A 56,415-nucleotide genomic window follows, 5' to 3' on the forward strand; every position below is an offset into this window, starting at 1 on the left:
ATACGGCGAAAGCCCCGACCTCGTTCAAGGAAGGCGGTGATGGCGGATAGCTTGAACTGCGTAGTGTACTTGCTCATGAAAAAGCCCCTGGAGTTGGATGGGTGTCCAACTTCTGGGGCGCACTTCACTCCGCTTTCGCGAGCAAGCCCGCTCCCACATTGGATTTCCATTATCTTGGAAATTTTGAGCAGGCAAAAAAATGCCCCGCACCAGGCGGGGCATTTTTATGGGCGACGTTTACAGACCGTCAAGCATCGCCTTGTTGCGCACTGCACCTTTGTCGGCGCTGGTGGCCAGCAAGGCATAAGCCTTCAGCGCGGTCGTCACTTTACGTGGACGTTTTTCAACCGGCTTCCAGCCTTTCTTGTCCTGCTCGACCCGGCGTGCCGCCAGTTCTTCATCGCTGATCAACAGGTTGATCGAGCGGTTCGGAATGTCGATCAGCACCTTGTCGCCATCCTGCACCAGGCCAATCGCGCCGCCGGCAGCGGCTTCCGGCGAAGCGTGGCCGATGGACAGGCCCGAGGTGCCGCCGGAGAAACGGCCATCGGTCAGCAGCGCGCAGGCTTTGCCCAAGCCTTTGGACTTCAGGTACGACGTGGGGTAGAGCATCTCCTGCATGCCCGGGCCGCCTTTCGGGCCTTCGTAGCGGATGATCACGATGTCGCCTTCTTTGACTTCGTCGGCGAGGATGCCGCGTACCGAGCTGTCCTGGCTTTCGTAGATCTTGGCGCGGCCTTCGAAGACATGGATGGACTCATCCACGCCGGCGGTTTTGACCACGCAGCCGTCGAGGGCGATGTTGCCGTACAGCACGGCCAGGCCGCCTTCCTGGGAGTAGGCGTGCTCGACACTGCGGATGCAGCCGTTTTCACGGTCGTCGTCCAGGGTGTCCCAACGGGTCGACTGGCTGAACGCCGTCTGGGTCGGGATGCCGGCCGGGCCTGCCTTGAAGAAGGTGTGCACGGCTTCGTCGTCAGTCTGGGTGATATCCCACTTGGCGATGCCTTCGGCGAGTGACGTGCTGTGCACGGTCGGCAGGTCGGTGTGCAACAGGCCGCCACGGGCCAGGGAACCGAGGATCGAGAAGATCCCGCCGGCGCGGTGCACGTCTTCCATGTGGTACTTCTGGATGTTCGGCGCGACCTTGCATAGTTGCGGCACATGACGGGACAGGCGGTCGATGTCGCGCAGGTCGAAATCGATCTCGGCTTCCTGGGCGGCGGCCAGCAAGTGCAGGATGGTGTTGGTGGAACCGCCCATGGCGATATCCAGGGTCATGGCGTTTTCGAACGCCTTGAAGTTGGCGATGTTGCGCGGCAATACCGACTCATCGTTCTCGGTGTAGTAACGCTTGCACAGCTCGACGATGGTACGGCCGGCCTGCAGGAACAGTTGCTCGCGGTCGCTGTGGGTGGCCAGTGTGGAACCATTGCCCGGCAAGGCCAGGCCCAGGGCTTCCACCAGGCAGTTCATCGAGTTGGCGGTGAACATGCCGGAGCACGAACCGCAGGTCGGGCACGCGCTGCGCTCGTATTCGGCGACCTTCTCGTCGGACGCGCTGGAGTCGGCGGCGATCACCATGGCGTCGACCAGGTCGAGGCCGTGGGAGGCGAGCTTGGTCTTGCCGGCCTCCATCGGGCCGCCGGAGACGAAGATCACCGGGATGTTCAGGCGCAGGGCGGCCATCAGCATGCCGGGGGTGATCTTGTCGCAGTTGGAAATGCACACGATGGCGTCGGCGCAGTGGGCGTTGACCATGTACTCCACGGAGTCGGCGATGATCTCGCGGCTCGGCAGGGAATACAGCATGCCGTCATGGCCCATGGCGATGCCATCATCCACGGCGATGGTGTTGAATTCCTTGGCCACGCCGCCGGCGCGTTCGATCTCGCGGGCGACCAGTTGGCCCAGGTCCTTGAGGTGAACGTGGCCCGGTACGAACTGGGTAAACGAGTTGGCAATCGCGATGATCGGCTTCTTGAAGTCGTCATCCTTCATCCCCGTGGCACGCCACAATGCGCGCGCGCCGGCCATGTTGCGGCCGTGGGTGGATGTTTTCGAGCGGTAATCTGGCATGGAGCACTCCGGGCGGCTAATCGGTATCAAAAGGGAGTGAGCTTCTATTGACGTCAGGAACACTCAGAAAATGGCCGTGTGTCCGGAAGTTGCCACTCGCGTCGCGGGATCGCCGCTTGCCTGGGCTTCGAGCTCATAAACCCGCCGGGGGATGACTGGCGATGAATAGGCCGATTCTACACCGCTGGCGGCTGGAGGGAACGGGGCAATACTCAGCGCTGCCTGCTTTGTTTAGACTGGCGGCCCTTTGCCCTTACCTCGCTCCAAAGGAATTGGAATGCCCGTTATCCATCGCTTTCTTGGGTTTTACCTGCTGATCGGCCTGGTCCAGGGGCTCGTCTTCTATTACGCCGGCCAGTTGCATCGCTTGAGCGAGACGCTGTTTTTTGTCACGGGCACCGTGGTGTTGGTCGGCGGCACTACGTTGCAATTGCTGGGCGAAAAAGCCCTGCATTGGCGTTCATCGTTGCCTACGCTGGCGTTCACGGTACTGATGGGCGGCATGACCTTATGGGTCTGCCAGGGTCTTGAGCCTGAGGGCAACCCCCGGTGGGCGATCAACTCCTGGGCCATCAGCCTGGTGGTGCTGAGTTATGTCTGCGCGACGTTTTTGTTCGCCTGGCCCGCCAGCAAGGGGCAGCGCTGGCGTTATGAAGACCTGTTCCTGCAAGCTTGGAGCAGCGTATTCATCGTGTTGTACGCACTGATTCTGGTAGCGGTGTTCTTGTTGTTGCTCAAACTCTGGGGCCAACTGTTCCTGATGCTGGGCATCGAGTTTTTCGAGCGTCATTTCTGGAGCAAGCTGTTCCTGTGCCTTTGCCTGCCGCTGGTGTTTGCGCTGGGTATGTACCTGGCGGCGCGCAGCGATAAAGTCATCGGCCAGATGCGTGGCATGTTGTTGAGCGCCTGTGGCCTGTTGTTGCCGCTGATTGCGCTGATCAGCCTGTTGTTTACCCTGACCTTGCCCTTCGCCGGGCTGGCGCGGATCTGGGCCACAGGCTATTCCACCCCCATCTTGCTAGTGCTGGCCGGTGCGCAGTTGTTCCTGCTCAACGGTGTTTTTCAGGATGGCGTGCAACCTCGGCCCTATCCCAGATGGTTGACGCACTTTATCGAGTTGAGCCTGCTGTGCCTGCCGGTTCTCGCCGCGTTGGCGTTTTACTCAAGCTGGTTGCGGGTCGAGCAATACGCCTTGTCGCCCCTTCGTTTCATCGCGCTGGTGTTGGCAGTGCTGTGCTGCTTGTACGGCCTGGCGGCGGTGTGGGCAGTGGCCTTGCGTTCGCCCGTCTGGCTGGGCAACTTGCGGGTGACCAACCCGGCCCTGGCGTTGCTGTTTTGCGTGCTGGTGGTGTTGATCAATACGCCGCTCCTCGATCCGTTGCGATTGAGCGTCGACGATCAGGTTCGGCGTTTGCTCGACGGGCGCATCAAGGCTGAAGCGTTCGATGCGCACAACCTGCGGTTCGGCCTGGAAAAAGCGGGCCAGGAGGCCTATGCGAAGTTGCAGGTCGATCTGGACCAGGAACGTATCCTAGACCCCGAGTCGCGCCGTGCCTTGCGCGAGCGCATGGAGGACACGTCGCTGAGCTTCAGCGAACAGTACGAAAAGGACCGCGCCCAGCGGCCCAGGCCCGAATTGGAATGGATCGGCCCGCAGCCCAAAGGCAGCGAACAGTTTGCCGAGCTCAGCCTGGACTCGGATGATCCTTGCGAACCCGGCTGTGTGCTGTGGGCGGTCGATCTTGACGAGGATGGCCGGCCTGAAGTGCTCGCGATACCCCGTACCAGCTCCCGTCACGGCTTCAAGCCCCCGCGCATTTTTGTGCAGGACAATAAAGGCCAATGGAGCGACCGCGGCCCGTTGCTGTGGACGCAACTGCCGGACGGTGCCGTCGACACTGAAACGCTGATCCACGACATCCGCGCAGGCAAGGTCTCGTTGGCCAAGCCGCGTTATATGCAACTGGAGTCTGGCGACATGCTGCTGACCCCGGTGATCCGGGAGCGTTAGTCGCGGCCTGTTCGGCGATTGGTCACCAGCCCCCACAGGCTCAGCCCGATAAAGCTGAGTGCGATGGTCAACACCAGATGATCGCCCGCCTGGGCCAGTGCGGCGCTGCTGACGGCGGCGGTGAAGAACATAATGCTGTTCCCCGCTGAAGCCGCCGTGCCCGCGCTGTTGGAAAACAACAGCATCGCCGCAGAGATGGCGGCGGGCCGTACCAGCGTGACGGCGAGTGCGCTGACCAGCATGGGGATCAGCAGGGTGACGGTGGTGATGGCATCCCAAATCAGGATCAGCGTTAACAGCGCGCCGGCGAGGCACAGCAAGCCGAGGCCGATATTGATTTGCCGGGACAGCGGCATGTGCTTTTGCAGATGCGACGCCGCCACTCCACCCAGCAAATAGGCCACGCCGTACACCATGAGCACCAGCGCGTACTGGTATTCGGAGAGCTTCAGCGCGTCCATGAAGATCAGCGGCGTCACGCTGATCAAGGCGAAGTAGCAGGCGAACACCAGCGCGGCGATCCACCAATAGCGCAGGAAGTCGCGATTCGCCGCGACAGCTTTCAGTGTGCCTATGATCGAGACAGGGGCACGGTGCGGGCTGGCGGACTTGGAGGACAGGATGCAAAACGCATGAATCAACATGCCCGCCGCCATCAGAGCAAAGCCGTAGAAGCTGCCTTGCCAGTCGAACGTGGTTTGCAGCCATGAGCCGATCAACGGTGACAGGGCGACAAACGAGCCGCTGAGGGTCATGTAATACAGACGCACACGTGCTCGGTCCTGTTCCGCGAACAGGTCTTCCACCAGTGCATGACCCAATACGAAAAAACCACACCCTATGGCCTGGACGCTGCGAAACAGCAGAAAGGTCAGGTAGTCCGTCGCCAGTGCACAACCCATTGCCCCCAGGATCGATAGCGTGATGCAGCCGATGAGCACTTCCTTGCGGCCCCACTTATCCGATAGAGGGCCGGCGATCAATTGGGAAATCGAAAAGACCAGCGTGAACAGGCTGATGGACAATGTAACGTCTGCGGATGGCGTATCGAATTTGGCGGACAGGGCGGGGAACGAAGGCAGCAGGATATTGATCGGGAAGAAGCTGATCAGTGAAATGCAGGTGATGAGGATGAAGCGCGAGAGCGAAGAACCAGACATTGTTGTTTTCCGGAATGAAACCAGAAACCGATACTAGTCTGCGAAAAGTGGAATTCAATCAAAACCAGCGTGGGAAGACTCCGGGACTGGCGTGGCTTGCGGCTGTAGGAAAATGTTTATGGCACAACGCAAAAAGTGTGTGGGAGCTGGCTTGCCTGCGATAGCGGTGTATCAGTTACAGGTTTTTAACCTGTTACACCGCTATCGCAGGCAAGCCAGCTCCCACATTTGAATCCGCGCTGTTGTCACTTAGCTATTAGGCAACAACCGGCACGTAATGCTCTTGATATAGCGCGTCTCGACAATCGCCGGATGCACCGGATGATCCGGACCCTGGCCGCCGCGCTCCAGCATCTGGATATTGCGATCCAAATGGCGGGCGCTGGTCAGCAGGATGTTTTGCAGGTCGTCTTCCGGCAGGTGCATGGAGCACGAAGCGCTGACCAGGATGCCGTCCTTGCTGAGCAGGCGCATGGCTTGCTCGTTGAGGCGGCGGTAGGCGCCTTCGCCGTTTTTCATGTCTTTTTTGCGTTTGATGAAGGCCGGTGGGTCGGCGACGATCACGTCGAAGCGCTCTTCGCTGGCTTTCAGTTCTTTCAACGCTTCAAACACGTCGCCTTCGATGCAAGTCATCTTCTCGGCAACGCCGTTCAGCGCGGCGTTGCGCTCCACGCCGTCAAGGGCGAAGGCGGAGGCGTCGACGCAGAACACTTCACTGGCGCCGAACGCCGCGGCCTGCACGCCCCAGCCGCCGATGTAGCTGTACAGGTCGAGTACGCGCTTGCCTTTGGCATACGGGGCCAGGCGCGCGCGGTTCATGCGGTGGTCGTAGAACCAGCCGGTTTTCTGGCCCTGGATCACCGGGGCCTCGAATTTCACGCCGTTTTCTTCCAGCGCGACCCACTCCGGCACCAGGCCGAACACGGTTTCGACGTAGCGGTTGAGCCCTTCGGCGTCGCGTGCGGCGGAGTCGTTCTTGAACAGGATGCCGCTGGGCTTGAGCACTTGGGTCAGCGCGGCGATCACGTCTTCCTTGTGGGCTTCCATGGTCGCCGAGGCGATCTGCACCACCAGGATGTCGCCGAAACGGTCGACCACCAGGCCTGGCAACAGGTCGGAATCGCCGTAGACCAGGCGGTAGAACGGCTTGTCGAACAGGCGGTCACGCAGGGACAGGGCAACGTTGAGGCGGTGCACCAGCAGCGACTTGTCCAGCGGCAGCTTGATGTCGCGCGACAGCAGGCGGGCGCAGATCAGGTTGTTCGGGCTCATGGCCACGATGCCCAGGGTCTTGCCGCCGGCCGCTTCCAGGATAGCCTGGTCGCCTGCCTGGAAGCCGTGAAGCGGGGTGGCCGCCACGTCGATTTCGTTGCTGTAGACCCACAGGTGGCCGTTGCGCAGACGACGATCGGCATTGGCTTTGAGGCGCAGGCTTGGCAGGGACATGACGTCGCTCCGGAAAAAAGAGCGGGATTATAGCGCGTTGTGTAGGAATTGGCGGCGCCGCCGGACATGTGGGAGCGGGCTTGCTCGCGAAAGCGGTGTATCAGCGACATATGTATCGACTGACACTCTGCATTCGCGAGCAAGCCCGCTCCACATGGGGTCGCGTTTCAATCAGGTATTTGGATGCCTACCCAGTCGTCATACGAGGTAGAATCCCCGCCTAGCCCAGAGTATCTAACTATGTCCCCAGAGCTTTCAGCCGAACAGATCCAACAGGCCCTGCAAGGCATCAGCGTGCCGCCCCAACCGCAAATCATGGTGGATTTGCAGATGGAGCAGTACATGCCCGATCCGGACCTGGAAGTCATCGCGCGGTTGATCTCCCAGGATCCCGGCCTTTCCGGCGCACTGCTGAAGATCGTCAACTCGTCCTATTACGGGCTGAGCAACAAGATCGCCTCGATCCAGCGGGCAGTCAACTTGCTGGGCAGCCGCTCGATCATCAACCTGATCAACGCCCTGTCGATCAAGGGTGAGATGAGCGACGACACCATCGTCACGCTCAACCGCTTCTGGGACACCGCCCAGGATGTGGCCATGACCTGCCTCACCCTTGCCAAGCGCACCGGCGCCCAGGCGGTGGACGAGGCCTATGCATTGGGCCTGTTCCACGATTGCGGCGTGCCGCTCATGCTCAAGCGCTTTCCCGACTACATGGCGGTGCTGGAACAGGCCTATGCCAGTGCCGGGCCCGACTGCCGCGTAGTGGACACCGAGAACAACGCGTTCAACACCAATCATGCCGTGGTGGGTTATTACACTGCCAAGTCCTGGCGCCTGCCGGAGCATGTGACCGATGCCATCGCCAACCATCACAACGCCCTGGCGATTTTCAGCGATGAGTCGTCGCGCAACCCGCAGCTCAAGAACCTGCTGGCGATCCTGAAAATGGCCGAGCACATTTGCTCGTCCTACCGCGTGCTGGGCAACCAGTCCGTAGACCACGAGTGGAATGCCGTCGGCCATCTGGTGCTGGACTACGTGGGCCTGTCGGACTACGACTTCGAGAGCATGAAGTTGTCGATCCGCGAACTGGGCGCGCGCTGACCCATCCTTCACGAGGTACACATGCCTGAGTTACCCGAAGTCGAAACCACCCGGCGCGGTATTGCACCGCACCTGGAAGGCCAGCGCGTCAGCCGTGTGGTGGTGCGTGAACGACGCCTGCGCTGGCCGATCCCGGACGACCTGGATGCGCGCCTGTCCGGGCAGCGCATCGTGCTGGTGGAACGGCGGGCCAAGTACCTGCTGATCAATGCCGAAGTGGGCACCCTGATCAGCCACTTGGGCATGTCGGGCAACCTGCGCCTGGTTGAGGTCGGCATGCCGGCGGCCAAACATGAACATGTGGATATCGAACTCGAGTCCGGCCTGGCGCTGCGTTACACCGACCCTCGGCGTTTCGGCGCAATGCTGTGGAGCCAGGACCCGCACAACCACGCCCTGCTGATCCGCCTGGGGCCGGAGCCGCTGACTGACCTGTTTGACGGCGAGCGCTTGTTCCAGCTATCCCGTGGGCGGTCAATGGCGGTGAAGCCTTTCGTCATGGACAACGCGGTGGTGGTGGGCGTGGGCAATATCTATGCGACCGAGGCGTTGTTCGCAGCAGGGATTGACCCGCGTCGCGAGGCAGGCGGGATTTCGCGGGCTCGTTACTTGAAGCTGGCGATCGAGATCAAGCGCATCCTGGCCGCTGCCATCGAGCGCGGTGGCACCACGTTGCGTGACTTTATCGGTGGCGACGGGCAGCCGGGGTATTTCCAGCAGGAACTGTTCGTCTATGGTCGGGCGGGTGAGGCGTGCAAGGTCTGCGGGACCGAATTGCGCAATGTGGTGCTGGGGCAGCGGGCGAGTGTGTTTTGCCCCAGGTGTCAGCGCTGACTACTGTGTGAGGGCTGATATCGCTTTCGCGAGCAAGCCCGCTCCCACATGTTGACCGCATTCTCATGTTGAAACTCGGTCAACTGTGGGAGCGGGCTTGCTCGCGAAGAGGCCCTTGCAGGCGCTGAAGAACCTCAAGCCTTACCGGTAATCTTCCGGTACTTCTCCATCAACTGCTCTTCCGTCTCCGGACGGGCTTCGTCCAACGGAATGCAATCCACCGGGCACACCTGCTGGCACTGGGGCTCGTCATAGTGGCCGACACACTGGGTGCACAGGTTGGGGTCGATCACGTAGATCTCTTCGCCTTGTGAAATCGCGGCGTTCGGGCACTCGGGTTCGCAGACGTCGCAATTGATGCAATCGTCGGTGATGATCAGGGACATGGAAACTCCTGCCAGGGCAGTCAGCCAAGGCATCTGAAAACTAATGCGCGCAATTGTGCCGCATTGGCGCCCGCAGCGCGAGCAGGCGCCGATCGAGCGGTCTTACTTCTTGAAGCGCAACGTGAGCGCGTCCGCCACGGCCGGGTGCACGAACTTGGTGATATCTCCGCCCAGCGCAGCAATTTCGCGGACCAACGTCGAGGAAATGAACGAATAGCGCTCCGACGGCGTAAGGAACAGGCTTTCGACGTCCGGCGCCAGTTGGCGGTTCATGTTGGCCAGCTGGAATTCGTATTCGAAGTCCGACACCGCGCGCAGGCCGCGCAGGAACACATTGGCGTTCTGCTCTTTGGCGAAATGCGCCAGCAGCGTGGCAAAACCCACCACTTCCACGTTGGGCAGGTGTTTGGTGACCTCACGCGCCAGCTCCACGCGCTGTTCCAGGGGAAACAGCGGGTTTTTCTTGGGGCTGGCCGCGACCGCGATGATCACATGGTCGAACAAGCGAGAAGCACGTTCGACCAGATCGCCATGGCCTTTGGTAATCGGGTCGAAGGTTCCTGGGTACAACACTCGGTTCATCGCGTCGTCCTGGCGGAGTCCGTTGGGGAACCGGATGGTATCGCAGCCACCCCGGTCGGCCAAGTCGACTTATGTAGATACTTAAGCCCAATCATAGGTTTTTTCATGCCGTTTTCAGACGTTCGGCCAATGCCGTTGCCAGTTGGGCGCACATTCCATACACCGATAATTGGGGGTTGGCGCCAATGCTGGTGGGGAAGAGCGAGCCGTCATGGATCGACAGGTTGCGCAACTGGTGATGGCGACCGAGGCTGTCGGCCACTGCGTTTTTCGGGTCTTCGCCCATGGCGCAACCGCCCATCACATGGGCGCTGCCCAGGCAGGTGCGGTGCAGTTCCAGGTTCAGGCCGTCGATCAGGCTGCGCGCTTCGGCCAGGGTTTTCACGTAGCGCGCATCATGGTGCAGCGGCTTGACTGACTTGGCGCCCGCCGCGAACTGGATCTCGGCCATGCTCTGGAACGCTCGGCGCAGCCCATCCCAGGCATAGTCCGACACTGGGTAGTCGAGTACCGGCGTGCCATCGCCGCGCAGCTCCACGCTGCCGCCCGGGCTGTCGGGGTGAAAGCCGTCGCGCAGCAGCGCCAGCATCGCGTGGGTATTGGGCAGTTGGCTCATATCCAGGGCGTTCTGGTCGCCGTAGCCACCGAGCAAGGTACTGGCCAACGCGGGGTGCAAGGGCGGGGCCTCCAGTTTGTATGACATTTTCCCGGTGGTGCCGTCCTGCCACTGGAAATGGTCGGAATAGATCGATTGCGGCGCGCCGTAGAACGGGTTGATGACCTCATCGAACAACCCGGCAGAGAAATTCACCAGGTGCAGGAAGGTGCGCTTGCCCAGTCGCGAGTGCGGGTCCGGCGCGTTCGAGCGCATCAGCAACGCGGGGCTGTTGATACCGCCGCCCGAGAGCACGTAATGCTTGGCTTTGACCATGATCTTGCGGCCGGTCGGCGCCACGCACAGGTTGTCCATGGCCACGCATTCCAGGCGGCTGATGGTGTCGCCGCTATAGACGAGGCGTTCGGCGCGCGCCAGGTAGAGCAGTTCACCGCCGTTTTCCAGGGTGGACGGGATGGTGGTCACCAGCATCGATTGCTTGGCGTTGACCGGGCAGCCCATGCCGCAATAACCCAGGTTGAAACAGCCGCGCACATTGCGCGGGATCACATGCCAGCTGTAACCGAGCTTTTCGCAGCCTTTGCGGATCACATCGTTATTGGCGTTGGGCGGCAGGGCCCAGGGCGCGATGCCCAGGCGCTGCTCCATTTTTTCGAACCAGGGCGCCATTTCCGTGCTGCTGTGCCCCTTTACCGCGTATTCGCTGGCCCAGTGGGCGAGGGTGGCGTCCGGGGTGCGAAAGCTCGACGTCCAGTTGATCAACGTAGTGCCGCCCACCGCTCGGCCCTGCAGGATGGTAATCGCGCCGTCCTTGCTCATGCGGCCGATACCTTCCTGGTACAGGCTGGTGTAGGCCTCGTCTTCGAGCAGCTTGAAATCACTGCTGGTCTTGAGCGGGCCTTCTTCGATCAGCAGCACTTTATAGCCCGCTGCACTGAGAATTTCAGCGGTGGTGCCGCCGCCCGCGCCGCTGCCGATAATGACCACATCGGCTTCCAGGGTCAGGTCGTTGTCGAGGGCGGCGCCATTGTGGGTTTTCCAGCCACGGGCCATGCCGTCGCGGAACAGATCGGGTACGGGCATAGGAGTGCACTCTTATTTTTGTACGAAGTTGCAATCAATGTGGGAGCTGGCTTGCCTGCGATAGCGGTGAATCAGCGATGCATTCATCAGCAGGCAGACCGCTATCGCAGGCAAGCCAGCTCCCACATTGGATCGGGTTATCAAGGCTAGATTTTCGGCGGCCCGGGGTAGCCGCAATGGGCCCACGCCGCCGGCTGGAAGTACCAGGCCATGATCACCAGCTTGAGCAGCGAGCCCTGGCCCATGCGCAGCAGGTTCAGGTAGCTGTTTTCCCAGCGGTGCAGGAAGTTTCGAATCTGCTCGCTGCTGGCGTTTTCCCAACTGCCCCAGATCCCGGTCAGCGGCCCACGGGTGATGCCCATGCCGAGCACATCGAACAACTGCTGGGTGAGCTTGAACATTTCCGGGGACAGGCGTTGCAGGCTGAAGTCGAGCTTTTTAAGCGTGTCTTCAATCCCGCTGGCGACGTCCTGGGCGCTGGCCACGCCTTCGAGCAATACCGGGATCACTGCGCGCAGGAACGGCAGGTCACTGCTGCGCAACAAGGCAAAGCCGCTCGCCGGGGTGCTGCTGGAGCAGCCGCTGAGGCTGGCGCCAAGCCCGGCGGTGGCCAGGAAGGCGCTGGCGCACAGGCCTATTTTCAGGACGCCGCGGCGCGACAGTGTGGGTGCTTCAGTCAGGCTGGGGTTCATTGTTATTGTTATCCCGTGGTGGCGGTTTCAGCGCACGAACAGTTTCTGGATCAGCTTCTGTATGGATGTGCCGTAGGGCGGGTAGATCAGTTTCGCCGCGTTCAGGCGTTGTTTCACCAGCACGCCCTTGGCTTTGCTGAAGGTCAGGAAACCTTCATGGCCGTGGTAGTGGCCCATGCCCGACGGGCCGATGCCGCCGAATGGCATATCGTCCTGAGCCACGTGCAGCAAGGTGTCGTTCAGGCACACGCCACCGGAATGGGTTTCGTGGAGCACGCGGTTTTGCTCGCCCTTGTCGTAGCCGAAGTAATACAGGGCCAGCGGGCGCGGTCGTTGGTTGATGTAGGCAAAAGCCTGGTCGATGCCGCGATAGGGCACGATCGGCAGCACCGGGCCGAAGATTTCGTCCTGCATCACGGTCATGTCGTCGCTGACATTCAGCAACAGGCTGTGAGCCATGCGCCGTGCCTGGCCCTGCTCGTACAGTGGAATCAAGGTGGCGCCTTTGTCCGTGGCGTCCTTGATGTAGGCATTGAGCCGAGTAAGTTGGCGTTCGTTGATGATGGCGGTGTAGTCCGGATTGTCGGCCAGGGTCGGATAAAACCCGCGAACAGCCTTGGAGTAAGCCTCGACGAAGCCATCGACACGCTCTTGCGGCACCAGCACGTAGTCCGGTGCCACGCAGGTCTGGCCAGCGTTCAAGGCTTTACCGAAGGCGATGCGCTCGGCGGCGTCCTTGAGCGGAACATCGGCGGACACAATGGCGGGCGACTTGCCGCCCAATTCCAGGGTGACCGGCGTGAGGTGTTCGGCCGCGGCACGCATCACCTGCTTGCCAATGCTGGTGGCGCCGGTAAACAGCAGGTGGTCGAAGGGCAACCTGGAAAAGGCCATGCCGACGTCGGCTTCACCGAGCACCACGCACACCAGGTCTTGGGGGAAAATTTTCGCCAACAGCGCCTTGAGCAGCTCGCCGGTGGCGGGGGTGGATTCGCTGAGCTTGAGCATCACCCGGTTGCCCGCCGCCAGCGCGCCGACCAGCGGGCCAATGGCCAGGTACAGCGGATAATTCCAGGGCACGATCACGCCAACCACGCCCAAGGGCTGGTAGATGACTTTGGCCGAAGCGGGTTGGAAGGCGATGCCTACCGCTCGCCGGGAAGGTTTCATCCAGCCCTTGAGGTGTTTGCCGGCATAGTGAATGCCATGCAGGCTGGGCATGAGTTCAGCGAACAGGGTCTCATCGGCGCTGCGGTGGCTGAAGTCCTGGCTGATCGCGTGGATCAGCGCCTGGCGCTCGTCGCTGAGCAAATCGCGCAGGGCCTTGAGCCATTGCTGGCGCTGAGCGGCCGGCGGCATCGGGTTGGCGGCGTAGGCGCGACGTTGGGTGTCGAACAGGTCCTGGAGGTGATCCAGCGCCTGGGCATCTTGCAGGTAGGCAACGTTGGCAGACATGGCGGCGTTCCCGATTGTTATAGGTCTGCCTGGGTTTTTAGAGTCATTACTCTAATTTGTCAAATGTCATTACATCTGCCTGCGGATTTATCCCTACAAGAATAGGCCGTAAGATGTTCCATCACGTGTACAGAAGCTGATCCCCTATGGCACCACGAGTAAAGACCAGCGAGCGCATTGTGCAAACCAGCCTGGAGCTGTTTAACCAGCAGGGCGAGCGCAGCGTGAGCACCAACCACATTGCCGCCCACATGGAAATTTCGCCGGGCAACCTGTACTACCACTTCCCCAACAAGCAGGCGATCATCGCCGTGCTGTTTCGCGAATACGAAGCCCTGGTGGACACCTTCCTGCGCCCGCCGCAGGGCCGAGCGGTCACCGTCGAAGACAAGCGCTTCTATCTGCAGGCCGTGCTGGCCGGCATGTGGCGCTACCGCTTCCTGCACCGCGACCTTGAACATCTGCTGGAAAGCGACCCGGAGCTGGCCACCGGCTATCGACGCTTTGCCCAGCGCTGCCTGACCCAGGGTGGCGCGATCTACCAAGGGTTTGTGGATGCGGGCATCCTCGACATGGACCCGGTGCAAACCGAGGCCCTGACCCTCAATGCCTGGATTATCCTCACCTCCTGGGTACGGTTCTTGTGCACCACCAATGAAAACTCCACGCATTTGAGCGCCGAGGCGATCAAGCGCGGGGTCTACCAGGTGCTGGTGCTGGAGGCCGGGTTTGTCACGCCCCGGGCCAAAGAAGCGGTGGACGCATTGTTCAAAGAATTTTACGTGCCGTTGAATCAGGCATTGGAAGAAGTGAAGTAGGACCTTTCCCCGAATCTGTTCATAGGAGTCCGTCATGCCGCTTGCCCAACTGATCAGCCCCCAGCAACTGGCCGAGCGCCAGAAGGCGGGCGGGGTGGTGATCCTGGATTGCCGTTTTGCCCTGGAAGACCCGGATTATGGGCGCTGCAGCTATGCCGAAGGGCATATCGAGGGCGCGCAGTACGCTGACCTTGAGCGCCACCTCAGTGGGCCGGTGATCAAGGGTGTGACCGGGCGCCATCCGTTGCCGGCGGCGGATACGTTGGTTGGGCAGTTGCGGGCCTGGGGCATCAACGCCGATACCGAGGTGGTGCTGTATGACGACGGCCCTGGCGCTTATGCCGCAAGGGCCTGGTGGTTGCTGGCCTGGCTGGGCAAGCGTGATGGTGTGTTCATTCTCGATGGTGGGCTCAAGGCTTGGTATGCCGCGGGCTTCCCGCTGAGCCTGGATGCGCCGGTCGTTGAGCCTGGGACCTTCGCCGGTACGCCGGACAATGGCCTGCTTCTGGATGCCGAACACCTGCAAAAACGCCTGGGCCAGCCGGGGTTGACGCTGATCGATGCACGCGCCCAGCCGCGTTTTCGCGGCGAAGTGGAGCCCATTGACCCGATTGCCGGGCATATCCCCGGTGCTCAATGTGCGGCGTTCAATGAAAACCTGGGCAGTGACGGCCGCTTTCTGCCGGCAGAGCAGCTCAAGCAGCGCTTCGCCGCCCAACTGCAGGACCGCTCGGCGGAGGAATTGGTGGCCTACTGCGGTTCGGGGGTGACGGCATGCCACAACTTGTTCGCCCTGAGTTTGGCGGGGTATCCGTTGGGCAAGTTGTATGCGGGGTCGTGGAGTGAGTGGATTAATGATCCACATCGGGCAATCGCGACTGGCGACTGAATATCGGACTGAAAACCCAATCAAATGTGGGAGCTGGCTTGCCTGCGATGCAGACACCTCGGTGTATCAGTAATACCGAGGTGATGCTATCGCAGGCAAGCCAGCTCCCACATTGTTAACCGTGTTGTGCCAGTAACCACTGGGGGATGCGGCGCTCAAGGTAGTAACTCGGGCGCTTGATTGACCCGTCGACAAAGCCCACGTGCCCACCCTTGGCCAGCAACTCGAACTCAGTGCACTCCGACAGCTCACTCGCCTCGGGCAGGCTATGAGCAAACACAAACGGATCATCAGCCGCGTGGATGATCAGCGTCGGCGTGCGGATACCACCTAGGTAATAGCGGCTCGACGCGCGGCGGTAGTAGTCCTCGGCACTCAAGAAACCATGCAGTGGCGCAGTCACCCGGCCATCAAAATCCCAGAACGTGCGCATCTTCTCCAGCGAGCCCAAGGCTTCCAGGGTTTTAAGCCCGTCTGCCTGGCCATCCTGTAGAAACCGGCTTTGCTTGACCCGGATGTACGCCAGCATTTCACGCATGAAGTGTTTCTGATAAACCCGCGAGAAACCGAGGCCAATGCGGTCCGCGCACTGGTCCAGACGAAACGGCACCGACACCGCCGCCGCGCCTTGCAGCCCCGAGGTCTCGCCGGTTTCGCCCAGATGCTTGAGCAGCACATTGCCGCCCAGCGAATAGCCCACCGCATACAGCGGCGCCAACGGTCGCTTGGCCCGCAGATGGGCAATCGCAGCCGCCAGGTCTTCGCTGGCGCCGGAGTGATAACTGCGGGCCAGCAGGTTTGGCTCCCCCGAGCACCCGCGCCAGTTGAGCGCCGCGCTCGCCCAGCCTTGAGTGGCGAGGGCTTTTTGCAGGCCGGCTACGTAAGGCGAGTTGGAGGAACCGGTCAGCCCGTGCAGTACCAGCACCAAAGGCGCATGCGCGTCGTGGGGGCCGTGCCAATCGAGGTCGAGGAAGTCGCCGTCTTCCAGCCACAGGCGTTCGCGTTGGCGTTCGATATGCGTAGTGGGGCGCCACAGCGGCCCCCACAAGGTTTGCAGGTGAGGGTTGCCGAGGCCGAAGGCGGGGGTGAATTTCTCAGCAAAAGACTTCATGGATATCTCTGTAGTGAGCGGGCTTGCCCCGCGCTGGGGGGCGAAGCCGCCCTAATCCGGCCAACGCATTCTTCCAGACAACACTCAGGCGCCTGGTTTTGGGGCGGCTACGCCACCCAGCGCGGGACGAGCCCGCTCACTACAGGTCAGGCGATGTTTCGATGCCACAGCGCGTAATACACCCGCCCGGACTTCTGCTCCCTATGCAGGCGCCATGCGCCCGGCAAGCCCAGCGTAGACGGTGCCGTCTCGCTTTCAGTGTAGATCCATGCATCCGGCGCCAGCCATTGGCGCTCTTCCAGCAGCGTGCAAACGGCGGGCAGCAGGTTCTGGTTGAACGGCGGGTCAAGGAACACCACGTCGTACTCGCTGGCCGCCTGGGTTTCCAGGTAGCGCAGCGCGTCGGCGGTTTGCACCTGGCCGTTGGTGCAACGCAAAGTGCCCAGGTGTTCCTTGAGGCTCGAGACGGCGACATTGCTCGCATCCAGCGCCTGGGCCTGGGATGCGCCACGGGACAGCGCTTCCAGGAACAAAGCGCCGCTGCCGGCGAACGGGTCCAGCACCTTGGCGCCGGCGATGTACGGCGCGAGCCAGTTGAACAGGGTTTCGCGCACGCGGTCCGGCGTCGGGCGCAGGCCTACGACGTCGGGGAAGCTCAGCTTGCGGCTGCCCCATTCGCCGCCAATGATGCGCAGTTGGCCCACACCGTTATGCACGTTGTGGACAGGTTTTTTCGGGCGAGATGAACTGGCCATTAATGCTCCGGAACCCCGAGCGGCTGCTCGGCGGGTTTATCAGTGGGGGGCGGTAGTGGCTTTTGCGCAATCGTCGGGCCGGCGGTCACGATGACCATCTTGTCGGCGCTCAAGTGTTTGTTCATTGCCGCCTTGACCTGCTCTACGGTCAGGGCCTGGGATTGTTTCATGAAATCTTCCAGATAGCTCAGCGGCAGGTTATAGAAACCCATCGCGCCCAGCTGCCCGACGATATCGGCGTTGCTCGCGGTAGACAGCGGGAAGCTGCCGGCCAGCTCGCGCTTGGCGTCATCCAGCTCCTTCTGCGTCGGGCCGGTCTTGAGGTAGTCGGCCACGACATCCTCGACCAGGCGCAGGGTGCCGCCGCTCATTTCGGCGCGGGTCTGCAGATTGATCATGAACGGGCCGCGCACCTGCATCGGTGAAAACCCGGAGTACACGCCGTAGGTCAGGCCGCGTTTTTCGCGCACTTCGCTCATCAGGCGGGTGCCGAAACCGCCGCCGCCGAGGATCTGGTTGCCCAGGGACAAGGCTGCGTAGTCCGGGTCGGCGCGGTCGATACCCAGTTGTGCGAACAACAGATGCGTCTGCTTGGACGGGAACTCGATATGGCTCAGGCCAGCCTTGGGCTCCGTCGGCGGTGCGATCTTCGCCAGGGCCGGGCCTTTGGGCAGCGAGGCAGAGACCTTGGCGGTCATGGCCTCGGCCTCGGCGCGGGTCAGGTCGCCCACTACGGCAATCACCGCGTTGCCCGCGGCATAAGCCTTGGCGTGGAAGGCCTGCAGCTGTGCCAGGGTAATCTTCGGAACGCTCTGCGGCGTGCCTTCGCTCGGGTGCGCGTAAGGATGATCACCGTACAGGCGCTTGAACAGCTCAAGGCTCGCCAGCTTGGCGGGGTTCTGCTTCTGGTACTCGAAACCGGCCAGGATCTGATTTTTGATTCGTGCCAGGGAGTCGGCGGGGAAGGTCGGCTTGCCGATCACCTGATCAAACAGCTTCAGGGCGGCGTCGCGTTTATCGCTGTCGCTGAGGCTGCGCAGGGAAACCAGCGCCATGTCGCGGTAAGCGCCGTTGCCGAAGTCCGCGCCCAGGCCCTCGAAGTCACGGGCGATCTGGCTGACGTCCTTGCCCGGCACGCCTTCGTTGAGCATGGCGTTGGTCATCAACGCCAGGCCCGGTACATTGCCGTCCTGGCTGCTGCCGGCGGCGAACAGGATGCGCACGTCAAACATCGGCAACTCATGGGCTTCGACGAACAGCACCTTGGCGCCTTCGGCGGTGGTCCAGGTTTGTACATCGAGCTTGCGGTTGGTCGGCGCCTTGCCGTCCAGCTCCGCCAGGGACTGCAGCGTGTTGCTCGACTCGGCTTTTTCCAGCGCCGTACTGGCCACTGATTCGCTCGGGCGCAGGAAATACACGGCACTGGCAGCGATCAAGGTGACAACGATCAGGCCGGGGAAGATCAGGCGGCTGCTTTTGCGATCACTCATGAGCGGTCTCCTGAGGCAATACATGGGCGACGCTGAGACGTTCGCGGGTGAAATAGGTGCGTGCGGCTTTCTGGATATCTTCCGGCGTCACGCTTTGCAGGTCAGCCAGTTCGGTGTCCATCAGTTTCCAGGACAGGCCGACGGTTTCCAGCGAGCCGATGGCCGTGGCCTGGCTGGTGATGGAATCACGCTGGTAGACCAGGCCGGCAATGACCTGGGCGCGGATGCGTTCCAGTTCTTCGGCGGTCGGCGGCTTGGCTTTCAACTCATCCAGCAGGCGCCACAGGCCGGCTTCGGCTTGGGCGACGGTTTTCTTCTTTTGCTGGTTGGGGGTGGCGGTGAGCATGAACAGCGTATCGCCACGGGTGTAGGCGTCGTAGTTGGTCGAAGCGGCGGAGACCAGCTCTTCACCGCGCTCCAGTTGCTCGGAGATACGCGCGCTGTAACCGCCGTCCAACAAGGCCGAGATCAGGCGCAGGGCCTGCACCGAGCGTTTGTCTTCGGCGGTGGCCAGGCCCGGTACGTTAAAGCCCAGGATCACGCTCGGCAGTTGGGTCTGCACATGCATCGTCAGCTGGCGCTGGCCGGGTTCGGCCAGCTCCATCGGGATCTTGGCCGGCGGTACATCACGCTTGGGGATCGGGCCAAAGTAGCGCTGGGCCAGGTTTTTCACCTCGTCCGGGGTGACGTCGCCGACCACCACCAGGGTGGCGTTGTTCGGCACGTACCAGGATTGGTACCAGTGGCGCAGCTCTTCGACTTTCATGCGGTCCAGGTCGGCCATCCAGCCGATGGTCGGCGTGTGATAGCCGCTGGCCGGGAAGGCCATGGCCTTGAAGCGCTCATAGGCCTTGGACATCGGGTTGTCGTCGGTGCGCAGGCGGCGCTCTTCCTTGATCACCTCGATCTCGCGGCTGAACTCGTCGGCCGGCAGGCGCAGGCTGGCCATGCGGTCGGCTTCAAGCTCGAAGGCCACGCCCAGGCGGTCGCGGGCCAGCACCTGATAATAGGCGGTGTAGTCGTCGCTGGTGAATGCGTTCTCTTCGGCGCCCAGATCGCGCAGGATCAGCGAGGCTTCGCCTGGGCCAACCTTGGCGCTGCCCTTGAACATCATGTGTTCCAGAGCGTGGGATAGACCGGTCTGGCCCGGGGTTTCGTAGCTCGAACCGACCTTGTACCAGACCTGGGACACCACCACCGGCGCGCGATGGTCTTCGCGCACGACGACCTTGAGGCCGTTGTCGAGGGTGAATTCATGGGTGGGTTGTGGGTCGGCAGCCAAAGCTGAAAGGGGCAGACAAACTGTGCTGAGCAGCAGGCCTGCGGCGCGGCGGGCTAGAGCATTCATTCGTTTTTTAACCTGTTGGGCTGCCCGCTTGGTCTTAGCGTCGGCGGGCGAGGAGGTGCTAGGATACTGGTCCGACTTAAGGACGGCCACTGCGGCGGTCTTGTTGAGGCCCTATTTTGGCCTTCAAAATGTTGCGCATGAACGAGCGGGCTTTAAAACAGTCTGTTACGCATCGAATTTTATTTACCGAAGCGCCCCTCGGCGCGTCGCTACCTTGAGATAGCCGTCTCCATGTTTGGTTCCAACGACGACAAGAAGACCCCAGCTGCGGCTGGCGAGAAAAAAGGCCTGTTCGGATGGCTGCGCAAAAAGCCGCAGGAAACCGTCGACGAACAGCCGCAGGTTCAGCCCGAGCCGCCTGTTGAACAGGTTGCGGCAGAGCCCGTAATAGAAGCCGAACCGGTTGCCGAAACCCCGGCACCGGTGGTGTTGCCAATGGCCGAACCGGTATTGCAGCCGCTCGTCGAGGCAGCTCCCGAGCCGGAGCCGGAGCACCAGCCGTGGCCGGAACTGCCGGTGGCTGAAGAGCCTGTCGCCTTCGTTGAGGACCTGCAGGCCGAACAGGTGGCGCCGCCGATTCCCGCAGTGGTCGAGCCGGTCGATGTTGTTGTCGAGTCAGCCGCTCCCGCCGTCATCGAGCCCGAACCTGTCGCCGCGGCTGCCGAAACCAGCAAAACCGGCTTCTTCGCCCGCCTCAAGCAAGGCCTGAGCAAGACCAGCGCCAGTATTGGCGAAGGCATGGCCAGCCTGTTCCTGGGCAAGAAAGTCATCGATGACGAATTGCTGGAAGACATCGAAACCCGCCTGCTCACCGCCGACGTGGGCGTCGAAGCCACCGCCGTGATCCTCCAGAGCCTCACCCAGAAGGTCGCGCGCAAGCAACTGACCGACGCCGACGCCCTGTACAAATCCCTGCAGGCCGAGTTGGCCGCCATGCTCAAGCCGGTCGAAGCGCCGCTGGTGATTACCCCGAACAAGCCATTCGTGATCCTGGTGGTCGGCGTCAACGGCGCCGGCAAGACCACCACCATCGGCAAGCTGGCCAAGAAGCTGCAGTCCGAAGGCAAGAAAGTCATGCTGGCCGCCGGCGACACCTTCCGGGCCGCAGCGGTCGAGCAGTTGCAGGTCTGGGGCGAGCGCAACAAGATCCCGGTCATCGCCCAGCACACCGGCGCGGATTCCGCCTCGGTGATCTTCGATGCCGTGCAAGCCGCCAAGGCGCGCAATATCGACGTGCTGATCGCCGATACCGCCGGTCGCCTGCATACCAAAGACAACCTGATGGAAGAGCTGAAGAAAGTGCGTCGCGTGATCGGCAAGCTCGACGCCGATGCCCCGCACGAAGTGCTGCTGGTGCTGGATGCCGGCACCGGCCAGAACGCCATCAGCCAGGCCAAGCAATTCAACCAGACGGTACAACTCACCGGCCTGGCGTTGACCAAGCTCGACGGCACGGCCAAGGGCGGTGTGATCTTCGCCCTGGCGAAACAGTTCGGGTTGCCGATTCGTTATATCGGTGTCGGCGAAGGCATCGACGACCTGCGCACCTTTGAAGCCGAACCCTTTGTACAGGCACTGTTTGCCGAGCGGGAGCGTTCATGATTCGATTCGAACAGGTCGGTAAACGCTACGCCAACGGGCATGTGGGCTTGCATGAGCTGAGCTTTCGAGTGCGTCGCGGCGAATTCTTGTTTGTCACCGGTCACTCCGGCGCCGGCAAAAGCACCCTGTTGCGGCTGCTGCTGGCCATGGAACGCCCGACCACCGGCAAGTTGCTGCTGGCGGGCCAGGACCTGGCCACCATCAGCAATGCGCAGATCCCGTTCCTGCGCCGGCAGATCGGCGTGGTGTTCCAGAATCACCAGTTGCTGTTCGATCGCACGGTGTTCAATAACATTGCGTTGCCATTGCAGATTCTCGGGCTGTCCAAGGCCGAGATCGTCAAACGCGTGGACTCGGCCCTGGAGCGCGTGGCGCTGTCGGACAAGACCGACCTCTACCCCGGCGACCTCTCCACCGGCCAGCAACAGCGCGTCGGCATTGCCCGCGCTATCGTCCACCGCCCAGCGCTGCTGCTGGCGGACGAACCCACCGGCAACCTCGACCCGCGCCTGGCCGCCGAGATCATGGGCGTGTTCGAAGACATCAACCGCTTGGGCACCAGCGTGCTGATCGCCAGTCACGACCTGGCGCTGATCGCGCGCATGCGCCATCGCATGCTGACCCTGCAACGCGGCCGCCTGATCGGTGACGGGGAGGCCGGCGTATGAGTGCCACACGCAGCCCTAAAGTCTCCGAACGCGTGGCGCCGAAACCGGCCGATCCGCAACCGAAGAAGAAAAAACACGATCACGATGACGACGGCCCGGATTTCAGCACCTTGCTGCGCGCCTGGATCGAAAGCCATCGTGCCAGCCTGCTCGACAGCCTGCGCCGCCTGGGCAAGCAACCGATCGGTAGCTTTTTTACCTGCCTGGTGATGGCCGTGGCCTTGAGCCTGCCGATGGGCTTGTCGCTGTTGCTCAATAATGTCGAGCGCCTGGGCGGTTCCTGGCAGCGCGCGGCGCAGATTTCGCTGTACCTGAACCTGGATGCCAGCACCCAGCAAGGCGAAGCGCTGCGCGACGAGATCAAGAACATGCCGGGCGTGGCGGATGCCGAGTACGTCAGCCGCGACCAGGCCCTTGAGGAGTTCCAGCAGCAGTCCGGCCTGGGCGAGGCACTTAAAGAGCTGCCGCAGAACCCCCTGCCAGGCGTGGTGCTGGTGACGCCGAACGAAGTCGACAAGACCGCCCTGGAAGCCCTGCGACAAAAACTCGCAGAGCTGCCCAAGGTGCAACAAGCCCAACTTGATCTAGTCTGGGTAGAGCGACTGGCGGCGATCCTCAAGCTGGGCGACCGCTTTGTGTTCGGTTTGACGGTGCTGTTGGTGTCTGCATTACTTTTGGTGATAGGTAATACCATTCGTCTTCATATTGAAAACCGTCGCACCGAGATAGAAGTGATTAAACTGGTCGGCGGCACAGACAGCTATGTGCGTCGTCCTTTTCTGTACATGGGCGCGCTTTATGGCTTCGGTGCCGGGATTTTGTCCTGGGGCGTGCTGGCGTTTGGCCTTGATTGGCTGAATGACGCGGTGGTCGGGCTTGCCGGGCTCTACGGCAGCGATTTCGCGCTGGCCGGCGTGCCGGTTGGCGATGGTTTGAGCCTCTTGCTTGGCGCGGTATTGTTGGGGTATATCGGTGCCTGGATTGCGGTCGCACGGCATTTGCGTGAGCTGGCGCCGAAGTAATTAATGTCGGATTAATCCTGTTTTGTTTGTATTGGCCGTATTGGTGGTATAGGGAACTTGTCCTACGGTTCCCGGTCAATTTTCGCAGTGCTGAACTGCACGAGTTATGTGAGTCGGAGGTTTTTTCGTATGACCACTTCTTTGCAACCTGCTTATGCCCTGGTGCCGGGTGCGAACCTGGAAGCCTATGTGCACACGGTCAACAGCATTCCATTGCTGACGCCCGAGCAGGAGCGTGAACTGGCCGAGAGTCTCTACTATGAGCAGGATTTGGGGGCGGCTCGGCAGATGGTGCTCGCCCACCTGCGTTTTGTCGTACATATCGCCCGTAGCTATAGTGGCTACGGCCTGGCCCAGGCTGACCTGATCCAGGAAGGCAACGTCGGCCTGATGAAGGCTGTGAAACGCTTCAATCCTGAGATGGGTGTGCGCCTGGTGTCGTTTGCCGTGCACTGGATCAAGGCGGAAATCCACGAGTTCATCCTGCGCAACTGGCGCATCGTGAAAGTGGCGACCACCAAGGCCCAGCGCAAGTTGTTCTTCAACCTGCGCAGCCAGAAGAAACGCCTGGCGTGGCTGAACAACGAGGAAGTCCACCGCGTGGCCGAAAGCCTCGGCGTGGAGCCCCGTGAAGTGCGCGAGATGGAAAGCCGCCTGACCGGCCATGACATGGCCTTCGACCCGGCCGCTGAAGCGGACGACGACAGCGCCTTCCAATCGCCGGCCAACTACCTGGAAGACCACCGGTACGACCCGGCGCGTCAACTGGAAGACGCCGACTGGAGCGACAACTCCAATCACAACCTGCACGAAGCGCTGGAAGTGCTGGACGACCGCAGCCGTGACATCCTCTACCAGCGCTGGCTGGCGGAAGAAAAAGCCACGCTGCACGACCTGGCACAGAAGTACAACGTGTCGGCCGAGCGGATTCGTCAGCTTGAGAAAAGCGCGATGAACAAGCTGAAACTGTCGATCGCTGCTTAATATAAAGCGAAGAGACAAAAATGCCCCGATCGAAAGATCGGGGCATTTTGTTTGCGCTCGGAAAGTATCAAGCCTGACGCGGTTCAATGTGGGAGCTGGCTTGCCTGCGATGACGTCGTGTCAGCCAGGCACCTGCTGACTGACCCACCGCTATCGCAGGCAAGCCAGCTCCCACAGGAACCTCGTTGTGTCAGTCGGACCAGGGTGCCTTGCGGGCATTGTTCAGCTCCAGCAGGTAGCCATCGCCGCCGAGCTGGCTCATCTGCTGGCGAATCCACGCCGCTCGCCTTGCCACATAGGCCGTCGGATGGCTGGCACTCCACACTCTTGGGTTGGGCAACACGGCGGCCAGATAACTGGCCTGCTGCCGCGAAAGCCCCTTGGCACTCACCCCAAAGTGATGCCGGGCCGCGGCCTCTGCGCCAAACACCCCGTCATCCCATTCGACGCTGTTGAGGTACACCTCAAGAATCCGCTGCTTGGGCCACAACACCTCGATCAACCCGGTGAACCAGGCCTCGAGGCCCTTGCGCAGATAACTGCGGCCGGCCCACAGGAACAGGTTCTTCGACACCTGCTGGCTCAATGTACTGGCGCCGCGAATCGAGCCGCCGCGCTCGTTGTGCAGGATCGCCGCCTGGATCGCGCCGAAATCAAAGCCCCAATGCTGCGGGAAGCGCTGGTCTTCACCGGCCATCACCGCCAGTTTGAGGTCATCGGAAATCTCGTCCCAGGACACCCAGTCGCGTTGCAGGTCAATGGGCTCGCCGTCGAACCAGGACTCGACCTTGCGCTCCACCATCAGCGCGGTGAAAGGCGGCGGGACGACGCGAAACAGCAGCACCAGCAGTACACTGCCGATGGCAAACCATTTCACGACATTGAGAAAACGTTTGAAGAGGAGACGCAGCATAGAGATGGCTTGGCCGAACCCGTTGAGCGGGCCATTATACAGACCCTGTCCCATGAGTCTGACCGGAGTTCCTCATGCTGCGTAGCTTTCTGATGCTGGCTGCCTTTTTTGGCTTTACCGGTGTCGCCCTTGGCGCCTTCGCCGCCCACGGCCTGAAAAACCGCCTGAGCGCCGAGTACCTGGCGATCTTCCACACCGGCGTGACTTACCAACTGGTGCATGCCCTGGCGCTGTTTGGCGTGGCGTTGCTGGCGGCACATATTCCCGGTCGCCTGGTGACCTGGGCAGGTCTATCGTTTGCGGTCGGTATCCTGTTGTTCTCCGGCAGCTTGTACGTGTTGACCATGACCGGGATCAGCAAGCTCGGGATCATCACGCCGTTTGGCGGGCTGGCGTTCCTGCTCGGCTGGTTCTTCCTCGGCCTTGCGGCATGGCGCCTGCAGGCTGCCTGACCAAGGGGCTTGGGTCATCAACCGTGATCAAGCTAGAATGCGGGCCCCTAAAAACGATGGCGGCCCGTGGCATGCGCATTCAGTTGAACGGCGAACCCCTTGAACTGCCCGACGGTGACACCGTTGCGGCCCTGCTGGCCCGCCTGGATTTGACCGGGCGTCGCGTCGCAGTGGAACTCAACCTGGATATCGTCCCGCGCAGCCAGCACGAAGGCACCGCGCTCAGCGACGGTGACCAGGTCGAAGTGGTCCACGCCATTGGCGGCGGCTAGTCGCCTGCCCGAATTCTGCAGAACCTCACCCCAATTCGAGGATTTCCCATGAGCATCGTTCGTAGCGACAAGCCCTTCGTCCTGGCCGGTCGTACCTACCAGTCCCGTCTGCTGGTCGGCACCGGCAAATACCGCGACATGGAAGAAACCCGCCTGGCCATCGAAGCCTCGGGTGCCGAGATCGTCACCTTCGCCGTGCGCCGCACCAACCTCGGCCAGATCGAGGGCGAGCCCAACCTGCTCGAAGTCCTGTCGCCAAACCGCTATACCTTCCTGCCGAATACCGCCGGTTGCTACGACGCCATCGAAGCCGTGCGCACCTGCCGCCTGGCCCGTGAACTGCTCGACGGCCACAACCTGGTAAAGCTGGAAGTGCTGGCCGACCAGAAAACCCTGTTCCCCAACGTGATCGAAACCCTCAAGGCCGCCGAAACCCTGGTCAAGGAAGGTTTTGAGGTAATGGTCTATACCAGCGATGACCCGATCATCGCGCGCCAACTGGCGGAAATCGGCTGCATCGCGGTGATGCCGTTGGCCGGCCTGATCGGTTCCGGCCTGGGCATCTGCAATCCGTACAACCTGCAGATCATCCTCGAAGAAGCCAAGATCCCGGTGCTGGTGGATGCGGGCGTAGGCACTGCCTCCGACGCCACAATCGCCATGGAACTGGGCTGCGACGCGGTGCTGATGAACTCGGCCATCGCCCATGCCCAACAACCGATCATGATGGCCGAAGCCATGCAACACGCCATCGTCGCGGGCCGCCTGGCCTACCTAGCCGGGCGCATGCCGAAAAAACTTTACGCCAGCGCCTCTTCGCCGCTGGATGGTCTGATCAAGTAAGAGCCATTGATGACTGAATCAAACGAAACGCCGAACACCCTGGAAGCAGGCGACGAGTCCAAGCACCGCCGCATCAAGAGCTTTGTGATGCGCGCCGGTCGCATGACCGAAGGCCAGCAAAAGGGCCTGGAGCAAGGTACGCCGCTGTTCGTGCTGCCCCTGGCCGACGCGCCGGTGGACTACGACCAGGTCTTCGGCCGTTCGGCCCCGCGTTCCCTGGAAATCGGTTTCGGCATGGGCCACTCCCTGCTGGAAATGGCCGCCGCTTCGCCGGACCAGGACTTCATCGGTGTGGAAGTGCACCGCCCCGGTGTCGGTGCGCTGCTCAATGGCGTGCTGACCCAAGGCCTGACCAACCTGCGGGTTTATGACTGCGACGCGATCGAAGTGCTCAACCGCTGCATCGCCGATAACAGCCTCGACCGCCTGATGCTGTTCTTCCCCGATCCCTGGCACAAGGCCCGCCACCACAAGCGCCGCATCGTCCAGGCCTCCTTTGCCGAACTGGTGCGCAGCAAGCTCAAGGTGGGTGGCATCCTGCACATGGCCACCGACTGGGAACCGTACGCCGAATACATGCTGGAAGTGATGAACGTCGCCCCTGGCTACCGCAACCTGGCCGAAGACGGCAAATGCGTGCCGCGCCCGGCCGAACGCCCGATCACAAAGTTCGAACGTCGCGGCGAGCGGTTGGGGCATGGGGTTTGGGATTTGAAGTTCGAGAAGCTGGCGTGACCCGTTCCTGACCTGGAATGCAATCCAATGTGGGAGCTGGCTTGCCTGCGATAGCATCACCTGGGTGTCACTGATACACCGAGGTGTCTGCATCGCAGGCAAGCCAGCTCCCACAGTGGTTTTGTGCTGGGTTTGGAATCAGCGGCGGTCGGCAACCACGCCAATCAACACCAGCACCACCACCAAAACCGGCGCCAAACTGTAGTTATTGAACTGGCTCAACCCCCGCACAATCCACGGCGTGGCGTAGATCAGCGCCGCGCCGCTGCCGATCATGCACAGCAGGGCCATCAACGGTACGCGCAAGGCGCCGGCGATGCTGCCCAGGCGCGCTTCGACCCAGCCCTTGATGTCGGCACCGAACAACACCAGCAAGCAGCCGACGAGGGCCAGGGAGATTTCCGACAGGTTGCTGCGGCTCCAGCGGGATACGGTGGCGAGCAGGTCGAGTACCAAATCCATTCGATTTCCTTAAAGAGCGTCAGCTCAAAAACGTCTGCAGCAGGTCATTGAGAAAGAGTTGCCCGCGGTCGGTCGCCGCCAGGCGTGAGGGTTCGACCTGCATCAGGCCACTTTGTTCTGCCTCGCGACGGCCTTCGTCAAGGGTCGCCAGATCGAGACCCGTACGCTCGGTGTAGAGCCTGGCTTCGACGCCCTCGGTCAGGCGCAAAGCGTTCATCAGGAACTCGAACGGCAGCTCTTCGTTGGTCAGTTCTTTCGCGCCGGCCTGGAAGCTTTTGGCCGGGTTGAGGTAGTCCTTTGGCGCCCGCGTTTTCCAGGTGCGCACAATGCGTCCGTCGGGGTGGCTGAGCTTGCCATGGGCGCCGGCACCGATACCGATGAAGTCGCCAAAACTCCAGTAATTCAGGTTATGCCGCGCCGCACGACCCGGTTGGGCGTAGGCCGACACCTCGTATTGCGCGTAACCGTGTTCGGCGAGCAGCGCCTGGCCGGCTTCCTGGATATCCCACAGGGTGTCATCTTCCGGCAGCGTTGGCGGCTGGTTCCAGAACACCGTATTGGGTTCCAGGGTCAACTGGTACCAGGACAAGTGCGTCGGCTTCAGCGCGATAGCCTGGCGCAGGTCGCTCAGGGCGTCGTCCAGCGACTGATCGGGCAAACCGTGCATCAAGTCCAGGTTGAAGTTGTCGAACCCGGCCTGGCGCGCCATGCCGGCGGCGCGTACGGCTTCATCGCCATTGTGGATGCGGCCTAGGGCTTGGAGTTTTTCCTGCTGGAAGCTCTGGATACCGATCGACAGCCGGTTGATCCCCAACGCGCGATACGCCACGAACTTTTCCTGCTCGAACGTCCCGGGGTTGGCTTCCAGGGTGATCTCGATATCGCTGGCGAACGGGATACGCGACTCCACGCCCTTGAGCAGACGGCCCAGCGCCGCAGCGCTGAACAGGCTGGGCGTACCGCCGCCGAAGAAGATCGAGCTCAGCTCGCGGCCGTAGACGGCATGCAGGTCTTGATCAAGATCGGCCAGCAGGGCGTCCACATACTCTTCTTCCGGCAGCACTTTGCTCGCGGTGTGAGAGTTGAAGTCGCAATACGGGCATTTGCGCACGCACCACGGGATGTGGATATACAGCGCCAGGGGCGGCAGCAGGGGCAACGCCGCCCGAGGTGTTTGCGCGCCACCGTGGATCAGCGGCTGCGCAGAGGTGTTTTGGGTCATTTCAGGCTCAGGCGTTGGCGCAGCAAATCCATTGCGCGGGCGCGGTGGCTGATCCGGTTCTTGTCGGCCGGGCTCAGTTCGGCGCTCGAGACATTGCGCTCCGGCACCCAGAACAGCGGGTCATAGCCAAACCCATGCTCACCGCTGGCGGCATGCAGGATGCGCCCGTGCCACAGGCCTTCGCACAGGATTGGCAGCGGGTCGTCTGCATGCCGCACCAGGGCCAGCACACACACGAACTGTGCGCCGCGCATCGCGTCCGGCACGTCCTTGAGGGCGTCGAGCAGCTTGGCATTGTTGGCTGCATCGCCCTTGCCGTCGGCGTAGCGCGCCGAGTAAATGCCAGGCGCGCCGCCGAGAAAGTCCACGGCCAGGCCCGAGTCATCCGCCAGCGCCGGCAAGCCGGAGATACGCGCGGCATTGCGTGCCTTGAGAATGGCGTTCTCGACGAACGACAGGCCGGTCTCTTCCGGTTCGACCTGGCTGAACTCGCCAATCGAGCGCAGTTGTACGGCTTCGCCGAGCATGGCCTGGAGTTCTTTGAGCTTGCCGGCGTTATGGCTGGCCAGTACGAGTTGGGTGAGGTTCATCGGTCGGCCGGAAACAGTTCTTGGTTGAATTGGAAACCGTGGGCTTTACCGCCGGTTTCAACATTAATGGTAAACGTCTTGTATTCGCGCTGCGTCACGGAGTAGGGCGCGAGGTAACTGATGCCGCCTTTCTCTTCGATTTGCTTGAACGTCAGGATCTCACTCTTGCCGCCCAGGTCCTTGATGGTGCCGGTCACCTGGGCCGCGACCGGGGTGACGCCCTTGATCACCGTTACATTGATCAAGCCCTTCTCCTTGCTGCGCACCACGCCGACTTTTTGCGCGGTTTCCGGGGGCAGGAAGCTTGAGGTGAAGGTGTTGTAGTGCACGGTGATATCACCGAAGTCTTTCTTGCGATTAGCGTCGATAGTGTCCGCGGCCATGGCGCTGGCGCCCAGGCAGGCGGTCAATAGAAAAATAGCCAAGCGACTCATGAACGTCCCTCTTGAAAATGATTAGACGGCAATTTTGTGGTCGGCCAGGCCAGGACTGCTGACCCGGTAGATACCGATTTCGCCCAACAGATTGGGCCATAGCTTACTCGCCCAGCCGTGACGGTGCTGTTGATCGACGGCCAGGCGGTTGATCACCTTGGCTTCACGCTCGCCGCACAGGGCTTCGAAGTCTTCGAAGGTGCAAAAGTGAATGTTCGGCGTGTTGTACCAGGTGTAGGGCAGGAAGTCCGAGACCGGCATGCGGCCCTTGGTGGCCAGGTACCAGCGGCAACGCCAATGCCCGAAGTTGGGAAAGGTGATGATGCACTGACGGCCCACGCGCAGCATTTCGTCGAGGATGCGGTCCGGGTAGTGCACCGCTTGCAGGGCCTGGGTCATCACTACGATGTCGAAGCTGTTGCTGGCAAAATTGCCCAGGCCCTTGTCCAGGTCCTGCTCGATCACGTTGATGCCCTTGGCCACGCACTGGGCAATGTTGTCCGGGTCGTTTTCCAGGCCGTAGCCGGTGACTTGCTTGTTGTCGCGAAGCCAGCTCAGCAGTTCGCCATCGCCGCAGCCCAGGTCGAGCACGCGGCTGCCGGCGGGGATCCAGTCTTGGATGATGTCCAGGTCGGCTCTCATGGCGTTCTCACACTGCTATTCGGTTCATGTAGTTGCTGAAGGCCTGCAAGTAACGCGGGATCGGGATCAGGAAGGCGTCGTGGCCTTGCGGAGCATCGATTTCCAGGTAGCAGACGTCTTTTTTCGCCGCCATCAGGGCATCCACCAACTCGCGGGAGCGCGCCGGCGAAAAGCGCCAGTCGGTGGTGAAGGACATCACGCAGAATTTGGCTGTGGCGTGTTCGAAGGTTTTCGCCAGATCGTCATCGTGGTTCGCCGCCGGGTCGAAATAGTCCAGGGCCTTGGTCATCAGCAAGTAGGTGTTGGCGTCGAAACGCCCGGAGAACTCCTCGCCCTGATAACGCAGGTAGCTTTCCACCTGGAATTCGACGCTGTGGAAGTCGTAATTGAGCTTCTCGCTCTTGAGCCCACGGCCGAATTTCTCGCCCATGGAGTCGTCGGACAGGTAGGTGATATGCCCGACCATCCGCGCCAGCATCAGGCCACGCTTGGGAATGACGCCGGCTTCCTGGAACGAGCCGCCGTGGAATTCAGGGTCGGTGAGGATGGCCTGGCGCGCGACTTCGTTGAAGGCAATGTTCTGCGCCGACAACTTGGGGGCCGAGGCGATGGCCAGGCAATGGCGCACGCGGTCCGGGTAAGTGATGGTCCATTGCAGCGCCTGCATGCCGCCCAGGCTGCCGCCGATCACCGCCGCCCACTGGTTGATGCCGAGCAGGTCGGCGAGACGCGCCTGGCTGTGTACCCAGTCTTCCACGGTCAGCACTGGGAAGTCGGCGCCGAACGGCTTGCCGGTTTCCGGGTTGAGGCTGCTGGGGCCGGTGGATCCGTTGCAGCCGCCGAGGTTGTTCAGGCTGACCACAAAGAACCTGTTGGTGTCGATGGGCTTGCCGGGGCCGATGCAGCTGTCCCACCAGCCGGGCTTGCGCTCGTCGACCGAGTGGAAACCGGCGGCGTGATGATGGCCGGACAAGGCGTGGCAGATCAGCACGGCGTTGCTCGCCGTGGCGTTCAGTTGGCCGTAGGTTTCATAGATCAGGTCGTAGGCGGGCAGCGAACGCCCGCAGGCCAGGGCCAGCGGTTCGCTGAAGTGCGCCACTTGGGGCACGACCAGTCCAACAGAATCGGGGGGAAAGGCAGTTGGCATCGACCCTGCTCTCGTTTAAATGAGGCGTAAGTCTAAAGAGCGGGGACCCCAGCGGCAAGCAAAGGCCTGCGCGCATTCAATTCAACACATAGAAACAAAAGTGTGGGAGCTGCGGTGCGACTGCAGCCCCACACTTTACTGCGCCAGGCGTCAGATCAGTCCGAACAGCAGTGGCGGCATGTAAGCCAGTTCAGCCAGGAACGGGATGACCTTGATTTGCAGCACTTGGATCAGGATAAACAAGAAGATCGGCGAGATGTCCAGGCCGCCCAGGTTGGGGATGATGCGACGGAACGGTGCCAGCACCGGCTCGGTGATCTGCGTCACCAACTCGGCGCCAGGGCTGCGACTGCCCGGTGCGACCCAGGACAGAATCACACTGATGATCATCGACCAGAAGATGATTTTCAAAAACAGCGAGAAGATGCCGATCAGCGCCCATGGGAACAGAAGCACGGTGTAGGGCAGGTAACCCTTGAGCAGCAGCACCACCACAAACAGCAAAATTTGCAGCAGCAGCGCCAGCACCAGCGACGACATATCCAGGCCGAACATGCTTGGCACTATCCGGCGCAGTGGCTTGAGCAGTGGTTGGGTGGCCTTGACCACGAACTGGCACAGTGGGTTGTAGAAGTTTGCCCGCACCAGTTGCAGGATAAAACGCATCAGTACGACCAGCAGGTACAGGCTGCCCAGGGTCTGAATGATAAAAACGGCAGTGTCTATGAGTCCGAGCATGTGTGTTTCCTATCTAGTCCGGTTGCGGGTAGGGGACGACTATTTGCCCAGCTGTTCAGCCATTTCTGCCGAACGGTGTGCCGCGGCACCCAGTGCCTTTTCCACCAGAGCTTCAAAGCCCCCGGCCTGGAACGATTCGATGGCCGCTTGCGTAGTGCCGCCGGGAGACGTCACGCGACGGCGCAACTCGGCGGCGTCCACGTCGCTGGCGACCGCCATATGCGCGGCGCCCAGGGCAGTCTGTTCAGCCAGTTGCTCGGCAACGTCCTTGGGCAGGCCCAGTTTCACGCCGGCGGCGGTCATGGCCTCGATCAGCAGGAAGAAATAGGCCGGGCCGCTGCCGGACACGGCGGTGACCGCGTCCAGTTGCTGCTCATGCTCCAGCCACAGGGCGATGCCCACGGCGCTCAGCAGCTCTTGCGCCTGGCCACGTTGTTCGGCGCTCACTTCGGCGGTGGCGTACAACCCGCTCACGCCTTGGCTGACCAGTGCCGGTGTATTAGGCATGCAGCGCACGATTGGCTGTGTACCCAGCCAGTTATTCAGGCTGGCGCAGGTGATGCCGGCAGCGATGGATACCACCAGTTGGTGCGGCTGCAGGCTCGGGCGCAGGCTTTCGCACACGGCCTTCATGGCCTGCGGTTTCACCGCCAGCACGATCACATCAACGCCCTGGATAGCCTCGGCATTGTCGGCGAAGGTTTCGATGCCGTGCTCGGCGCTGACGCGCGCGCGGGTGTCGGCGCCGGGGTCGCTGGCGCGGATCTGCGCCGCATCCAGGCCCTTGGCCCGTAGGCCACCGATCAGGCTGGCCGCCATGTTGCCGGCGCCGATAAAGGCAATACGCGTGTCGCTCATGACAGGTCCTTATTCAGATGGAAGTCAGCCATGTTCATGGCTGGCCGTAGTCGCGGGCGCCAAACAGGGCGGTACCGATCCGCACCCAGTTGGCGCCTTGGGCGATGGCCGACTCGAGGTCGTGGCTCATGCCCATGGAAAGTGTGTCCAGCGCCAGATTCAAACCGGTTTGCAGCTCGCGTACGCGGGCGAACGCAGCATCTTGCGCGGCGCGGTCGTCAGTCGGCTCGGGAATCGCCATCAGGCCACGCAGCTTCAAGCGCGGCAGGGCGCTGATCGCCTTGGCCAGGGCCGGCAGGTCGGCGGGTGTACAGCCGGACTTGCTGGCTTCGCCACTGACGTTGACCTGAATGCAGATATTCAACGGCGGCAGGTCGGCCGGGCGTTGTTCGGACAGGCGTTCAGCGATTTTCAAGCGGTCCACGGAATGCACCCAGGCGAAATTCTCGGCGATAGCGCGCGTCTTGTTCGATTGAATGGGGCCGATGAAGTGCCAACTCAAGGGCAGGTCGGTTAATTCGGCTTGTTTGCCCAGGGCTTCCTGCAGGTAGTTCTCGCCAAAGTCGCAGACGCCGGCGGCGTAGGCTTCGCGCACGGCCTGGGCGGGTTTGGTCTTGCTCACGGCCAGCAGGTGGATGCTGTTTGCGTCACGTTGCACGGCGTCGGCTGCGGCGCGTATGCGCTGGCTAACCAGGCCGATATTGTCTGCTATCGTCGACATTCAAGATGCGCCCGTGGATATGGAGTCCGCGGCATTCTACTGGAAATGGAAAGCCCTATGGATATCACTGAACTACTCACGACCAGCGTGCGCCGTGGCGCCTCCGACCTGCATTTGTCGGCTGGCCTGGCGCCGATGCTGCGGGTCGATGGCGAGGTCTGGCCGCTGGATTGGCCGGTGCTCTCGCCCCCGCAAGTTGCGGACTTGTTGAGCCCGTTACTCAATCGGCATCAACAAAAGGATTTCGAAACATCTCTTGATACGGATTTTGCCTTCGAGCTGCCCGGCGTGGCGCGGTTCCGGGTGAACGTGTTCCGGCAGGAGCGGGGGATGGGCGCGGTCTTTCGTACCATACCCTCTGAGGTGCAGAGCCTGGAAAGCCTCGGCCTTGGCGAAGTATTCCAGCGCATCGCCCAGTTGCCGCACGGGCTGGTATTGGTGACCGGGCCCACCGGTTCAGGCAAATCCACCACCCTGGCGGCCATGGTCGATTTTCTCAATCAACATCGGCGCCAGCACATCCTTACTCTCGAAGACCCCATCGAATTCATCCACACGCCCAAAACAGCGTTGATCAATCAACGCCAGGTACACCGCGACACCCACAGTTTTTCCAGCGCCCTGCGCTCGGCGCTGCGGGAAGACCCGGATGTGATCCTGGTAGGGGAGCTGCGCGACCTGGAAACCATCCGCCTGGCGCTGACCGCCGCGGAGACCGGGCACCTGGTCTTCGGCACCTTGCACACCCGCTCGGCGGCCAAGACCGTGGACCGGCTGGTGGATGTATTCCCGGCCGGGGAAAAGGCGATGGTCCGCTCAATGCTGTCGGAGTCGCTGCAGGCAGTGGTGTCCCAGGTGCTGGTGAAGAAAATCGGCGGCGGACGGGTGGCGGCTCACGAAATCATGCTGGGCACGCCGGCCGTTCGCAATTTGATCCGTGAGGACAAAGTGGCGCAGCTGGTCTCGGCGATCCAGACCGGAGGGGCGTTGGGGATGAAGACGTTGGATATGAGCTTGAAGGAGTTGGTCAGCGCGGGGCTGGTCAGCCGGGAGGATGCGCGGGAGAAGGCGAGGGTGCCTGCCGATATCTAAAGTACACCGTGATCGGTGTGGGAGCTGGCTTGCCTGCGATGACCATAGGTATCTACACATTTCTGTAGTGAGCGGGCTTGTCCCGCGCTGGGCTGCGAAGCGGCCCCAAACCAGGCGAATTGGGTTTGTCTGAAACTGCGCGGTGTCTTTATTGGGGCGGCTTCGCCACCCAGCGCGGGACGAGCCCGCTCACTACAGGGAATTGTCAGTCTCTGAAAGTTGTGTAGATACCTATGCTGCGATGACGGTGTGTCAGCTTGCACAATATTGCCTGGCAGTCCGCTATCGCAGGCAAGCCAGCTCCCACATTGGACAGCATTCCAAATGGGGAGCCAGATGCATTCAGATCAGCGCTGTACAACCCGCAGGTTGTTGTTCTGCTCTTTAGGCAGTACCCGCTTGGCAATCACGTAGTTCTTGTCCCAGAACGGCTTCTTCAGCGTATCGATGCTGACCGATTTGCCACGGCGCGGTGCGTGGATGAAACGGTCGTTGCCCAAGTAAATGGCAACGTGGTTGACCTGGCGGCTCTTCAACTTGAAGAACAGCAAGTCACCCGGCTTCAGGTCCTTGCGGTCGACCTTCTGCCCGTGGCCGGCGGCCATGGCGTTGGACGTACGCGGCAAATCCACTGCTGCGACGTCGTTGAACGCATATTTCACCAGGCCACTGCAGTCGAACCCTTTACTTGGGCTGCTGCCGCCCCAACGATAAGGAGTACCGAGCACGTTGACGGCGCGGCTGAGGACGGTACTGCTCTGCTTGGTGTTGACGGCCATCAGGGCTGGCGTTGCTTTACCGTGGGCCTTGCTCAGTTGAGTCGGGCGGTTGACGGTCAGCTTTACCGATTTGGCAGTGCCGGGGGTGCTGTGGACTTTAGGGGTGAAACCGTTAACGTTAGGAAGTCTTTGCTCACGATTGGTGGCGTGGGCGGCCAGTGGCATTAATAGGCAAATGGTTAGCCATGTCTTGAAAAATGGTCGCATTAGGCGTGGCTCTTATGGGTTTGCGCGCAACTTTATAACAGCTTTTTGTGTCGTTCTCAGGCCGTTTGTCGACTGAACCTTGACGTTAAAATCAGGAAAAACGCGACAATCCGCCGCAATTGTCCTACACAAGGCAGGTGGCATAAGGCTTTCAGGGCAGGGAAGATACCATTTGCCGTACGTCGGGCGCTCGTAAAAAAGTCACAAAGAAAGTGAAAAAATTTATCTATCGAGGCAAAAGAGGTACGCGATGAACACCTATCAGCAGATTGGTTCGCAGCAAGACACCCACAGCAAGGTGATCGGTTACCTGTTGTGGATTTTCGGTTTTACCGGCGCGCATCGCTTTTACTACGGCAAACCCGTCACCGGTACGATCTGGTTTTTTACCTTGGGTCTGTTGGGCATCGGCTGGCTGATCGACTTCTTCCTGATCCCGGCCATGGACCGTGAAGCGGACCTGCGTTTCACCGCCGGGCCCATCGAATACAACGTGGCTTGGATCCTGTTGGCGTTTCTGGGGGTGTTTGGCGTGCACCGCATGTACCAGGGCAAATGGATCACTGGCCTGATCTACCTGCTGACCGGCGGCTTGTTTCTGGTGGGGGTGCTGTATGACTTCTGGACGTTGAATACGCAGATTTCGGTCCGCAATGCCGAGCGTAACGGCGGGCGCTGATTTCACACAAATCCATGTGGAGGCGCGCTTGTGTGGGAGCTGGCTTGCCTGCGATGGCATCACCTCGGTCCTTCAGGCAAACCGAGGTGATCCTATCGCAGGCAAGCCAGCTCCCACATTTTGACCGTGCCCGCATTAGATGCGGGATTTATCAGGCCTGGTAGCTGACCCGTCCGTCAACGATGGTGTAGCGCACCGTCGCCGGCAGGCTATGCCCGATGAACGGGCAGTTTTCGCCCTTGGACAGCCAACGCTCCCCGACAACGGTGGAGGCGGCCGGGTCGAACAGCACCAGATCCGCCGCCGAGCCCACCGCCAACTTGCCCGCCGGCAGGCGCAAGGCCTCGGCCGGGCCCGTGCTCAGGCGCGCCAGCAGTGTTGGCAAGTCCAGCAAGCCTTCTTCAACCAATGTCATCGCCAGCGGTAGCAACAGTTCGACACTGCTGATACCCGGCTCTGTCGCGCCGAACGGCGCCAGCTTGGCATCCCGCTCATGGGGCTGGTGGTGGCTGGAAATCGCCGAGATCACGCCGGATTTGACCGCCGCGCGCAAGCCTTCGCGGTCGGCCCGGGTGCGCAGCGGCGGCTGCACGTGGTACAGGCTGGAAAAGTCGATCAGCGCTTCATCCGTCAGGATCAGCTGGTACAGTGCGACGTCCGCCGTCACCGGCAAGCCACGGGCCTGGGCCTGGGCGATCAGGGCAACGCCGCGAGCGCTGGTCAGTTGGCTGAAGTGCGCGCGCACGCCGCTTTGTTCCACCAGCAGCAGGTCACGGGCCAGGGCCACGGTTTCGGCGGTTTCCGGAATGCCCGGCAGGCCGAGGAAGCTGGCCACGGCGCCTTCATGGGCCAGGCCACCTTCGGCCAGATCGCGGTCCTGGGAATGGAAGATCACCGTCAGGTCGAAGGTGGCCGCGTATTCCAAGGCACGGCACAAGGTCCGGGTGCTGCGGAAACCCTCCAGCCCGTTGCCGAACGCTACGCAACCGGCGTCGCGCAGGGCGATCAGTTCGGCCAGTTGTTCGCCTTCCAGGCCTTTGCTCAGGGCGCCGATGGGGAACACTTTGCAATTGCCGGCTTCACGGGCGCGGTCGAGGATCAGCTCGGTCACGGCCGAGGTGTCCAGCACCGGCTTGGTATTCGGCGGGCAGCACAGGCTGGTCACGCCACCGGCGGCGGCGGCACGGGTTTCGCTGATGATATTGCCTTTGCGGCTGTAGCCCGGCTCGCGCAAGGCGACGTTCAGGTCGACCAGGCCAGGCGCGGCCACCAGGCCTTTGGCGTCGAGGGTCTCGCCGGCGCTGAAGCCTGCGGGCGCGGCGCCGATGGCGATGAGCTTGCCGGCTTCCAGGTGCAGATCGGTAACTTGATCCAGGCCGCTGGCCGGATCGATGACGCGGGCGCCGAGGATGCTGAGCTTCACTGGGCGTTCTCCTGCTCGAATTGACGTTGCGCGGTTTGCCCGCTCATGGCCATGGACAACACCGCCATGCGCACGGCGATGCCGTAGGTCACCTGGTTGAGGATCACCGACTGGTTGCCGTCGGCCACCGCCGACTCAATCTCCACGCCGCGGTTGATCGGGCCCGGGTGCATCACGATCGCGTCCGGCTTGGCGCCGGCCAGGCGTGTGGTAGTCAGGCCGAACAGGCGGTAGAACTCGCCTTCGCTCGGCAACAGGCCTCCGGCCATGCGTTCGCGTTGCAGGCGCAGCATGATCACTACGTCCACGTCCTTGAGGCCTGCGGTCATGTCGGTGTAGACCTTCACGCCGTACTGTTCGATACCGATCGGCAGCAGGGTCTTCGGTGCGATCACGCGGATGTCCGGGCAGCCGAGGGTTTTCAGGGCGAGCATGTTCGAGCGCGCCACCCGCGAATGCAGGATGTCGCCGACGATGGCCACCGAGAGGTTTTCAAAGCTGCCCTTGTGCCGACGGATGGTGAGCATGTCGAGCATGCCCTGGGTCGGGTGGGCGTGGCGGCCGTCGCCGCCGTTGATGATCGCCACCTGCGGGCACACGTGCTCGGCGATGAAGTGCGCTGCGCCGGAATCGCCGTGACGCACCACGAACATGTCGGCGGCCATGGCTTCCAGGTTGCGCAGGGTGTCGAGCAGGGTTTCGCCCTTGCTCGCCGACGAGGTGGACACGTTCAACGTGATTACGTCGGCCGACAATCGCTGGGCGGCCAGTTCAAAGGTGGTGCGGGTGCGGGTGGAGTTTTCGAAGAACACATTGCAGATGGTCTTGCCGCGCAGCAGCGGGACCTTCTTCACCGCGCGTCCACCGACCTCGAGGAACGAGTCGGCGGTGTCGAGGATCTCGGTGAGCAGCTCGCGGGGCAGGCCGTCGAGGGACAGGAAATGTTGCAGCTGGCCCTGAGCATTGAGCTGCAGCGGGCGCTTGGCATCTAGAGGCGTCATCGCGGGGACTCTGTACAAGGCGGTTTAAGGGGCAAGGTCTTGCAGTTCGAGTGCGAGCGGCGTGGGACCGGACAATTTTACCCGCTGGTGGGCGGCAAGCGACAGTGTGGCGCCGACCACATCCGGGCTGATCGGCAATTCGCCGGCGTCCAGGTCCAGCAGGCACACCAGAGTCACACTGGCGGGGCGGCCGTAGTCGAACAGCTCGTTCAGGGCGGCGCGGATGGTGCGGCCGCTCATCAGCACGTCGTCGATCAGCACCAGGTGCTGGCCTTCGATCTCGAACGGCAGGGCCGACGGGCGCACTTGCGGGTGCAGGCCGTTCTGGCTGAAGTCGTCGCGGTAGAAGGACACGTCGAGCGTGCCCAGGGGCGAATCGCTGCCCAGTTCTTGCAGCAACGCCTGGGCGACCCACACACCGCCGGTACGAATGCCGATGAAACGTGGCTCGCTGATGGCACGGTGTTGCAGATGGGCCCTGAGGCGCGTGGCCATCTGGCTGATCAGTTCGGCGGGGTTCGGCAAGCTCATGGTGGCTCCTTGTTAAGTGTGTAGGCACATGCTTGCTCACGAAAACTCATGGGTATCGCGTTCATCCAATATCCACGCGGTATCGTTAACGTTTTTCGCGGGCAAGCCCGCTCCCACAGGGTTGCGGCAAAGTCAGGATTCAAATAAAGCGGTGTTTTCGTCCAGCCAACCCTGCAACAACAAAGCGGCGGCGATGGCGTCCACGGGGTTGTCGCGGTAGCTGCCTTTCTGTCCGCCACGGTCGCGCCGCTCGCCCTTGGCTTCAAAGGTGGTGAGGCGTTCATCGTGGGTATAGAAGGGAATGTTGTAGCGGCCGTTGAGGCGGCGTGCGAATTTTTCAGCGCGCAGGCACATATCGCTGGGCGTGCCGTCCATGTTCAACGGCAGGCCGACCACGACCGCGTCGGGTTTCCATTCTTTAATGAGGGCTTCAACCTGGTTCCAGTCCGGTATGCCGTTCTGGGCTTTCAAGGTACACAGCTCGCGGGCCTGGCCGGTGATCACCTGGCCGACCGCTACGCCGATCTGTTTGGTGCCGTAGTCAAAACCGAGGATCAGGCGTAAAGCCATCAGGCGTGCCCCGCCTGGCTGGTCAACAGGTTGAGGTTGACCCGCAGCGTGGCCGCCGCCGCTTCCAGGCGCAGCTCGCTGGAGGTGTTGAACAGGATATCGGCGTCAAACGGGCAGGTCAGCCACGCATTACTCGCCAGTTCGGCTTCCAACTGGCCCGCTTCCCAGCCGGCGTAGCCGAGGGTGATCACGCTCTGCTCGGGGCCCACGCCGTCGGCGATGGCGAACAACACGTCCTGGGAAGTGGACAGCGACACGCCTTCCAGATCAACCGTCGCCTGGAATTTCGGCCCGCTGGGGTGCAGCACAAAACCACGATCGGTCTGCACCGGCCCGCCGAAGTAGATCGGCACGTGCTGGCAACTGGCCGGTGGATCGATTTCCGGGCGCAATTGCTCAAGGATATCCGCCAGGCTCAGCTCCTGTGGACGGTTCACCACCAGCCCCATGGCACCATTGGCCGTGTGCTCGACGATGTAGGTCAAGGTCTGCGCAAAGTTCGGGTCGGCCATATGGGGCATGGCGATCAGGAATTGATGCTTGAGGTAGGTCGGGCTGACATTTTTCATGTCCGCTAGTGTGGCGTTGGAGGGGCGAACTGACAAGTGTAGTGAGCGCGCACCACAAAGGGAGCGGTCAGTTGCTCGACAGCCGATCACCCTTGGCAAATTTCCAGGTGCGGATGATTTCCAGGCGGTCCACGTCGTTCAAATCGCCGGTAAACGGGGCAAACGGCGCGGCCAGGCGCACGATACGCTGGGCGGCCTGGTCCAGCAGTGGCTGGCCGGAAGATTCCAGCACCTGCACTTCATATAACGTGCCGTCGCGGTTGATCGACACCAACAGGCGCAGATTGCCGTAGATCTGCTGGCGCCGCGCTTCTTCGGGGTAGTTGAGGTTGCCGATGCGCTCGACCTTCTTGCGCCATTCATCCTTATACCAGGCGCCTTTGTCACGCATGGTCGAAGCAGCGTTCAGCCGGTAGATGCGCGGACGCTTGGCGTAAAGTTGCTGTTCGTGGGCCAACTCGGCTTCCAGGCTGGAAATCTCGTCGGTCAGCGTCGAGCTGTCGAAGGTCGGCGCCGGCTTGACGGGCTCGGGTTTCGGTTCGGTCTTGGCCTTTTCGCGCTGCGTCGGGGCTTTTTGCGGCTTGGGTGCGACGGTGGTGACGGCGGCTTTGGGCGTGGCCTGCTTGACCTCCGGCTTGGGCGCTGGTGGCGGCGTGACTTTATTCACCTTGTTGTCCTGGAACGGCGCCACTTCGGTGGTCTTGGGCACGGCCTTTTTATCCAGCGTGCCGCTGCCCTGCTGATTGCCCTGGGCAAGAAAGTCAGCCTTTTCGGGCTTTTTTTCGCTTTTGAACGTGGCGAGGGTGATTTCCAGGGTTTTACTGATTTGCTTGGGCTCGACCATGGAGAACCCCACGCCGAGGATCAGGGCCAAGTGAATCAGTGCTGCCAGAAACAGGGTAAATCCGAGCCGATCAGCCGGGCGCACGCCGCGGTGGGAGAGTTCTGGGGGCAGATCGGACGGGAGTGTCATGACAAAAAAACCAACATCGCGCGTTTCACAGGTGGCGCATGATAACGCAATGTTGGTGTGTGTCCGGCTGTTCTATGTCACTTGGCTTGCAGCTTGCGCTCAATGGCAGCCATCAGCATTTCGCCGATGTTCGTGCCAAATGCATTGTCGATCTCGCGAATACAGGTCGGGCTGGTGACGTTGATTTCAGTCAGGTGCTCACCGATCACGTCCAGGCCGACAAACAGCAAGCCTTTCTCACGCAGGGTTGGGCCGACCTGGGCAGCGATCCAGCGGTCCTTGTCCGACAACGGCCGTGCTTCACCACGGCCACCGGCCGCCAGGTTGCCGCGCGTCTCGCCGGCTGCCGGGATACGCGCCAGGCAGTAATCCACCGGTTCGCCGTCGATCATCAGGATGCGCTTGTCGCCATCCTTGATCGCCGGCAGGTAGGCCTGGCCCATGATCTGCTGGGTGCCCAGGGCCGTCAGTGTCTCGAGGATCACCGATAGGTTCGGGTCGCCGGCGCGGTGACGGAAAATCGAGGTGCCGCCCATGCCGTCCAGCGGCTTGAGGATCACATCACCGTGCTTGGCGGCGAATTCACGCAGTACGTCGGCGCGGCGGCTGACCACGGTTGGCGGCGTGCACTGCGGGAACAGCGTGGCGAACAGTTTTTCATTGCAGTCGCGCAGGCTCTGCGGCTTGTTGACGATCAGCACGCCGGCGCGCTCGGCCTGCTCCAGCAGGTAGGTGGAGTAGACGAATTCCATGTCGAACGGCGGGTCCTTGCGCATCAGGACCACGTCCAGGTCGCTCAGGGGGCTGTCGATTTCATCCGCAAGTTCGAACCACTTTTCAGGGTTGGCAAACACCTGCAGCGGGCGCATACGTGCACGGGCCTCGCCGTCACCCTGATAAAGATCGCGCTGCTCCATATAGAACAACGTCCAGCCGCGAGCCTGGGCGGCCAGGAGCATGGCCAGCGAGCTGTCCTTTTTATAGGAGATGCTGGCGATAGGGTCCATGACAATGCCGACGCGAACGCTCATGGGGGATTTCCTCTAGCAAATGGGTGCGCATAAAAGTGGCGTCAGAGTGGCGCTGTGGCTGTTGTGGGTCAAGGAAAAACCACCTGGCCGGTTGCTCGATAGATTGCGCCCAAAGACTGTGCTAAAAAGACTGCCACGGCGCAGCAGCGCCTTGAATTCCAAGGCTTGCGGCGCTCATCCCGGGCAACATCAGGCAGTACACACGAAAAAACCGATTCGCTGTGGCGATGGCAGAGCAGATATGGAACAGCATTCCAACGCCTTGAGGGTGATGGTGATCGACGACTCGAAGACGATCCGCCGCACCGCTGAAACCCTGTTGAAGAACGTAGGGTGCGATGTCATCACGGCCATCGACGGTTTCGATGCCCTGGCCCGGATTGTCGACCATCACCCGCACATTATTTTTGTCGACATCATGATGCCGCGCCTGGATGGCTATCAGACCTGCGCATTGGTGAAGAACAACCCGGCGTTCAAATCGATCCCGGTGATCATGTTGTCTTCCAAGGACGGCCTGTTCGACAAGGCCAAGGGGCGCATCGTGGGTGTCGATCAGTTTTTGACCAAGCCGTTCAGCAAGGAAGAACTGCTGGGCGCGATCAAGGCCTATGTGCCAGGGTTCGCCGCAGTAGAACAAGCACACTGACGCCGCCCCACAAGGGCGGCGTCCACCTATGTAGTGGGGAAAACCATGGCACGTGTTCTGATCGTCGACGATTCGCCGACCGAAATGTACAAACTGACCGGTATGCTGGAAAAGCATGGCCACCAGGTCCTCAAGGCCGAAAACGGCGCGGATGGCGTGGCCCTGGCCCGCCTGGAAAAGCCCGACGCCGTGCTGATGGACATCGTGATGCCGGGTCTCAACGGCTTCCAGGCTACGCGCCAATTGTCCAAGGAGCCGGAAACCAACGGTATCCCGATCATCATCATCACCACCAAGGACCAGGAAACCGACAAGATCTGGGGGGCACGCCAGGGCGCCAAGGATTACCTGACCAAACCCGTGGATGAAGAAACCCTGATCGCCACCCTGAATAAGGTGTTGGCTGGTTGACTGTTCGCCATCATGACCGAGTCGCACACCGCCTTCGAACTGCTGCTGGACATTGACCGCCGCTGCCGCCTGCTGGCTGCCGACCTGCCATCCCAGGAAGCTCGCTTGCAGCGTTGGAGCGGCATCGGCTTTCGCTTGGGCGAGCATTGGTATGTCGCGCCCATGGGTGAAGTGGCCGAAGTCCTGCATGAACCGCGTTGCACCTTGATGCCCGGGGTCAAGGCCTGGGTCAGGGGTGTGGCCAACCTGCGCGGGCGCTTGTTACCGGTGATGGACCTGGGCGGTTTCCTCGGCCTGGAGCTGTCCAAGGCGCGCAAACAACGGCGGGTATTGGTGGTGGAATATAACGACCTGTTTGTCGGGCTGCTGGTGGACGAGGTGGTGGGGATGCAACATTTTGCACAAGACGCGTTGCTGGCGAACGCCGCTCCCAATGCGCCGTTCATTCAGGGCCGATTCGAGGGCGACCCGCAGTGGCAGGTCTTCAGCCCCTTCGCCCTGGCCAAGGCCCCGGGTTTCATGGACGTTGCCGCATGACCACCGCGACCACCCCCAGGCCTCAGGCCGGCTCGCGCAGCCGCTCGCAGATCATCGTGCTGTTTATTGCACTGATCGTGTTCATCATGTTGCTGTTCGCCAACTTTGCGTACCTCAACACCCAGTCCACCTACGACAAACAGTACATCGGCCACGCCGGTGAGCTGCGCGTGCTGTCCCAGCGCATTGCCAAGAACGCCACCGAGGCCGCTACGGGCAAGGCCGCTGCGTTCAAGCTGTTGGCGGATGCGCGTAACGACTTCGCCCAGCGCTGGGGCTACCTGAAAAAAGGCGACCCGCAAACCGGTCTGCCCGCCGCTCCCGGTGCCGTGCGCGCCGAAATGCGCGCGGTGCAGACCGACTGGGAAGCGCTGCTGAAAAACACCGATGCGATCCTCGCCAGCGAACAGACGGTGCTGTCTTTGCATCAGGTGGCCGCGACGCTCGCCGAAACCGTGCCGCAACTGCAGATGGAGTCGGAGAAGGTCGTCGACATCCTCCTGCAACGAGGCGCCCCGGCCAGCCAAGTGGCCCTGGCCCAGCGCCAATCGTTGTTGGCCGAACGAATCCTGGGGGCGGTCAACACCGTCCTGGCCGGCGATGAAACCGCGGTGCAGGCCGCCGACGCTTTTGGCCGCGATGCCAACCGCTTCGGCGTGGTGCTCAACGGTATGCTCAACGGCAACCCAGGGCTGCGCATCACGCAAGTCGAAGACCGCGACGCCCGCGCGCGGCTGGGGGAAATCGCCGAGCTGTTCGAGTTTGTCTCCGGCTCCGTGGATGAAATCCTCGAAACCTCGCCGCAACTGTTCCAGGTGCGCGCCTCTGCGAGCAATATCTTCAACCTGTCGCAAACCCTGCTCGACGAAGCCTCGCACCTGGCCACCGGGTTTGAAAACCTGGCCAGCGGGCGCAGCTTCGACACCATCGGCGGCTATGTGCTGGGCCTGCTGGCGTTGACCTCGATCATTCTGATCGGCCTGGTCATGGTGCGCGAAACCAACCGCCAATTGCATGAAACCGCCGAGAAAAACGAGCGCAACCAGAACGCGATCATGCGCCTGCTGGACGAAATCGAAGACCTGGCCGACGGCGACCTCACGGTGACTGCCTCGGTGACCGAAGACTTCACCGGTACCATCGCCGACTCCATCAACTATTCCGTGGACCAACTGCGCGACCTGGTCGCCACCATCAACCTCACCGCCGGGCAAGTCGCCGGCGCGGTGCAGGACACCCAGGCCACCGCCATGCACCTGGCCCAGGCCTCGGAACACCAGGCCCAGCAGATCGCCGAAGCTTCCACCGCGATCAACCAGATGGCCCAGTCCATCGACCAGGTGTCGGCCAACGCCGCAGAATCCTCGGCGGTCGCGGAGCGCTCGGTGGAAATCGCCAACAAGGGCAATGAGGTGGTGCACAACACCATCCACGGCATGGACAACATTCGCGAGCAGATCCAGGACACCGCCAAGCGCATCAAGCGCCTGGGCGAGTCGTCCCAGGAGATTGGCGACATCGTCAGCCTGATCGATGACATTGCCGACCAGACCAACATCCTCGCCCTGAACGCCGCGATCCAGGCCAGCATGGCCGGTGATGCCGGGCGCGGCTTTGCGGTGGTGGCCGATGAAGTGCAGCGCCTGGCCGAGCGCTCATCGGCCGCGACCCGGCAGATCGAAACCCTGGTGCGGGCGATCCAGGCCGACACCAACGAAGCGGTAATCTCCATGGAGCAGACCACCACCGAAGTGGTGCGCGGCGCACGCCTGGCGCAGGATGCCGGGGTGGCGCTGGAAGAGATCGAAGGCGTGTCGAAAACCCTGGCGGCGCTGATCCAGAGTATCTCCAATGCGGCGCAGCAACAGACGTCTTCGGCGGGGCAGATTTCCCTGACCATGAACGTGATCCAGCAGATCACCACCCAGACGTCGTCGGGCTCTACGGCGACTGCCGAGAGCATTGGTAACCTGGCGAAGATGGCGAGCGAGTTGCGTAGGTCGGTGTCGGGTTTCACCCTCCCGCCGCCACAACAGGTCGATGATTGAAATGCGACCCAAAGAACACCACAGTCCAAATGTGGGAGCTGGCTTGCCTGCGATAGCGGTGGGTCAGCTACCTATATATCAACTGACAGACCGCCATCGCAGGCAAGCCAGCTCCCACATTAGATCTCCATTATTCCTGGCAGCATCTGCAACTCAAAAATTCTCACCGGAGTGAATATGGTTGATCGGCACGACTACGTGGCCCTCGAATGGGTCAAGGGCGACATTGCCGAAACCCTGAAACAGGCCCGGTCGGCGCTGGACGCGTATGCCCAAACCCCGGACGGCGACGCCATCGACGAGTGCCTGGCGTGCGTCCATCAAGTGCATGGCGCCTTGCAGATGGTCGAGTTCTACGGCGCGGCGCTGCTGGCCGAAGAAATTGAAGCACTCGCCGTGGCCCTGCAGGCCGAGCGCGTCGGCCAGCGCGACGAGAGCATCCGCCTGCTGCAACAAGCCCTCAACCAGCTGCCGCTGTATCTGGACCGCGTGCACAGTGCCCGCCGCGACTTGCCGCTGGTGGTGTTGCCGCTGCTCAACGACCTGCGCAGCGCGCGCGGCGAAAGCCTGCTGTCGGAGACCAGCCTGTTCAGCCCGCAATTGCTGACGATAGCGCCGCTGCCCGATGAAGCCCTGGCCCAACGCGCGGTGCCCGACCTGAAAGAGCAATTGCGCCAGTGGCACCACCTGCTGCAACAGGCGTTGGCGGGGCTGCTGCGAGAGGACCACGGCCCGAGCAACCTGGAAGACATGGCGCGGGTGTTCGCGCGCCTGGAAGCCTTGTGCCAGGGCGCGCCGTTGTTGCCGCTGTGGCAAGTCACCTCGGCACTGGTCGAAGGCATGCTCACCGGCGTGATCGCCAACAGCCCGGCGTTGCGCAGCCTGCTCAAGGCCAGCGACAAACAACTCAAGCGCCTGCTCGCCCAGGGTATCGACGGGGTCAACCAGCCGGCGCCGGATGAGTTGCTCAAGAGCTTGTTGTTCTACGTCGCCAAGGTCACCCGGCCGACACCGCGCATGCAAAGCCTCAAGGAACGCTACGGCCTGGACGAGGCCTTACCCGACAGTGCCGTGGTCGACGCCGAGCGTGCCCGCCTGGCCGGAGCGGATCGCAACGCCATGGGCTCGGTGCTGGGGGCTTTGTGTGAAGAACTGGTGCGGGTCAAAGAACGCCTCGACTTGTTTGTACGCAGTGACCGCCAGCACACCGGCGACCTTGACGCGTTGCTGGCGCCGTTGCGGCAGATCGCCGACACCCTGGCGGTGCTGGGCTTCGGCCAGCCGCGCAAAGTCATCATCGACCAGCTTGCGGTGGTGCTGAGCCTGGCCCAGGGCCAACGCGCACCCAACGACGCGGTGTTGATGGACGTGGCGGGCGCGTTGCTCTACGTCGAAGCCACGCTGGCAGGCATGGTCGGCACCGTCGAGCCGCAAAGCCGCGAAGAAAGCCGCCTGCCGACCACCGACCTGACCCAGATCCACCAATTGGTGATCCGCGAATCCTGCCAGTGCCTCAAGCAAGCCAAGGAACTGGTGATCGACTGTATCGAAGCGGACTGGGACCGCCAGCGCCTGGAATCCCTGCCGGAGCTGCTGAGCCAGGTACGCGGTGCGCTCGCGATGATCCCGTTGCCCCGCGCGGCGAGCCTGATGCGCGGCTGCACCGATTATGTCGACGAACAATTGATGGGTAACGATGCTGCGCCTTCGCAGCAGCACCTGGCGCATTTCGCCGACGTGATCAGCGGCTTGGAGTATTACCTCGAACGCATGCTTCAGGACCCGGATGCTACCGGCGAACGGGTGCTGGAGCTGGCCACCCAAGGCCTGGCTGCGTTGGGCTACCTGCCCGCCGAAAAACCCTGGCGCCAGGCATTGGCTGCACCGGATGGCGTGCTTTCGGCCGAGGTCACGCCGAGCCAATCCCAGTTCGATGCGCTGGCCAGCCCGACGTCGCGCCTGAACCCGCCGGCCCTGCAACGCCCCGGTAGTTTGCTGCCGCCACCGGCTGATGAGGCGCCCATCGACGATGAACTGCGCGAAGTCTTCCTTGAAGAAACCGACGAAGTCATTGAGGTGCTGCACCGCCACCTGCCCAACAGCGCCGACAAGACCGCCCAGGGTGAAATGCGCCGTGCGTTCCACACGCTCAAAGGCAGCGGCCGCATGGTGCGCGCCCTGGTGTTGGCCGAGCTGGCCTGGGCCGTGGAAAACCTGCTCAATCGCGTCCTGGAACGCAGCGTGGCCCTTGGCGCCGAGGTGCAACAGGTACTGGATGAAGCGGTGGCCCTGCTGCCCGAACTGATCGCCGACTTTGCCGCCGACGCTCAACGCCAGCGCGATGAAGTCGACGCCCTGGCCGCCCGCGCCCATGCGCTGGCCAGCGGTACGCAAGCGCCCGCCGCCGAACCCCATGACCCGCTGTTGCTGGAGATCTTTCGCAACGAAGCCCAGAGCCACCTGGGCAGCCTCAACCACTTCCTGCAACAGGCCGCCGAGCATGTGCCGCTGCAAGTCAGCGACGAACTGCAACGCGCCCTGCACACCCTCAAGGGCAGCGCCTACATGGCCGGCGTGCTGCCGATTGCCGAACTGGCGCGCCCGCTGGATCACCTGACCCGCGAGTACAAGGCCCATCGTCTGCCGCTGGACCTGGATGAAGTGGAGTTGCTGCTGGAAGCCGAAGGCCTGTTCCAGCGTGGGCTGCGTGACCTGGACGGTGATCCCTTGGCGCCGATCAAAGGTGCGCAAGACCTGATCAACCGCACCCAGGGCTTGCTCGATCACCAGCTTGAAGCACTGCTCGACGCACCGAACACCGGCCTGCGTATCAAGCGCGACCCGCACCTGATCGCCAACTTCCTGGCCCAGGGCATGGACATCCTGCTCGACGCCGAAAACCTGCTGCGCCGCTGGCAACAGCACCCCGGCGCGCGCCAGGAACTCACCGCGCTGCTGGACGAGTTGACCACCTTGGGCGAGGGTGCGCATGCCGCGGACCTGCACGCAATCGACGCACTCTGCGAAGCCTTGCTCGACCTCTATGGCGCCGTGGAAGAGAGCAGCCTGGCAGTGAGCGAGCGGTTTTTCCACGAAGCCGAGCAGGCCCATGAAGCGTTGATCAATATGCTCGACCAACTGGCCGCCGGCCAGGAAGTCAGCCCGGCGCCGGCCCGTGTCGACGCCCTGCGCGAGCTGCTGGACGAAGCCCTCGACCCGTCCGCCACCGGCCTGATCAAACGCGACGGCAACCGCGCGCTGAGCGTTGCCGAGCTGGGCGCCGCCACACAGCAGTTGGCACGCGAAACGACGATTGACGACGAGATCGTCGAGATATTCCTCGAAGAAGCCGTGGACCTCCTCGACAGCGCCGGGCAGTCGCTCAAGCGCTGGTTATTGGAACCGGACAACGCCGCGCCGCTGTCGTCCTTGCAGCGCGACTTGCACACCCTCAAGGGTGGCGCGCGCATGGCCGAAATCGGGCCGATCGGCGACCTGGCCCATGAGCTCGAATGCCTGTACGAAGGGCTGGTGGACCGGCGCTACAGTTACTGCGCCGAACTGTCCCTGTTGCTGATGGCGAGCCATGAACGGCTGGCCTCGCAGCTTGATGACCTGCAACAGCATCAACCCCTGGGCGATGCCGCCGAGTTGATTGCCCAACTGCGCGAATTTCGCCAGAGCAGCACACCCGCAGCGCCGGTCGAGGCCCCGCAAACGTCTGGCGCCGATCCTGAGCTGCTGGATATTTTCCTCGAGGAAGCCGCCGACATTCTCGACAGCTCGGGCAGCGCCTTGCTGCGCTGGCAGGCCGAGCCCGGCAACCGCCAGGAAGTCGAAACCCTGCTGCGCGACCTGCACACCCTCAAGGGCGGCGCGCGCATGGTCGAGATTGCGCCCATCGGCGACCTGGCCCATGAGCTGGAATTTCTCTACGAGGGCCTGTCGGCCGGTTTGCTCGCACCGTCCGCCGAGCTGTTTGCGCTGCTGCAAGGCTGCCACGACCGCCTGGCGCAGATGATCGACGCCGTGGCGGACGGCCTGCCGGTCGGCTCGGTGGACACACTCATCGAGCGCATCAGAAGCCTGGTGCACCCGAGCGAAGAGCCGGTAACCCCGGTGGCGCTGCCGGCGGGCAAGGCGGAAGCCGCCGTGGACCCGGCTGCCGATATGGTGAAGATCTCCGCCGAGCTGCTTGACGACCTGGTCAACCTGGCGGGTGAAACCTCGATCTTCCGTGGCCGTATCGAGCAGCAAGTCAACGATGCGCGTATTGCCTTGAGCGAAGTGGAAACCACCATCGAACGCATGCGCGACCAACTGCGCCGTCTCGACAGCGAAACCCAGGGCCGTCTCCTCAGCCGCCAGCAGGCCGAGGCCGAACGCCTGGGCTACGAAGAATTCGACCCGCTGGAAATGGACCGCCACTCGCAGTTGCAGCAGCTGTCCCGCGCGCTGTCGGAATCGGCCTCCGACCTGCTCGACCTCAAGGACACCCTCGAACGTCGCAACGAAGATGCCCACGACCTGCTGCAGCAGCAGGCGCGCATCAACACCGCGTTGCAGGAAGGCCTGATGCGCACGCGCATGGTGCCGTTCGAACGCATGCTGCCGCGCCTCAAGCGCATCGTGCGCCAGGTGGCGGGCGAGCTGGGCAAGGACGTTGAATTCATCGTCGGCAATGCCGAGGGCGAGATGGACCGCAACGTGCTGGAACGCATGGCGGCGCCGCTGGAGCACATGCTGCGTAATGCCGTCGACCATGGCCTGGAATCTCGCGATGTGCGTTTGGCGGCGGGTAAACCGGAGAAAGGCCGCATCACCCTGGACCTGACCCACGAAGGCGGCGATATCGTCTTCGACATGCGCGACGACGGTGCCGGGGTGCCGCTGGAAGCAGTGCGGCGCAAGGCGATCAAGCGCGGCCTGCTGGCCCCTCATCAAGAGATGAGCGACCGCGACGTGTTGCAGTTCATCCTGCAGCCGGGGTTCTCCACGGCAGAGAAGATCACCCAGATTTCCGGGCGCGGCGTGGGCATGGACGTGGTGCATGAAGAAGTGCGCCAACTCGGTGGTTCGATGGTCATTGATTCGACGCCCGGCGCAGGTGTGCATTTTCGCATTCGCCTGCCGTTTACCGTGTCGGTCAACCGCGCGCTGATGGTGCAATGCGCGGAGGATCAATATGCGATCCCGCTCAACACCATCGAAGGCCTGGTTCGGGTACTGCCCCATGAGTTGGCCGGGCATTACCAGCAAGACCCGCCGCATTATGAATACGCTGGTCAGCGCTATGAGCTGTTCTATTTCGGCGACCTGCTGCACACCGTCAGCCGCCCGAAACTGCTGGGCCAGTACCAGCCGGTGCCGGTGCTGCTGGTGCAGTGCAATGAGCGGCGCGTGGCCATCCATGTGGACGCCATGGCCGGCACGCGGGAGATCGTGGTCAAGGGCCTGGGCCCGCAGTTTGCCGGCGTGCAGGGTTTGTCCGGCGCAACCATCCTGGGCGACGGCCGCGTGGTGCTGATCATCGATTTGCTGGCGCATATCCGCGCACGCCCGCCGGCCTTGCCGGCCCAGATGATTGACGCGCCACTGATCCTCAACGACCCGCTGAAAAAACGCGCGCTGCTGGTACTGGTGGTGGACGATTCGGTCACCGTGCGCAAAGTCACCAGCCGCCTGTTGGAGCGCAATGGCATGAACGTGCTCACCGCCAAGGACGGCATCGACGCGCTCGCCGTGCTTGAAGAACACACCCCGGACCTGATGCTGCTCGACATCGAAATGCCGCGCATGGACGGCTTCGAAGTAGCCACCCAAGTGCGCAACGACCCCCGGCTGATGCGCCTGCCGATCATCATGATCACCTCGCGCACCGGCCAGAAACACCGCGACCGCGCCATGGCCATTGGGGTCAACGACTACCTCGGCAAGCCGTATCAGGAATCGGTGCTGCTCGAAAGCATTGCCTACTGGAGCAAGTCCCATGCTTGACCACCGCGCCAGCCAACTCACCGGCCTGCTGCTGCCCCTGGCGGATCGGCACCTGATCCTGCCCAACGTCGCCATCGCCGAGCTGATCGACTTCCAGCGCGGCGAACCGGCCAGCGATGCGCCGCCGTGGTATTTGCGGCAAGTGACCTGGCGCGATCGGCAAATCCCGCTGATCAGCTTTGAAGCGGTGTGCGGTGAAGCCAGCGTGACCGGCGAACGTTCGCGGATCGTGGTGTTGAATGCGCTGGGTGGGCGGCCGACATTGAAGTTCATTGCGCTGGTGATCCAGGGGATTCCGCGCTCGTACAAGCTCGACAGCGAGTTGAGCTATGTGGACGTGCCGCTGTGCCCGCTGGAACTGGCGGCGGTGCAGGTGGGGGAGCATGTGGCGAAGGTGCCGGACCTCATGGGGTTGGAAGCCTTGCTGGTCGAATCCGGATTGGCCTGAACACTCTTCTCAAATTCAGTGAGACCTACTGTGGGAGCTGGCTTGCCTGCGATAGCCATAGGTATCTACACATCTTTGTAGTGAGCGGGCTTGTCCCGCGCTGGGTGGCGAAGCCGCCCCAATAAATACGCCGCCGAGTTCCAGATAAATCCAAGTCGCCTGGTTTGGGGCCGCTTCGCAGCCCAGCGCGGGACAAGCCCGCTCACTACAGATGCTCGCATGCATTAAAAATAGATGTGTAGATACCTATGCTGCGATAGCGGTGGGTCAGTCACACATTAGCCAGCTAACCCACCGCCATCGCAGGCAAGCCAGCTCCCACACTGAATTGCGCTCGGCTCCAGCCCTCAATCAATCCGCGCAAACCGCTCAATCACCGGCTGCTCCCGATGCTCGGCCTGCCACAAGTCGTCGATCGTTCCCACGCTCTGCGTGGTAATGCATCCCGTGACGCTCCGCGTCACCCTTACGCGGGGCTCTGGTCGGGACGCGGAGCGTCCCAGGCGGCATTACCACGCAGAGCGTGGGAACGATCAAGGTGAGCGGGGGCTTCGGATTTTTCCTGCAAGATGTTGGGCAATGCATGAACTTGTTGCATTGAGTCAGCGCGCCTAGTCTTCGTCCCGTCATCGCAAAAAACGGTGACACGGACGTGCAAGTCCGAAAACCTGTTTAGGCGCACAAGACGCCTGGATCTAAGGCGTTCCTTACTGACCTGTTTAGGAATCGCACATCATGTCGAATTCTTCGTCATCCAATCTCTTCATCATAAATTCCCAACAAACCACCGAAACCTTGCTGGTCAACGCCAGCGAAACCCTGTCCTCCCTCAACGCACTCACCTGCAACCTGGCTTTCGACCTGGATGCTTCCCAGCGTGCAATCATGCTGGGGATTCAGCAAATGGCTGAGTTCGGACAATTGTTGGTCGAAAGGGCGTTGGAGCAAGTCAGCCCGTCGCCGGAGGCGGTCCCAAAAAGGGACTGATCGGTCCCTTAATGGGACTGCTATCTAACAAACAACACAGGGCAAATGTGGGAGCGGGCTTGCTCGCGAATGCGGTGGGTCAGTAATAGTTGCATGGCCTGACACCCTGCCTTCGCGAGCAAGCCCGCTCCCACATTTTGATTGACGGCGGCAACACCTTGCCGGGAAATGCGGAGGACCTGTTGGCTAGCTATCAGTGGGGGTGACTGGGTCAACGTGCGGGGAGGGCGTCTTGGGCAATTGCGACGAGCCACGGAGCACTTGCTCCCCCATCGTAAAGATCCCCGCTCCACTGCCGATAGCGAGGGGAATTTTTCGACAGAAGTATCGACGCAATGTGGCTTTTGGATGGGTTTGCCTGGCTGTACAACCTCAACCGTTTTACCGGCACGCTGCTGATGTGGTTTGGCGTGCTGGTGTTCACTGCGGTGGTAACCATGAACGTGCAGTCCAACCGGGGGAAGCTGTGGGGCTTCATGATTGCCACCGCGGGCGCGGTGTTTATTCTGGTGTACCTCGAAAGCCTCAAGCTGATCGGTGCCGATAAGGCAATCAAAGGCGTTGTGAGCAATTTCGTGGTCATGACCCTGGGCGGTCTCGGGTCGGGTCTGCTGGCGGTGGCGATTTCCCAAGGTCCCACACCGGAAGAGGATAAACAGGCTCGTGGGTTTATCCGTGATCGTCTGCTGGATGCGCTTGAGTACGCTTTTGTTTATGTCGCGATCTGCTCGTTCACGTTGTTCGCGGTCTGCCTGCCGCTCAACCTGCTGGGGTGGCCTCCCGTCGGCGAGCATGACCTGCTGAGCCTGCTGATTGTGTGTCTGGGCGCATTGTTGGGTTACGCGATAGCGTCCCGCCCCACTCGCTTGAGAAACTGGGAGCAAGTGGGTGCTTGCGCGCTGGTGGCGTTGCTCGTGCTGCTGTTACCGGTTTACGCGCAGGCGCTGTCAGGGCTGTGGGATTGGAGTTGGGCGGCCGTTTCGGGGTTGCACGTTTTTGCGGCGTTGGCGTTTTTCAGGACCCTATGGTTCCATCGCAGCGAATGGCGCAGGGTCTGAACGCCCCGTGTTAATTGAGTCATCATTAACCCAGGCGTAACAGTCCAACGTCCAGCTTGATTGATGGTCCTCCGGATCACTCCTAAGGTAAGCCCCACGACAGCAAACCCCCGTGGAGCGACCATGACAACAATAACGACCCCCGACTCGCGCTGGACGCGGCGGCGCGACGAGAAGCAGCGGCGGCTGGGGCTGGTCAGGCAGTTTGCAGACGGCGCGGTGTTGCCCAGCGACAGAATCGTCGAAGCCCTTGAAGCGCTGATCCTCCCCGGCGACCGCGTGGTGCTGGAAGGCAATAACCAGAAGCAGGCCGACTTCCTCTCGCGCTCCCTGGCCAAGGCCGACCCGGCCAAGCTCCACGATTTGCACATGATCATGCCCAGTGTCGGCCGTTCCGAGCACCTGGACCTGTTTGAAAAGGGCATCGCACGCAAGCTCGACTTCTCCTTCGCCGGCACTCAGTCCCTGCGCATCAGCCAGTTGCTGGAAGACGGCCTGCTGGAAATCGGCGCGATCCACACTTACATCGAACTCTACGCGCGGCTGGTGGTGGACCTGATCCCCAACGTGGTGCTGTCCGCCGGTTTCATGGCCGACCGCGCCGGCAACATCTACACCGGCGCCAGCACCGAAGACACCCCGGCACTGATCGAACCCGCTGCCTTCAGCGACGGCATCGTGATCGTGCAGGTCAACCAGTTGGTGGACGACGTGACGGACTTGCCCCGCGTCGACATTCCGGCGAGCTGGGTGGATTTTGTGGTGGTGGCCGACAAGCCGTTCTACATCGAGCCGCTGTTTACCCGCGACCCGCGCCATATCAAGCCGGTGCACGTGCTGATGGCGATGATGGCGATCCGTGGCATCTACGAAAAACACAAAGTGCAGTCGCTCAATCACGGCATCGGCTTCAACACGGCCGCCATCGAACTGATCCTGCCCACCTACGGCGAATCCCTGGGCCTGAAGGGCAAAATCTGCCGCAACTGGACCCTCAACCCGCACCCAACCCTGATCCCCGCCATTGAAAGCGGTTGGGTCCAAAGCGTGCATTGCTTCGGCACCGAGTTGGGCATGGAAAACTACATCGCCGCCCGCCCGGATGTGTTCTTCACCGGCCGCGATGGCTCGATGCGTTCCAACCGGATGTTCAGCCAACTCGCTGGCCAATACGCGGTGGACCTGTTTATCGGCGCCACCCTGCAAGTCGACGGCGACGGGCATTCTTCCACGGTGACCCGCGGCCGGCTGGCCGGGT

General features: G+C 61.9%; 54 protein-coding genes (1 of these 54 only partly in view). 24 read left to right on the forward strand and 30 right to left on the reverse strand.

Annotated elements, in window-relative coordinates; translation table 11 throughout:
* Positions 1-237 precede the first annotated feature (237 nt).
* Entirely contained in the window at positions 238-2,079 is a 1,842-nt protein-coding gene (gene ilvD, locus BLL36_RS20370) for a dihydroxy-acid dehydratase (RefSeq protein ID WP_057723488.1), read from the reverse strand.
* A 277-nt stretch (positions 2,080-2,356) separates the two neighbouring features.
* On the opposite strand from ilvD, the gene BLL36_RS20375 reads away from it, so the two are divergent.
* The gene (locus tag BLL36_RS20375; RefSeq protein ID WP_076953120.1) at positions 2,357-4,090 is read left to right on the forward strand and encodes a DUF4153 domain-containing protein; all 1,734 of its coding nucleotides are present in this window, start codon (positions 2,357-2,359) and stop codon (positions 4,088-4,090) included.
* On the opposite strand, the gene BLL36_RS20380 is transcribed toward BLL36_RS20375, so the two are convergent.
* Together BLL36_RS20380 and BLL36_RS20385 are read right to left on the reverse strand one after the other, a co-directional pair.
* A complete protein-coding gene (locus BLL36_RS20380; RefSeq protein WP_076953121.1) occupies positions 4,087-5,250 on the reverse strand; it encodes an MFS transporter in 1,164 nt (387 codons plus the stop codon). The genes BLL36_RS20375 and BLL36_RS20380 overlap by 4 nt on opposite strands.
* A gap of 249 nt (positions 5,251-5,499) precedes the next feature.
* The gene (locus BLL36_RS20385; protein WP_015886370.1) at positions 5,500-6,696 is read right to left on the reverse strand and encodes a class I SAM-dependent rRNA methyltransferase; all 1,197 of its coding nucleotides are present in this window, start codon (positions 6,694-6,696) and stop codon (positions 5,500-5,502) included.
* A 294-nt stretch (positions 6,697-6,990) separates the two neighbouring features.
* Here BLL36_RS20385 and BLL36_RS20390 point away from each other — a divergent pair, with 294 nt between their 5' ends.
* Both BLL36_RS20390 and mutM read left to right on the forward strand, forming a co-directional pair.
* Positions 6,991-7,803 carry an HDOD domain-containing protein gene (locus tag BLL36_RS20390; RefSeq protein ID WP_197678489.1) on the forward strand — a complete coding sequence of 271 codons (813 nt, stop codon included), beginning with the start codon at positions 6,991-6,993 and terminating at the stop codon, positions 7,801-7,803.
* A gap of 21 nt (positions 7,804-7,824) precedes the next feature.
* Positions 7,825-8,637, forward strand: a complete 813-nt coding sequence (gene mutM / locus BLL36_RS20395; protein ID WP_076953123.1) for a bifunctional DNA-formamidopyrimidine glycosylase/DNA-(apurinic or apyrimidinic site) lyase — start codon at positions 7,825-7,827, stop codon at positions 8,635-8,637.
* Positions 8,638-8,771: 134 nt separating this feature from the next.
* On the opposite strand, the gene BLL36_RS20400 is transcribed toward mutM, so the two are convergent.
* From BLL36_RS20400 to BLL36_RS20420, 5 genes are all read right to left on the reverse strand, one after another.
* Positions 8,772-9,023: a YfhL family 4Fe-4S dicluster ferredoxin gene (locus BLL36_RS20400; RefSeq protein ID WP_057723493.1), complete on the reverse strand. Its 252-nt coding sequence runs from the start codon at positions 9,021-9,023 to the stop codon at positions 8,772-8,774.
* A 102-nt stretch (positions 9,024-9,125) separates the two neighbouring features.
* Positions 9,126-9,605: a pantetheine-phosphate adenylyltransferase gene (coaD, locus tag BLL36_RS20405; protein ID WP_049711086.1), complete on the reverse strand. Its 480-nt coding sequence runs from the start codon at positions 9,603-9,605 to the stop codon at positions 9,126-9,128.
* 103 nt (positions 9,606-9,708) lie between these two features.
* Positions 9,709-11,304 (reverse strand): GMC family oxidoreductase, encoded by a 1,596-nt coding sequence (locus BLL36_RS20410; protein ID WP_076953124.1) that lies wholly within the window; start codon positions 11,302-11,304, stop codon positions 9,709-9,711.
* 146 nt (positions 11,305-11,450) lie between these two features.
* The gene (locus BLL36_RS20415) at positions 11,451-11,996 is read right to left on the reverse strand and encodes a twin-arginine translocation pathway signal protein (RefSeq protein WP_076953125.1); all 546 of its coding nucleotides are present in this window, start codon (positions 11,994-11,996) and stop codon (positions 11,451-11,453) included.
* Positions 11,997-12,023: 27 nt separating this feature from the next.
* Positions 12,024-13,451, reverse strand: a complete 1,428-nt coding sequence (locus BLL36_RS20420; RefSeq protein ID WP_076953126.1) for a coniferyl aldehyde dehydrogenase — start codon at positions 13,449-13,451, stop codon at positions 12,024-12,026.
* Between the two features lie 146 nt (positions 13,452-13,597).
* On the opposite strand from BLL36_RS20420, the gene BLL36_RS20425 reads away from it, so the two are divergent.
* Together BLL36_RS20425 and BLL36_RS20430 are read left to right on the forward strand one after the other, a co-directional pair.
* The gene (locus BLL36_RS20425) at positions 13,598-14,269 is read left to right on the forward strand and encodes a TetR/AcrR family transcriptional regulator (RefSeq protein WP_076953127.1); all 672 of its coding nucleotides are present in this window, start codon (positions 13,598-13,600) and stop codon (positions 14,267-14,269) included.
* A 34-nt stretch (positions 14,270-14,303) separates the two neighbouring features.
* Positions 14,304-15,158 (forward strand): sulfurtransferase, encoded by an 855-nt coding sequence (locus BLL36_RS20430; RefSeq protein WP_076953128.1) that lies wholly within the window; start codon positions 14,304-14,306, stop codon positions 15,156-15,158.
* A gap of 115 nt (positions 15,159-15,273) precedes the next feature.
* Here the strand turns inward: BLL36_RS20430 and BLL36_RS20435 are convergent, their stop codons facing one another.
* The 4 genes from BLL36_RS20435 to BLL36_RS20450 form a co-directional block, all read right to left on the reverse strand.
* Complete coding sequence (locus BLL36_RS20435) at positions 15,274-16,269, reverse strand: hydrolase (RefSeq protein ID WP_076953129.1); 996 nt, start codon at positions 16,267-16,269, stop codon at positions 15,274-15,276.
* 146 nt (positions 16,270-16,415) lie between these two features.
* On the reverse strand, positions 16,416-17,024 hold the full coding sequence (rsmD, locus tag BLL36_RS20440) for a 16S rRNA (guanine(966)-N(2))-methyltransferase RsmD (protein ID WP_076953130.1): 609 nt from the start codon (positions 17,022-17,024) through the stop codon (positions 16,416-16,418).
* Entirely contained in the window at positions 17,024-18,514 is a 1,491-nt protein-coding gene (locus BLL36_RS20445; RefSeq protein WP_076953131.1) for a M16 family metallopeptidase, read from the reverse strand. Before BLL36_RS20445 ends, rsmD begins: the two co-directional genes overlap by 1 nt.
* Positions 18,507-19,862: a M16 family metallopeptidase gene (locus BLL36_RS20450; protein ID WP_076953132.1), complete on the reverse strand. Its 1,356-nt coding sequence runs from the start codon at positions 19,860-19,862 to the stop codon at positions 18,507-18,509. The genes BLL36_RS20445 and BLL36_RS20450 overlap by 8 nt, the downstream gene beginning before the upstream one ends.
* A gap of 231 nt (positions 19,863-20,093) precedes the next feature.
* Between BLL36_RS20450 and ftsY the strand changes: the two genes are divergently transcribed.
* From ftsY to rpoH, 4 genes are all read left to right on the forward strand, one after another.
* A complete protein-coding gene (ftsY, locus tag BLL36_RS20455; RefSeq protein WP_076953133.1) occupies positions 20,094-21,464 on the forward strand; it encodes a signal recognition particle-docking protein FtsY in 1,371 nt (456 codons plus the stop codon).
* Positions 21,461-22,132, forward strand: coding sequence for a cell division ATP-binding protein FtsE (gene ftsE, locus BLL36_RS20460; protein WP_003213784.1), 672 nt, complete (start codon positions 21,461-21,463; stop codon positions 22,130-22,132). Before ftsY ends, ftsE begins: the two co-directional genes overlap by 4 nt.
* Positions 22,129-23,154 carry a permease-like cell division protein FtsX gene (ftsX, locus tag BLL36_RS20465; RefSeq protein WP_076953134.1) on the forward strand — a complete coding sequence of 342 codons (1,026 nt, stop codon included), beginning with the start codon at positions 22,129-22,131 and terminating at the stop codon, positions 23,152-23,154. The genes ftsE and ftsX overlap by 4 nt, the downstream gene beginning before the upstream one ends.
* A 129-nt stretch (positions 23,155-23,283) precedes the next feature.
* Positions 23,284-24,138, forward strand: coding sequence for an RNA polymerase sigma factor RpoH (gene rpoH, locus BLL36_RS20470; RefSeq protein ID WP_003176698.1), 855 nt, complete (start codon positions 23,284-23,286; stop codon positions 24,136-24,138).
* 190 nt (positions 24,139-24,328) lie between these two features.
* On the opposite strand, the gene mtgA is transcribed toward rpoH, so the two are convergent.
* The gene (mtgA, locus tag BLL36_RS20475) at positions 24,329-25,051 is read right to left on the reverse strand and encodes a monofunctional biosynthetic peptidoglycan transglycosylase (RefSeq protein ID WP_076953360.1); all 723 of its coding nucleotides are present in this window, start codon (positions 25,049-25,051) and stop codon (positions 24,329-24,331) included.
* A 74-nt stretch (positions 25,052-25,125) separates the two neighbouring features.
* On the opposite strand from mtgA, the gene BLL36_RS20480 reads away from it, so the two are divergent.
* From BLL36_RS20480 to trmB, 4 genes are all read left to right on the forward strand, one after another.
* Complete coding sequence (locus BLL36_RS20480) at positions 25,126-25,503, forward strand: DUF423 domain-containing protein (RefSeq protein ID WP_076953135.1); 378 nt, start codon at positions 25,126-25,128, stop codon at positions 25,501-25,503.
* Positions 25,504-25,574: 71 nt separating this feature from the next.
* Positions 25,575-25,775, forward strand: coding sequence for a sulfur carrier protein ThiS (gene thiS / locus BLL36_RS20485; protein ID WP_162279242.1), 201 nt, complete (start codon positions 25,575-25,577; stop codon positions 25,773-25,775).
* Positions 25,776-25,823: 48 nt separating this feature from the next.
* Entirely contained in the window at positions 25,824-26,618 is a 795-nt protein-coding gene (locus BLL36_RS20490) for a thiazole synthase (RefSeq protein ID WP_076953137.1), read from the forward strand.
* A gap of 9 nt (positions 26,619-26,627) precedes the next feature.
* Positions 26,628-27,353, forward strand: coding sequence for a tRNA (guanosine(46)-N7)-methyltransferase TrmB (gene trmB / locus BLL36_RS20495; protein ID WP_076953138.1), 726 nt, complete (start codon positions 26,628-26,630; stop codon positions 27,351-27,353).
* Positions 27,354-27,491: 138 nt separating this feature from the next.
* Here trmB and BLL36_RS20500 read toward each other — a convergent pair whose 3' ends face one another.
* The 9 genes from BLL36_RS20500 to BLL36_RS20540 form a co-directional block, all read right to left on the reverse strand.
* Positions 27,492-27,815, reverse strand: a complete 324-nt coding sequence (locus BLL36_RS20500; protein WP_003176691.1) for a DUF3392 domain-containing protein — start codon at positions 27,813-27,815, stop codon at positions 27,492-27,494.
* Between the two features lie 19 nt (positions 27,816-27,834).
* Positions 27,835-29,037 (reverse strand): radical SAM family heme chaperone HemW, encoded by a 1,203-nt coding sequence (gene hemW, locus BLL36_RS20505; RefSeq protein WP_076953139.1) that lies wholly within the window; start codon positions 29,035-29,037, stop codon positions 27,835-27,837.
* Positions 29,034-29,627, reverse strand: coding sequence for an RdgB/HAM1 family non-canonical purine NTP pyrophosphatase (gene rdgB / locus BLL36_RS20510; RefSeq protein ID WP_076953140.1), 594 nt, complete (start codon positions 29,625-29,627; stop codon positions 29,034-29,036). Before rdgB ends, hemW begins: the two co-directional genes overlap by 4 nt.
* Entirely contained in the window at positions 29,624-30,061 is a 438-nt protein-coding gene (locus tag BLL36_RS20515; RefSeq protein ID WP_076953141.1) for a DUF4426 domain-containing protein, read from the reverse strand. Before BLL36_RS20515 ends, rdgB begins: the two co-directional genes overlap by 4 nt.
* Before the next feature lie 21 nt (positions 30,062-30,082).
* Positions 30,083-30,703: a methionine biosynthesis protein MetW gene (gene metW / locus BLL36_RS20520; protein WP_076953142.1), complete on the reverse strand. Its 621-nt coding sequence runs from the start codon at positions 30,701-30,703 to the stop codon at positions 30,083-30,085.
* A 7-nt stretch (positions 30,704-30,710) separates the two neighbouring features.
* Positions 30,711-31,850 carry a homoserine O-succinyltransferase MetX gene (gene metX / locus BLL36_RS20525; RefSeq protein WP_076953143.1) on the reverse strand — a complete coding sequence of 380 codons (1,140 nt, stop codon included), beginning with the start codon at positions 31,848-31,850 and terminating at the stop codon, positions 30,711-30,713.
* A gap of 150 nt (positions 31,851-32,000) precedes the next feature.
* Complete coding sequence (locus BLL36_RS20530) at positions 32,001-32,588, reverse strand: YggT family protein (protein ID WP_076953144.1); 588 nt, start codon at positions 32,586-32,588, stop codon at positions 32,001-32,003.
* A gap of 39 nt (positions 32,589-32,627) precedes the next feature.
* Entirely contained in the window at positions 32,628-33,446 is an 819-nt protein-coding gene (gene proC / locus BLL36_RS20535) for a pyrroline-5-carboxylate reductase (RefSeq protein WP_076953145.1), read from the reverse strand.
* A 34-nt stretch (positions 33,447-33,480) separates the two neighbouring features.
* Positions 33,481-34,167, reverse strand: a complete 687-nt coding sequence (locus BLL36_RS20540; protein ID WP_076953146.1) for a YggS family pyridoxal phosphate-dependent enzyme — start codon at positions 34,165-34,167, stop codon at positions 33,481-33,483.
* A gap of 57 nt (positions 34,168-34,224) precedes the next feature.
* Here BLL36_RS20540 and BLL36_RS20545 point away from each other — a divergent pair, with 57 nt between their 5' ends.
* Complete coding sequence (locus BLL36_RS20545) at positions 34,225-35,259, forward strand: type IV pilus twitching motility protein PilT (protein WP_076953147.1); 1,035 nt, start codon at positions 34,225-34,227, stop codon at positions 35,257-35,259.
* 347 nt (positions 35,260-35,606) lie between these two features.
* Here BLL36_RS20545 and BLL36_RS20550 read toward each other — a convergent pair whose 3' ends face one another.
* Positions 35,607-36,245, reverse strand: a complete 639-nt coding sequence (locus BLL36_RS20550; RefSeq protein WP_076953148.1) for a C40 family peptidase — start codon at positions 36,243-36,245, stop codon at positions 35,607-35,609.
* A gap of 250 nt (positions 36,246-36,495) precedes the next feature.
* Between BLL36_RS20550 and BLL36_RS20555 the strand changes: the two genes are divergently transcribed.
* On the forward strand, positions 36,496-36,924 hold the full coding sequence (locus BLL36_RS20555) for an NINE protein (RefSeq protein ID WP_076953149.1): 429 nt from the start codon (positions 36,496-36,498) through the stop codon (positions 36,922-36,924).
* 151 nt (positions 36,925-37,075) lie between these two features.
* Here the strand turns inward: BLL36_RS20555 and BLL36_RS20560 are convergent, their stop codons facing one another.
* The 7 genes from BLL36_RS20560 to gshB form a co-directional block, all read right to left on the reverse strand.
* A complete protein-coding gene (locus BLL36_RS20560) occupies positions 37,076-38,347 on the reverse strand; it encodes a dihydroorotase (protein ID WP_076953150.1) in 1,272 nt (423 codons plus the stop codon).
* Positions 38,344-39,348: an aspartate carbamoyltransferase catalytic subunit gene (locus tag BLL36_RS20565; RefSeq protein ID WP_076953151.1), complete on the reverse strand. Its 1,005-nt coding sequence runs from the start codon at positions 39,346-39,348 to the stop codon at positions 38,344-38,346. The genes BLL36_RS20560 and BLL36_RS20565 overlap by 4 nt, the downstream gene beginning before the upstream one ends.
* 24 nt (positions 39,349-39,372) lie before the next feature.
* Complete coding sequence (pyrR, locus tag BLL36_RS20570; RefSeq protein WP_076953152.1) at positions 39,373-39,879, reverse strand: bifunctional pyr operon transcriptional regulator/uracil phosphoribosyltransferase PyrR; 507 nt, start codon at positions 39,877-39,879, stop codon at positions 39,373-39,375.
* A gap of 132 nt (positions 39,880-40,011) precedes the next feature.
* Positions 40,012-40,449: a Holliday junction resolvase RuvX gene (gene ruvX, locus BLL36_RS20575; protein ID WP_003176676.1), complete on the reverse strand. Its 438-nt coding sequence runs from the start codon at positions 40,447-40,449 to the stop codon at positions 40,012-40,014.
* Positions 40,449-41,018, reverse strand: coding sequence for a YqgE/AlgH family protein (locus BLL36_RS20580; RefSeq protein WP_076953153.1), 570 nt, complete (start codon positions 41,016-41,018; stop codon positions 40,449-40,451). Before BLL36_RS20580 ends, ruvX begins: the two co-directional genes overlap by 1 nt.
* A 67-nt stretch (positions 41,019-41,085) precedes the next feature.
* Positions 41,086-41,991: an energy transducer TonB gene (locus BLL36_RS20585; RefSeq protein WP_076953154.1), complete on the reverse strand. Its 906-nt coding sequence runs from the start codon at positions 41,989-41,991 to the stop codon at positions 41,086-41,088.
* Between the two features lie 77 nt (positions 41,992-42,068).
* Complete coding sequence (gene gshB / locus BLL36_RS20590) at positions 42,069-43,022, reverse strand: glutathione synthase (RefSeq protein WP_076953155.1); 954 nt, start codon at positions 43,020-43,022, stop codon at positions 42,069-42,071.
* Positions 43,023-43,263: 241 nt separating this feature from the next.
* Between gshB and pilG the strand changes: the two genes are divergently transcribed.
* The 9 genes from pilG to mdcA all read left to right on the forward strand — a co-directional run.
* Positions 43,264-43,671 carry a twitching motility response regulator PilG gene (gene pilG / locus BLL36_RS20595; RefSeq protein WP_010564379.1) on the forward strand — a complete coding sequence of 136 codons (408 nt, stop codon included), beginning with the start codon at positions 43,264-43,266 and terminating at the stop codon, positions 43,669-43,671.
* A 45-nt stretch (positions 43,672-43,716) separates the two neighbouring features.
* Positions 43,717-44,082 (forward strand): twitching motility response regulator PilH, encoded by a 366-nt coding sequence (pilH, locus tag BLL36_RS20600; RefSeq protein ID WP_076953156.1) that lies wholly within the window; start codon positions 43,717-43,719, stop codon positions 44,080-44,082.
* Positions 44,083-44,094: 12 nt separating this feature from the next.
* Positions 44,095-44,619 (forward strand): chemotaxis protein CheW, encoded by a 525-nt coding sequence (locus BLL36_RS20605; RefSeq protein WP_076953157.1) that lies wholly within the window; start codon positions 44,095-44,097, stop codon positions 44,617-44,619.
* Positions 44,616-46,667, forward strand: a complete 2,052-nt coding sequence (locus tag BLL36_RS20610; RefSeq protein WP_076953158.1) for a methyl-accepting chemotaxis protein — start codon at positions 44,616-44,618, stop codon at positions 46,665-46,667. Before BLL36_RS20605 ends, BLL36_RS20610 begins: the two co-directional genes overlap by 4 nt.
* Positions 46,668-46,844: 177 nt before the next feature.
* Entirely contained in the window at positions 46,845-52,664 is a 5,820-nt protein-coding gene (locus BLL36_RS20615; protein ID WP_076953159.1) for an Hpt domain-containing protein, read from the forward strand.
* Positions 52,657-53,112, forward strand: coding sequence for a chemotaxis protein CheW (locus tag BLL36_RS20620; RefSeq protein WP_076953160.1), 456 nt, complete (start codon positions 52,657-52,659; stop codon positions 53,110-53,112). The genes BLL36_RS20615 and BLL36_RS20620 overlap by 8 nt, the downstream gene beginning before the upstream one ends.
* Positions 53,113-53,847: 735 nt before the next feature.
* Positions 53,848-54,099 carry a DUF6124 family protein gene (locus BLL36_RS20625; protein ID WP_090220086.1) on the forward strand — a complete coding sequence of 84 codons (252 nt, stop codon included), beginning with the start codon at positions 53,848-53,850 and terminating at the stop codon, positions 54,097-54,099.
* Between the two features lie 335 nt (positions 54,100-54,434).
* Entirely contained in the window at positions 54,435-55,157 is a 723-nt protein-coding gene (locus BLL36_RS20630) for a hypothetical protein (protein WP_076953162.1), read from the forward strand.
* 123 nt (positions 55,158-55,280) lie between these two features.
* A protein-coding gene (gene mdcA, locus BLL36_RS20635; RefSeq protein ID WP_076953163.1) for a malonate decarboxylase subunit alpha crosses the window boundary here: on the forward strand, positions 55,281-56,415 show its 5' portion. Its footprint extends 536 nt past the window's final position; only the first 1,135 of its 1,671 coding nucleotides appear in the window; it begins with the start codon at positions 55,281-55,283; the stop codon falls past the right edge of the window.

The sequence above is a fragment of the Pseudomonas cedrina subsp. cedrina genome, assembly GCF_001983175.1.
GTDB classification, from domain to species: Bacteria; Pseudomonadota; Gammaproteobacteria; order Pseudomonadales; family Pseudomonadaceae; genus Aquipseudomonas; species Aquipseudomonas cedrina.

Coding starts and splice junctions, on each gene's coding strand:
- ilvD (WP_057723488.1), bottom strand. CDS start 2,079: ATGCCAGATTACCGCTCGAAAACATCCACCCACGGCCGCAACATGGCC.
- BLL36_RS20375 (WP_076953120.1), top strand. CDS start 2,357: ATGCCCGTTATCCATCGCTTTCTTGGGTTTTACCTGCTGATCGGCCTG.
- BLL36_RS20380 (WP_076953121.1), bottom strand. CDS start 5,250: ATGTCTGGTTCTTCGCTCTCGCGCTTCATCCTCATCACCTGCATTTCA.
- BLL36_RS20385 (WP_015886370.1), bottom strand. CDS start 6,696: ATGTCCCTGCCAAGCCTGCGCCTCAAAGCCAATGCCGATCGTCGTCTG.
- mutM (WP_076953123.1), top strand. CDS start 7,825: ATGCCTGAGTTACCCGAAGTCGAAACCACCCGGCGCGGTATTGCACCG.
- BLL36_RS20400 (WP_057723493.1), bottom strand. CDS start 9,023: ATGTCCCTGATCATCACCGACGATTGCATCAATTGCGACGTCTGCGAA.
- coaD (WP_049711086.1), bottom strand. CDS start 9,605: ATGAACCGAGTGTTGTACCCAGGAACCTTCGACCCGATTACCAAAGGC.
- BLL36_RS20410 (WP_076953124.1), bottom strand. CDS start 11,304: ATGCCCGTACCCGATCTGTTCCGCGACGGCATGGCCCGTGGCTGGAAA.
- BLL36_RS20415 (WP_076953125.1), bottom strand. CDS start 11,996: ATGAACCCCAGCCTGACTGAAGCACCCACACTGTCGCGCCGCGGCGTC.
- BLL36_RS20420 (WP_076953126.1), bottom strand. CDS start 13,451: ATGTCTGCCAACGTTGCCTACCTGCAAGATGCCCAGGCGCTGGATCAC.
- BLL36_RS20425 (WP_076953127.1), top strand. CDS start 13,598: ATGGCACCACGAGTAAAGACCAGCGAGCGCATTGTGCAAACCAGCCTG.
- BLL36_RS20430 (WP_076953128.1), top strand. CDS start 14,304: ATGCCGCTTGCCCAACTGATCAGCCCCCAGCAACTGGCCGAGCGCCAG.
- BLL36_RS20435 (WP_076953129.1), bottom strand. CDS start 16,269: ATGAAGTCTTTTGCTGAGAAATTCACCCCCGCCTTCGGCCTCGGCAAC.
- rsmD (WP_076953130.1), bottom strand. CDS start 17,024: ATGGCCAGTTCATCTCGCCCGAAAAAACCTGTCCACAACGTGCATAAC.
- BLL36_RS20445 (WP_076953131.1), bottom strand. CDS start 18,514: ATGAGTGATCGCAAAAGCAGCCGCCTGATCTTCCCCGGCCTGATCGTT.
- BLL36_RS20450 (WP_076953132.1), bottom strand. CDS start 19,862: ATGAATGCTCTAGCCCGCCGCGCCGCAGGCCTGCTGCTCAGCACAGTT.
- ftsY (WP_076953133.1), top strand. CDS start 20,094: ATGTTTGGTTCCAACGACGACAAGAAGACCCCAGCTGCGGCTGGCGAG.
- ftsE (WP_003213784.1), top strand. CDS start 21,461: ATGATTCGATTCGAACAGGTCGGTAAACGCTACGCCAACGGGCATGTG.
- ftsX (WP_076953134.1), top strand. CDS start 22,129: ATGAGTGCCACACGCAGCCCTAAAGTCTCCGAACGCGTGGCGCCGAAA.
- rpoH (WP_003176698.1), top strand. CDS start 23,284: ATGACCACTTCTTTGCAACCTGCTTATGCCCTGGTGCCGGGTGCGAAC.
- mtgA (WP_076953360.1), bottom strand. CDS start 25,051: ATGCTGCGTCTCCTCTTCAAACGTTTTCTCAATGTCGTGAAATGGTTT.
- BLL36_RS20480 (WP_076953135.1), top strand. CDS start 25,126: ATGCTGCGTAGCTTTCTGATGCTGGCTGCCTTTTTTGGCTTTACCGGT.
- thiS (WP_162279242.1), top strand. CDS start 25,575: ATGCGCATTCAGTTGAACGGCGAACCCCTTGAACTGCCCGACGGTGAC.
- BLL36_RS20490 (WP_076953137.1), top strand. CDS start 25,824: ATGAGCATCGTTCGTAGCGACAAGCCCTTCGTCCTGGCCGGTCGTACC.
- trmB (WP_076953138.1), top strand. CDS start 26,628: ATGACTGAATCAAACGAAACGCCGAACACCCTGGAAGCAGGCGACGAG.
- BLL36_RS20500 (WP_003176691.1), bottom strand. CDS start 27,815: ATGGATTTGGTACTCGACCTGCTCGCCACCGTATCCCGCTGGAGCCGC.
- hemW (WP_076953139.1), bottom strand. CDS start 29,037: ATGACCCAAAACACCTCTGCGCAGCCGCTGATCCACGGTGGCGCGCAA.
- rdgB (WP_076953140.1), bottom strand. CDS start 29,627: ATGAACCTCACCCAACTCGTACTGGCCAGCCATAACGCCGGCAAGCTC.
- BLL36_RS20515 (WP_076953141.1), bottom strand. CDS start 30,061: ATGAGTCGCTTGGCTATTTTTCTATTGACCGCCTGCCTGGGCGCCAGC.
- metW (WP_076953142.1), bottom strand. CDS start 30,703: ATGAGAGCCGACCTGGACATCATCCAAGACTGGATCCCCGCCGGCAGC.
- metX (WP_076953143.1), bottom strand. CDS start 31,850: ATGCCAACTGCCTTTCCCCCCGATTCTGTTGGACTGGTCGTGCCCCAA.
- BLL36_RS20530 (WP_076953144.1), bottom strand. CDS start 32,588: ATGCTCGGACTCATAGACACTGCCGTTTTTATCATTCAGACCCTGGGC.
- proC (WP_076953145.1), bottom strand. CDS start 33,446: ATGAGCGACACGCGTATTGCCTTTATCGGCGCCGGCAACATGGCGGCC.
- BLL36_RS20540 (WP_076953146.1), bottom strand. CDS start 34,167: ATGTCGACGATAGCAGACAATATCGGCCTGGTTAGCCAGCGCATACGC.
- BLL36_RS20545 (WP_076953147.1), top strand. CDS start 34,225: ATGGATATCACTGAACTACTCACGACCAGCGTGCGCCGTGGCGCCTCC.
- BLL36_RS20550 (WP_076953148.1), bottom strand. CDS start 36,245: ATGCGACCATTTTTCAAGACATGGCTAACCATTTGCCTATTAATGCCA.
- BLL36_RS20555 (WP_076953149.1), top strand. CDS start 36,496: ATGAACACCTATCAGCAGATTGGTTCGCAGCAAGACACCCACAGCAAG.
- BLL36_RS20565 (WP_076953151.1), bottom strand. CDS start 39,348: ATGACGCCTCTAGATGCCAAGCGCCCGCTGCAGCTCAATGCTCAGGGC.
- pyrR (WP_076953152.1), bottom strand. CDS start 39,879: ATGAGCTTGCCGAACCCCGCCGAACTGATCAGCCAGATGGCCACGCGC.
- ruvX (WP_003176676.1), bottom strand. CDS start 40,449: ATGGCTTTACGCCTGATCCTCGGTTTTGACTACGGCACCAAACAGATC.
- BLL36_RS20580 (WP_076953153.1), bottom strand. CDS start 41,018: ATGAAAAATGTCAGCCCGACCTACCTCAAGCATCAATTCCTGATCGCC.
- BLL36_RS20585 (WP_076953154.1), bottom strand. CDS start 41,991: ATGACACTCCCGTCCGATCTGCCCCCAGAACTCTCCCACCGCGGCGTG.
- gshB (WP_076953155.1), bottom strand. CDS start 43,022: ATGAGCGTTCGCGTCGGCATTGTCATGGACCCTATCGCCAGCATCTCC.
- pilG (WP_010564379.1), top strand. CDS start 43,264: ATGGAACAGCATTCCAACGCCTTGAGGGTGATGGTGATCGACGACTCG.
- pilH (WP_076953156.1), top strand. CDS start 43,717: ATGGCACGTGTTCTGATCGTCGACGATTCGCCGACCGAAATGTACAAA.
- BLL36_RS20605 (WP_076953157.1), top strand. CDS start 44,095: ATGACCGAGTCGCACACCGCCTTCGAACTGCTGCTGGACATTGACCGC.
- BLL36_RS20610 (WP_076953158.1), top strand. CDS start 44,616: ATGACCACCGCGACCACCCCCAGGCCTCAGGCCGGCTCGCGCAGCCGC.
- BLL36_RS20615 (WP_076953159.1), top strand. CDS start 46,845: ATGGTTGATCGGCACGACTACGTGGCCCTCGAATGGGTCAAGGGCGAC.
- BLL36_RS20620 (WP_076953160.1), top strand. CDS start 52,657: ATGCTTGACCACCGCGCCAGCCAACTCACCGGCCTGCTGCTGCCCCTG.
- BLL36_RS20625 (WP_090220086.1), top strand. CDS start 53,848: ATGTCGAATTCTTCGTCATCCAATCTCTTCATCATAAATTCCCAACAA.
- BLL36_RS20630 (WP_076953162.1), top strand. CDS start 54,435: ATGTGGCTTTTGGATGGGTTTGCCTGGCTGTACAACCTCAACCGTTTT.